Origin of the sequence: Haloferax sulfurifontis ATCC BAA-897, assembly GCF_000337835.1 — an archaeon.
Classification (GTDB): Archaea; Halobacteriota; Halobacteria; order Halobacteriales; family Haloferacaceae; genus Haloferax; species Haloferax denitrificans.
On record NZ_AOLM01000019.1, the window covers coordinates 110,784 to 165,832 of the forward strand.

The 55,049-nt window shown below is 69.0% G+C and carries 57 protein-coding genes and 1 pseudogene (2 of these 58 cut by a window edge); 32 read left to right on the forward strand and 26 right to left on the reverse strand.

Features of this window, described 5'->3' with window-relative positions:
• The 4 genes from C441_RS10790 to C441_RS10805 form a co-directional block, all read right to left on the reverse strand.
• Positions 1 to 305, reverse strand: partial view of a LysE family translocator gene (locus C441_RS10790; protein ID WP_007275109.1) — the beginning only. Its footprint begins 343 nt before the window's first position; only the first 305 of its 648 coding nucleotides appear in the window; its start codon is at positions 303 to 305; its stop codon lies beyond the left edge, outside the window.
• A 126-nt stretch (positions 306 to 431) separates the two neighbouring features.
• Positions 432 to 1,133: a TMEM165/GDT1 family protein gene (locus tag C441_RS10795; RefSeq protein WP_007275110.1), complete on the reverse strand. Its 702-nt coding sequence runs from the start codon at positions 1,131 to 1,133 to the stop codon at positions 432 to 434.
• Positions 1,130 to 1,825, reverse strand: a complete 696-nt coding sequence (locus C441_RS10800) for a metal-dependent transcriptional regulator (protein ID WP_049918235.1) — start codon at positions 1,823 to 1,825, stop codon at positions 1,130 to 1,132. The genes C441_RS10795 and C441_RS10800 overlap by 4 nt, the downstream gene beginning before the upstream one ends.
• A gap of 85 nt (positions 1,826 to 1,910) precedes the next feature.
• The gene (locus C441_RS10805; protein WP_007275111.1) at positions 1,911 to 3,080 is read right to left on the reverse strand and encodes a threonine synthase; all 1,170 of its coding nucleotides are present in this window, start codon (positions 3,078 to 3,080) and stop codon (positions 1,911 to 1,913) included.
• Between the two features lie 94 nt (positions 3,081 to 3,174).
• Here C441_RS10805 and C441_RS10810 point away from each other — a divergent pair, with 94 nt between their 5' ends.
• Complete coding sequence (locus C441_RS10810) at positions 3,175 to 4,452, forward strand: NAD(P)/FAD-dependent oxidoreductase (protein ID WP_007275112.1); 1,278 nt, start codon at positions 3,175 to 3,177, stop codon at positions 4,450 to 4,452.
• A gap of 47 nt (positions 4,453 to 4,499) precedes the next feature.
• Here C441_RS10810 and C441_RS10815 read toward each other — a convergent pair whose 3' ends face one another.
• Entirely contained in the window at positions 4,500 to 5,192 is a 693-nt protein-coding gene (locus tag C441_RS10815) for a metallophosphoesterase (RefSeq protein ID WP_007275113.1), read from the reverse strand.
• A gap of 140 nt (positions 5,193 to 5,332) precedes the next feature.
• Here C441_RS10815 and C441_RS10820 point away from each other — a divergent pair, with 140 nt between their 5' ends.
• Entirely contained in the window at positions 5,333 to 6,112 is a 780-nt protein-coding gene (locus C441_RS10820) for a DUF7839 domain-containing protein (protein WP_007275114.1), read from the forward strand.
• Positions 6,113 to 6,150: 38 nt separating this feature from the next.
• Here C441_RS10820 and C441_RS10825 read toward each other — a convergent pair whose 3' ends face one another.
• Positions 6,151 to 6,750 (reverse strand): J domain-containing protein, encoded by a 600-nt coding sequence (locus C441_RS10825; protein WP_007275115.1) that lies wholly within the window; start codon positions 6,748 to 6,750, stop codon positions 6,151 to 6,153.
• Positions 6,751 to 6,827: 77 nt separating this feature from the next.
• Between C441_RS10825 and C441_RS10830 the strand changes: the two genes are divergently transcribed.
• From C441_RS10830 to C441_RS10895, 14 genes and pseudogenes are all read left to right on the forward strand, one after another.
• Positions 6,828 to 7,076 carry a hypothetical protein gene (locus C441_RS10830; protein WP_007275116.1) on the forward strand — a complete coding sequence of 83 codons (249 nt, stop codon included), beginning with the start codon at positions 6,828 to 6,830 and terminating at the stop codon, positions 7,074 to 7,076.
• Between the two features lie 117 nt (positions 7,077 to 7,193).
• Positions 7,194 to 9,470, forward strand: coding sequence for a phosphoenolpyruvate synthase (gene ppsA / locus C441_RS10835; protein WP_007275117.1), 2,277 nt, complete (start codon positions 7,194 to 7,196; stop codon positions 9,468 to 9,470).
• 123 nt (positions 9,471 to 9,593) lie between these two features.
• Entirely contained in the window at positions 9,594 to 10,337 is a 744-nt protein-coding gene (locus C441_RS10840) for a CPBP family intramembrane glutamic endopeptidase (protein WP_007275118.1), read from the forward strand.
• 91 nt (positions 10,338 to 10,428) lie between these two features.
• Positions 10,429 to 11,502 (forward strand): tyrosine decarboxylase MfnA, encoded by a 1,074-nt coding sequence (gene mfnA / locus C441_RS10845; protein ID WP_007275119.1) that lies wholly within the window; start codon positions 10,429 to 10,431, stop codon positions 11,500 to 11,502.
• 49 nt (positions 11,503 to 11,551) lie between these two features.
• A complete protein-coding gene (locus C441_RS10850; protein WP_004971206.1) occupies positions 11,552 to 12,118 on the forward strand; it encodes a YqaA family protein in 567 nt (188 codons plus the stop codon).
• Positions 12,119 to 12,374: 256 nt separating this feature from the next.
• Positions 12,375 to 14,459: a methionine--tRNA ligase gene (gene metG, locus C441_RS10855; RefSeq protein ID WP_007275120.1), complete on the forward strand. Its 2,085-nt coding sequence runs from the start codon at positions 12,375 to 12,377 to the stop codon at positions 14,457 to 14,459.
• A gap of 172 nt (positions 14,460 to 14,631) precedes the next feature.
• Positions 14,632 to 14,937 (forward strand): hypothetical protein, encoded by a 306-nt coding sequence (locus tag C441_RS10860; RefSeq protein ID WP_007275121.1) that lies wholly within the window; start codon positions 14,632 to 14,634, stop codon positions 14,935 to 14,937.
• Positions 14,938 to 15,008: 71 nt separating this feature from the next.
• Entirely contained in the window at positions 15,009 to 15,296 is a 288-nt protein-coding gene (locus C441_RS10865; protein ID WP_007275122.1) for a hypothetical protein, read from the forward strand.
• 114 nt (positions 15,297 to 15,410) lie between these two features.
• Positions 15,411 to 17,168 carry a pyruvate kinase gene (pyk, locus tag C441_RS10870; protein WP_007275123.1) on the forward strand — a complete coding sequence of 586 codons (1,758 nt, stop codon included), beginning with the start codon at positions 15,411 to 15,413 and terminating at the stop codon, positions 17,166 to 17,168.
• A 44-nt stretch (positions 17,169 to 17,212) separates the two neighbouring features.
• Positions 17,213 to 17,449 (forward strand): DUF7312 domain-containing protein, encoded by a 237-nt coding sequence (locus tag C441_RS10875; protein ID WP_007275124.1) that lies wholly within the window; start codon positions 17,213 to 17,215, stop codon positions 17,447 to 17,449.
• Between the two features lie 402 nt (positions 17,450 to 17,851).
• Positions 17,852 to 19,081 (forward strand): restriction endonuclease, encoded by a 1,230-nt coding sequence (locus tag C441_RS10880; RefSeq protein WP_007275125.1) that lies wholly within the window; start codon positions 17,852 to 17,854, stop codon positions 19,079 to 19,081.
• 79 nt (positions 19,082 to 19,160) lie between these two features.
• Positions 19,161 to 19,764 (forward strand): annotated as a pseudogene (locus C441_RS10885) (NfeD family protein).
• A gap of 138 nt (positions 19,765 to 19,902) precedes the next feature.
• The gene (locus C441_RS10890; RefSeq protein ID WP_007275127.1) at positions 19,903 to 21,183 is read left to right on the forward strand and encodes an SPFH domain-containing protein; all 1,281 of its coding nucleotides are present in this window, start codon (positions 19,903 to 19,905) and stop codon (positions 21,181 to 21,183) included.
• Between the two features lie 82 nt (positions 21,184 to 21,265).
• On the forward strand, positions 21,266 to 21,889 hold the full coding sequence (locus C441_RS10895; RefSeq protein ID WP_004971215.1) for a winged helix-turn-helix transcriptional regulator: 624 nt from the start codon (positions 21,266 to 21,268) through the stop codon (positions 21,887 to 21,889).
• Positions 21,890 to 22,109: 220 nt separating this feature from the next.
• Here the strand turns inward: C441_RS10895 and C441_RS10900 are convergent, their stop codons facing one another.
• Positions 22,110 to 22,379: a DUF7123 family protein gene (locus C441_RS10900; protein WP_004971216.1), complete on the reverse strand. Its 270-nt coding sequence runs from the start codon at positions 22,377 to 22,379 to the stop codon at positions 22,110 to 22,112.
• Between the two features lie 282 nt (positions 22,380 to 22,661).
• Between C441_RS10900 and aglD the strand changes: the two genes are divergently transcribed.
• Entirely contained in the window at positions 22,662 to 24,536 is a 1,875-nt protein-coding gene (gene aglD, locus C441_RS10905; RefSeq protein ID WP_007275128.1) for a flippase domain-containing glycosyltransferase AglD, read from the forward strand.
• A gap of 6 nt (positions 24,537 to 24,542) precedes the next feature.
• Here aglD and yjjX read toward each other — a convergent pair whose 3' ends face one another.
• Together yjjX and C441_RS10915 are read right to left on the reverse strand one after the other, a co-directional pair.
• Positions 24,543 to 25,064: an inosine/xanthosine triphosphatase gene (gene yjjX, locus C441_RS10910; RefSeq protein WP_007275129.1), complete on the reverse strand. Its 522-nt coding sequence runs from the start codon at positions 25,062 to 25,064 to the stop codon at positions 24,543 to 24,545.
• A gap of 20 nt (positions 25,065 to 25,084) precedes the next feature.
• A complete protein-coding gene (locus C441_RS10915) occupies positions 25,085 to 25,891 on the reverse strand; it encodes a helical backbone metal receptor (RefSeq protein WP_007275130.1) in 807 nt (268 codons plus the stop codon).
• A gap of 264 nt (positions 25,892 to 26,155) precedes the next feature.
• On the opposite strand from C441_RS10915, the gene C441_RS10920 reads away from it, so the two are divergent.
• The 3 genes from C441_RS10920 (at position 26,156) to C441_RS10930 (ending at position 28,965) form a co-directional block, all read left to right on the forward strand.
• Positions 26,156 to 27,163 (forward strand): transcription initiation factor IIB, encoded by a 1,008-nt coding sequence (locus C441_RS10920; RefSeq protein ID WP_007275131.1) that lies wholly within the window; start codon positions 26,156 to 26,158, stop codon positions 27,161 to 27,163.
• A gap of 196 nt (positions 27,164 to 27,359) precedes the next feature.
• Complete coding sequence (locus C441_RS10925) at positions 27,360 to 28,454, forward strand: DNA-methyltransferase (RefSeq protein WP_007275132.1); 1,095 nt, start codon at positions 27,360 to 27,362, stop codon at positions 28,452 to 28,454.
• A gap of 115 nt (positions 28,455 to 28,569) precedes the next feature.
• Positions 28,570 to 28,965 (forward strand): DUF7575 domain-containing protein, encoded by a 396-nt coding sequence (locus tag C441_RS10930; RefSeq protein ID WP_007275133.1) that lies wholly within the window; start codon positions 28,570 to 28,572, stop codon positions 28,963 to 28,965.
• Positions 28,966 to 29,031: 66 nt separating this feature from the next.
• On the opposite strand, the gene C441_RS10935 is transcribed toward C441_RS10930, so the two are convergent.
• The 6 genes from C441_RS10935 to trpC form a co-directional block, all read right to left on the reverse strand.
• Positions 29,032 to 30,210, reverse strand: a complete 1,179-nt coding sequence (locus C441_RS10935) for a 3-dehydroquinate synthase II (RefSeq protein ID WP_007275134.1) — start codon at positions 30,208 to 30,210, stop codon at positions 29,032 to 29,034.
• A 744-nt stretch (positions 30,211 to 30,954) separates the two neighbouring features.
• Entirely contained in the window at positions 30,955 to 31,365 is a 411-nt protein-coding gene (locus C441_RS10940; RefSeq protein WP_007275135.1) for a methylated-DNA--[protein]-cysteine S-methyltransferase, read from the reverse strand.
• 96 nt (positions 31,366 to 31,461) lie between these two features.
• On the reverse strand, positions 31,462 to 32,262 hold the full coding sequence (locus C441_RS10945; RefSeq protein ID WP_007275136.1) for a 2-amino-3,7-dideoxy-D-threo-hept-6-ulosonate synthase: 801 nt from the start codon (positions 32,260 to 32,262) through the stop codon (positions 31,462 to 31,464).
• A 24-nt stretch (positions 32,263 to 32,286) separates the two neighbouring features.
• Positions 32,287 to 33,120, reverse strand: coding sequence for a tryptophan synthase subunit alpha (gene trpA, locus C441_RS10950; RefSeq protein ID WP_007275137.1), 834 nt, complete (start codon positions 33,118 to 33,120; stop codon positions 32,287 to 32,289).
• Complete coding sequence (trpB, locus tag C441_RS10955) at positions 33,120 to 34,388, reverse strand: tryptophan synthase subunit beta (RefSeq protein WP_007275138.1); 1,269 nt, start codon at positions 34,386 to 34,388, stop codon at positions 33,120 to 33,122. Before trpB ends, trpA begins: the two co-directional genes overlap by 1 nt.
• Complete coding sequence (gene trpC, locus C441_RS10960; RefSeq protein WP_049920548.1) at positions 34,385 to 35,140, reverse strand: indole-3-glycerol phosphate synthase; 756 nt, start codon at positions 35,138 to 35,140, stop codon at positions 34,385 to 34,387. Before trpC ends, trpB begins: the two co-directional genes overlap by 4 nt.
• A gap of 179 nt (positions 35,141 to 35,319) precedes the next feature.
• On the opposite strand from trpC, the gene C441_RS10965 reads away from it, so the two are divergent.
• A complete protein-coding gene (locus C441_RS10965; RefSeq protein ID WP_007275140.1) occupies positions 35,320 to 35,775 on the forward strand; it encodes an MGMT family protein in 456 nt (151 codons plus the stop codon).
• A 24-nt stretch (positions 35,776 to 35,799) separates the two neighbouring features.
• Here the strand turns inward: C441_RS10965 and C441_RS10970 are convergent, their stop codons facing one another.
• The 3 genes from C441_RS10970 to lonB form a co-directional block, all read right to left on the reverse strand.
• Positions 35,800 to 36,138: a hypothetical protein gene (locus C441_RS10970; RefSeq protein ID WP_004971235.1), complete on the reverse strand. Its 339-nt coding sequence runs from the start codon at positions 36,136 to 36,138 to the stop codon at positions 35,800 to 35,802.
• A 102-nt stretch (positions 36,139 to 36,240) separates the two neighbouring features.
• Complete coding sequence (locus C441_RS10975) at positions 36,241 to 37,254, reverse strand: CPBP family glutamic-type intramembrane protease (RefSeq protein WP_007275141.1); 1,014 nt, start codon at positions 37,252 to 37,254, stop codon at positions 36,241 to 36,243.
• A gap of 6 nt (positions 37,255 to 37,260) precedes the next feature.
• The gene (gene lonB, locus C441_RS10980; protein WP_007275142.1) at positions 37,261 to 39,345 is read right to left on the reverse strand and encodes an ATP-dependent protease LonB; all 2,085 of its coding nucleotides are present in this window, start codon (positions 39,343 to 39,345) and stop codon (positions 37,261 to 37,263) included.
• A 169-nt stretch (positions 39,346 to 39,514) separates the two neighbouring features.
• On the opposite strand from lonB, the gene C441_RS10985 reads away from it, so the two are divergent.
• Genes C441_RS10985 through C441_RS10995 form a run of 3 tightly spaced genes read left to right on the forward strand, consistent with a single transcriptional unit; the run spans position 39,515 to position 41,536 of the window.
• Entirely contained in the window at positions 39,515 to 40,060 is a 546-nt protein-coding gene (locus C441_RS10985; RefSeq protein ID WP_007275143.1) for a nicotinamide-nucleotide adenylyltransferase, read from the forward strand.
• Position 40,061: 1 nt separating this feature from the next.
• On the forward strand, positions 40,062 to 40,838 hold the full coding sequence (locus C441_RS10990) for an SAM hydrolase/SAM-dependent halogenase family protein (RefSeq protein ID WP_007275144.1): 777 nt from the start codon (positions 40,062 to 40,064) through the stop codon (positions 40,836 to 40,838).
• Positions 40,838 to 41,536: a trimeric intracellular cation channel family protein gene (locus tag C441_RS10995; protein ID WP_007275145.1), complete on the forward strand. Its 699-nt coding sequence runs from the start codon at positions 40,838 to 40,840 to the stop codon at positions 41,534 to 41,536. Before C441_RS10990 ends, C441_RS10995 begins: the two co-directional genes overlap by 1 nt.
• Before the next feature lie 34 nt (positions 41,537 to 41,570).
• Here C441_RS10995 and C441_RS11000 read toward each other — a convergent pair whose 3' ends face one another.
• From C441_RS11000 to C441_RS11015, 4 genes are all read right to left on the reverse strand, one after another.
• A complete protein-coding gene (locus C441_RS11000) occupies positions 41,571 to 42,890 on the reverse strand; it encodes an APC family permease (RefSeq protein WP_049920553.1) in 1,320 nt (439 codons plus the stop codon).
• A 200-nt stretch (positions 42,891 to 43,090) separates the two neighbouring features.
• Positions 43,091 to 44,653 (reverse strand): thermosome subunit alpha, encoded by a 1,563-nt coding sequence (gene thsA / locus C441_RS11005; RefSeq protein WP_007275147.1) that lies wholly within the window; start codon positions 44,651 to 44,653, stop codon positions 43,091 to 43,093.
• Between the two features lie 175 nt (positions 44,654 to 44,828).
• Positions 44,829 to 45,110, reverse strand: coding sequence for a HalOD1 output domain-containing protein (locus tag C441_RS11010; RefSeq protein WP_007275148.1), 282 nt, complete (start codon positions 45,108 to 45,110; stop codon positions 44,829 to 44,831).
• A 54-nt stretch (positions 45,111 to 45,164) separates the two neighbouring features.
• On the reverse strand, positions 45,165 to 45,815 hold the full coding sequence (locus tag C441_RS11015; protein WP_007275149.1) for a helix-turn-helix domain-containing protein: 651 nt from the start codon (positions 45,813 to 45,815) through the stop codon (positions 45,165 to 45,167).
• Positions 45,816 to 45,988: 173 nt separating this feature from the next.
• Here C441_RS11015 and C441_RS11020 point away from each other — a divergent pair, with 173 nt between their 5' ends.
• On the forward strand, positions 45,989 to 46,813 hold the full coding sequence (locus tag C441_RS11020; protein ID WP_007275150.1) for an amidohydrolase family protein: 825 nt from the start codon (positions 45,989 to 45,991) through the stop codon (positions 46,811 to 46,813).
• Positions 46,814 to 46,823: 10 nt separating this feature from the next.
• Here C441_RS11020 and C441_RS11025 read toward each other — a convergent pair whose 3' ends face one another.
• Positions 46,824 to 47,726: a glycosyltransferase family 2 protein gene (locus C441_RS11025; protein WP_007275151.1), complete on the reverse strand. Its 903-nt coding sequence runs from the start codon at positions 47,724 to 47,726 to the stop codon at positions 46,824 to 46,826.
• Between the two features lie 70 nt (positions 47,727 to 47,796).
• Positions 47,797 to 48,552 (reverse strand): class I SAM-dependent methyltransferase, encoded by a 756-nt coding sequence (locus C441_RS11030; RefSeq protein WP_004971251.1) that lies wholly within the window; start codon positions 48,550 to 48,552, stop codon positions 47,797 to 47,799.
• Positions 48,553 to 48,666: 114 nt separating this feature from the next.
• On the opposite strand from C441_RS11030, the gene C441_RS19925 reads away from it, so the two are divergent.
• From C441_RS19925 to C441_RS11050, 5 genes are all read left to right on the forward strand, one after another.
• A complete protein-coding gene (locus C441_RS19925) occupies positions 48,667 to 48,828 on the forward strand; it encodes a hypothetical protein (RefSeq protein WP_007275152.1) in 162 nt (53 codons plus the stop codon).
• Between the two features lie 121 nt (positions 48,829 to 48,949).
• Positions 48,950 to 49,222, forward strand: a complete 273-nt coding sequence (locus tag C441_RS11035; RefSeq protein WP_004971253.1) for a winged helix-turn-helix domain-containing protein — start codon at positions 48,950 to 48,952, stop codon at positions 49,220 to 49,222.
• A 113-nt stretch (positions 49,223 to 49,335) separates the two neighbouring features.
• Positions 49,336 to 50,118 (forward strand): MBL fold metallo-hydrolase, encoded by a 783-nt coding sequence (locus C441_RS11040; protein ID WP_007275153.1) that lies wholly within the window; start codon positions 49,336 to 49,338, stop codon positions 50,116 to 50,118.
• 74 nt (positions 50,119 to 50,192) lie between these two features.
• Entirely contained in the window at positions 50,193 to 50,864 is a 672-nt protein-coding gene (locus tag C441_RS11045) for a YkgJ family cysteine cluster protein (RefSeq protein ID WP_007275154.1), read from the forward strand.
• 64 nt (positions 50,865 to 50,928) lie between these two features.
• On the forward strand, positions 50,929 to 51,333 hold the full coding sequence (locus tag C441_RS11050; protein WP_004971256.1) for a TRAM domain-containing protein: 405 nt from the start codon (positions 50,929 to 50,931) through the stop codon (positions 51,331 to 51,333).
• 174 nt (positions 51,334 to 51,507) lie between these two features.
• Here C441_RS11050 and C441_RS11055 read toward each other — a convergent pair whose 3' ends face one another.
• Positions 51,508 to 53,205, reverse strand: coding sequence for a radical SAM protein (locus tag C441_RS11055; protein ID WP_007275155.1), 1,698 nt, complete (start codon positions 53,203 to 53,205; stop codon positions 51,508 to 51,510).
• Between the two features lie 121 nt (positions 53,206 to 53,326).
• Here C441_RS11055 and C441_RS19930 point away from each other — a divergent pair, with 121 nt between their 5' ends.
• The gene (locus C441_RS19930) at positions 53,327 to 53,485 is read left to right on the forward strand and encodes a DUF7559 family protein (RefSeq protein WP_004971259.1); all 159 of its coding nucleotides are present in this window, start codon (positions 53,327 to 53,329) and stop codon (positions 53,483 to 53,485) included.
• A complete protein-coding gene (locus tag C441_RS11060; protein WP_007275156.1) occupies positions 53,482 to 53,982 on the forward strand; it encodes an Hsp20/alpha crystallin family protein in 501 nt (166 codons plus the stop codon). The genes C441_RS19930 and C441_RS11060 overlap by 4 nt, the downstream gene beginning before the upstream one ends.
• A 45-nt stretch (positions 53,983 to 54,027) precedes the next feature.
• Here the strand turns inward: C441_RS11060 and C441_RS11065 are convergent, their stop codons facing one another.
• Positions 54,028 to 55,049 carry the 3' portion of an NAD(P)/FAD-dependent oxidoreductase gene (locus tag C441_RS11065; RefSeq protein WP_007275157.1) on the reverse strand. The gene runs 145 nt beyond the window's last position, so 1,022 of the gene's 1,167 nt are visible here — the last part of the coding sequence; its start codon lies off the right edge, out of view; it ends in the stop codon at positions 54,028 to 54,030.

The following is a 55,049-nucleotide window of genomic DNA, read 5'->3' on the forward strand; positions in this document are numbered from 1 at the left end:
GTGAAGCCCGCGCTGTCGTCGTCGGTGTCGGCGGCTTCGCGGAACGTGGTTCCAATCTCCCGTGCCGCGCCGTAGGCGAAGTAGAGCATGAGGACGCCGCCGGCGCCGACCATGACGGCCCGCACGGTCGGGAACTGCTCGACGAACGCGACGAGGCCGAGCGCCGCGAGGACGAAAAACAGCGCGTCGGCGCTCATCGCACCGAGACCAGCGCGAGCGCCCGCGGTCCACCCGCGGACGACGCTCTCCTCGGCGATGACGGCGTTCATCGGGCCGGGCGGCGCGGCGAGCGCCAGGCCGAACACCAGCCCGGCACCCAGAGACGGGAGGAGCGTAGACATGGTTCTCTCTTGGGCGCGATTCCGTGAAAAGTGGCGCGGAAGCGACGGCGTTGGGGGTTGGAACCGGTCACGGCGCGACCGGATGCGACCTCAGATCAGCGCGAGGACGGCGTCGCTGGCGGTGCCGACGAGCGTCTCCCAGACGGAGAAGCCGGTGGCGATGGCGAGCAGGGTGTCGGCGGCGAAGAAGCCGAACAGGGCGGCCGCGCCGAGGTACGCCTTGCGCGTGTCGAACCGGTGGGAAAACCGGTGAAAGAAGTACGCGTTGGCGATGCTCACCGGGATGATGGCGAGCATCTCGCCCGCCCAGATGGCCGAGGTCGCGCCGTACTGCACGGCCAGCCCGATGGTGACGAGTTGGGTCTTGTCGCCGAACTCGCCGGCGGCCATCATGGCGAAGATGGGCAGGAAGCCGCCGAAGCCCTGTGTCGATAGCTCGCGGCCGAACACCGTCGGCGCGTCGTCGAACGCGGAGACGCCGCCGTCGGTGGTCGCGGTCTCGCCTCCCGCGGACGCGTCGGGCGCGGAGCGGTAGAGCAACACCGCGAAGGTGGCGAACAGGACGGCGGTGATGGCGTCGAGCGCGACCGGCGGGAGCGCGCTCTTGAGCGCCTGCCCGAGCATGATTTCGAGCGCCGTCCAGATGGCGAAAGCCGAGCCCGCGGCCGCGACGACGACCTTCGGGTCGAACCGGGTCGAGAGGCCCGCGATGATGAACTGGACCTTCTCGCCCGGCAGGACCGCAAGTTGGGAGACGAGGGCGATGACGAGAATCTCCCACCAGCCGGTCACGCAGGCGACACCTCCTCGCTACTCGGCTCGTCGGGCGGTCGGACGCGGATCGTTCGGGCCACCGACTCCGGGAGGCTCTGCTCGCGCCCGCCGTCACCGACGCGGACCGTCACCATCCCGAACGGGGCGATGTCGGTCACCTCGATGGTCGTGCCGGGCGTGACGCCCGCCTCGGAGAGGTACTCCAACTCCGCGGGGTCGCGGTCGCTGACGCGGGCGACGACGAGCAGGTCGCCGACCTCGCAGTCCGACAGCACCGACAGCCCCGAGGAGTCCGGCGGCGTGAGGTCGGCGCTCGGGATGGGGTCGCCGTGGGGGTCGACCTCCGGCTCGCCGAGGGCGGCGGCGACCCGCTTTTCGAACTCCTCGCTGATGTGGTGTTCGAGCGCGTCGGCCTCGTCGTGGACCTCGCTCCACGAGTAGTCGAGGTGTTCCGTGAGGTACGCTTCGAGGAGGCGGTGGTGTCGAAGCACTTCGAGCGCGACGGTCTCGCCCTCCGTGGTCAGTTCGACGCCCTTGTACTTCTCGCGGTCGACCAGCCCGCGGTCTTCGAGCTTGCCGACCATGCTCGTCACGGTCGGCGGCGTCTTCCCGAGGTACTCGGCGATGTCGGAGGTCGAAACCGGTGGTCCCTGCTCCATCTGGAGCGTGTAGATTGCCTTCAGATAGTCCTCCATCACGTCGCTCAACATACCACGGATTAGACGCGTCTAAAGTAAAAGTCTGATGGAGGTAACGGGAGGGTTCGAGCGGGGAACCAGCCGGTCGTGCGGCCTCTCAGACGCCCTGACCCATCAGGTGACTGCGGAGGATGTCGGCGTTCTTCGTCCCGGACTCGGTGTTGACGACGACGACCGTGTCGTCCTCGTCGAACTCGTCCGCGAGTTCCCACGCGCCGGCGAGCGCGACGCCGCCCGCGGGACCGACTTCGACGCCGGCGGTCTGGGCGGCGGTGACGGCGGATTCGAGCGCGTCGTCGTCGCTGACGGCGACGGCCGCGCCGCCGGACTCGCGGACGGCGCGGAGCGCGAGCGACCCGCCCGCGGGGTCCGGAATCTCCAGTTCGCCGACGATGGTGTCCGGGTGGTTCCACGCCTCGTGGGTGTCGCTTTCGGCCTCCCACGCGGTGGCGACGGGGGAGCAACCGACCGACTGCGCGGCGACGAGCTTGGGAATCGACTCGACCAGTCCGAGGTCGACGAGGTCGGAAAAGCCCTTGTAGACCCCGTAGGCGAGTTCGCCGGTCGAGACGGGGACGACGACCCAGTCGGGGACCGACCAGTCGAGGCGCTCTGCGACCTCGTAGGCGATGGTCTTCGCGCCGTCGTGGCGGTAGGGGTTGTCGAACTCCTGGAGCGTGTACCAGTCGCTTTTGAGCTGTTCGTGGAGCGCCGAGAGCGCGTCGGGGTAGCGCCCGCCGACGACCTTCATCTGGCCGCCGTGGACGTTCACCATGGCCTTGTTCGGGAACGGCGTCCGCGAGGGGACGAAGCCGTAGGAGCGCGCGTCCACGAGGCCCGCGTAGGAGGCCGCCGACTGCGCGCCGTTGCCGGGCGAGGCGTGCGCGACGACCTCGGCGTCGGCCTCGCGCGCGGCGGTGACGGCGAGCGAGAAGCCGCGGTCGAGGAACGTCCCGGTCGGGTTGCGACCCTCGTCTTTGATGAGAAGCGACCCGACGCCCGCCTCCTCGCCGAGCGCGTCGGCCGCGACGAGCGGCGTCGCGCCCTCGTTGGCCGTCACCGGCTCGGCGAAGGGGAGCAGTTCGCGGTAGCGCCACATCGTGTCGAAGGGGCGCTCGGCGAGCGTCTCGGCGTCCCACTCGACCGCGTCGAGGTCGTAGGCGGGGTCGAGCGGCGCGGCGGCGTCGCTCGCGCCGGTCGCGTCCGCGTCGTACTCGTCGCCGGTCTCGGTACACACCAGCCCGGAGAAGCTGTCGGACGTCTGCATGGCCGGGGCTTACGGGGGGAGGGACTAAGCCCTTCCCGTCGGTCGATGGCCGCCACCCGTAGCGGCTTTGTGTCGCCCGTCCGAGAGACGGGGTATGGACGATAGCCACATCGCGGTCGTCGGCGCGGGCCTCGCGGGCCTCGTCGCCGCGCGACACCTCGCCGCCGACGGGGCCGACGTGACCGTCGTGGAGCGGCGCGACGGCGTCGGCGGGCGGGTCCGCACCCGGACGAAAGACGGCTTCACACTCGACCGCGGGTTTCAGGCCCTCTTCACCGACTACCCCGCAGTCCGGCGGGAACTCGACCTCGACGCGCTGGACCTCCGGCGGTTCACGCCCGGCGCGACCATCTGCCGACCGAGCCGACGCGCGGTGCTGTCGGACCCCCTCCGCGACATCGGCGGCCTGTTCGAGTCCGTCCGCAACCCCGAGGTGACGACGAGCGACAAGCTCCGGACGCTGGCGCTCAGACAGGACGTGAGCACCCGCGACGAGGCGGACATCTTCGCCTCGGCGGACCGGAGCATCCGGTCGTACCTCCGCGACTGGGGCTTCTCGGAGGACTACATCGAGCACTTCGTCGCGCCCTTCTACGGCGGCATCACGCTCGACCGCTCGCTCTCGTCGTCGAAGCGGGTGTTCGAGTACACGTTCAAGATGCTCTCGACGGGGAGCACCGCGGTCCCCGCGTCGGGCATGCAGGCGGTCCCCGAGCAACTCGCCGACGCCGCCCGCGACGAGGGCGCGACCCTCCGCCTCGGCGAGCGCGTCGAGTCGGTCCAGTCCGACGGCGACGGCGCGGTCGTCACCACGGGCGACGAGTCGCTCGAAGCCGACGCGGTCGTCGTCGCCACCGACCCCAAGGAGGCGCGCCGGCTGACCGGCGTCGGGTCGATTCCGACCGAGGCCCACGGCTGTGTCACCCAGTACTACACGCTCCCGAGCGGGAGCGACCTCGACGCGGGCAAGCGAATCATGCTCAACGCGCCGAGTCCCGACCCCAACACGGTCGTCCCGCTTTCGACCGTCGCGCCGGAGTACGCCCCGCCGGGCGCGGAGCTCCTGAACGCGACGTTCCTCGGCGCGGCCGCGCAGGACGACTCCGAGGAGGAACTGTTCGAGAAGACCCGCCGGACGCTCGAAGCGTGGTACCCGGAACGCTACTTCGACGACCTCGAACTGCTCCACACCGACTACATCTCCTTCGCGCAGTTCGCCCAGCCGCCGGGCGTCCACGAGTCCCTGCCTGACGCCCGCGACGCCCCCGGCCGGGCGTACCTCGCCGGCGACTACACCGCGTGGTCGTCGATTCAGGGCGCGATGCGAAGCGGGAAAGAGGCCGCCGACGCCGTCCGCGACGACCTGTCGTAGTCGCGCGCTTCGCCGACGGTTGTCGACTCGCCGCCCGCCTCGACTCCTCAGAGCAACCGTCGAAGCTTCCCCAGCGGCGGGAACGTGAGGGTCTCGTCCGCCTCCGCATCGCGCACCAGCGGCCGGAAGACGCCCGCGTCGGTGACGAGCGGCGAGTCGAAGTCGGCCGTCCGCATCCCGTTGATTTCGACGCCCGCGGCGAGGCGGGTGAACGCCGGGAGCATCAGCACGTCGCCGCCACGGAAGGCGTCGGGGCCGTAGAGGACGCAGGGCCGCCGCCGGCCCTCAACGGAGAGCGTCGGGTGGTCGTGGCCGACGACGTAGCGGTCGGCGTCGCCGTCCGGCTCGCGGTGGCCGTGGCAGACGAGCGTCCCGTCGGCGAGTCGGTACTCGTCGTGCACCTCGTCGGGCCAGACCTCGGCGAGCACCGTGTCGTGGTTGCCGGCGACGAACACCGGGTCGGCACCGGCGTCGGAGCAGGTCTCCGCGAGGGTTTCGAGGGCCGCGACGTGGCGCTCCGAGACGCGGTCGAACCGGTGGAGCACGTCGCCGGCGAAGACGACCTCGTGGGGGGCGAACTCGGCGCAGGAGGCTCGCAGGCGCGCCGCGAGGTCGGTCCCCTCGCCGAGCGGGAACTCGACCGCCGACGCGTCGGCTCGGCCGACGTGCAGGTCCGCGATGACGAGCGCGTCGGCGTCGGGGAGGAAGACGGCGCGCTCGCGGACGGAGACGCGTGTCACGACCGAATCGAGGGGCGACGAAGACAAATCTCCACCGGCGACGCGCGCCGGGGCGAACGCCCGCGAGAGGCCGGCGAAGCGGGGGCGAAGCCGGCGTCGGAGCAGGGGCCTTTTTAATCGGTGCGTCCCACGTTCGGCACATGAGCGGCGCACTGGAGGACAAGCGCACCGCGACCCGCTTTCGCATCCTCGCCGAGATAGCCGACCGACAGCCGGCGGTGAGTCAGGGCGAAATCGCCGAGGCGGTCGGGGTGACGAGTCAGGCGGTCTCCGAGTACATCCGCGACCTCGTCGAAGACGGGCTCGTCGAAAAGCAGGGCCGGTCGCGCTACCGCGTGACGAAAGAGGGCGTCGACTGGCTGTTTCAGGAGGCGCGCGCTCTCCAGCGGTTCGCCGAACACGTCACCGACGACGTGCTGGAGAGCGTCAACGAGGACGCCGCAATCGTCACCGACGACGTCGAGGCCGGCGACACGGTGACGCTCTCGCTCCGAGACGGCCTGCTCCACGCCACGCCCGGCGACGACGGGCCGGCCATCGGCGTCGCCACCACCGACGCCGAGGCGGGCGACGCGGCCAGCGTCACCGGCTTCGAGGGCGTCATCGAGATGGAACCCGGGTCGGTGCGCGTCCTGCAGGTACCGCCCGCGCGGGTCGGCGAGGCCGAGGCGGTCGATTCGGACGCGCTCGCGGCGGCGTGCGACGAGGCCGACATCGTCGTCGCCGCGGGCGTCGAGGCCGTCGTCGCCTGCCGCCACGCGGGCGTCGACGTGCGGACGTGGTTCGCGCCGGGCGAGGTCGCCGCCGACGCCGCGGCCCGCGGCCTCGACGCCGCGGTCGTCGCCAGCACGGACGCCGCCGGGCGCGTGACCGACGCGCTCCGCGACGCGGGCGTGCTGTTCGAAGTGACGGAGCCGTAGCTCCGCGCCGGTTTCATTTTTCAGGTCGAACTCGCCGCTCAGCCCTCGGCGTGTTCCCGCGCCATCGTGTACGCCTCCCGTAGCTCGTGGAACCGCTCTCGGTCGCCGCCGTGGTCGGGATGCACGTCCTTCACTCGCGCTCGATAGGCGTCCTGAACGGCCTCCGTGGACGCGTTCGCGGGGAGGTCGAGCCGGTCGAACGCGGCCGACACGGGGTCGTCGAGGTCGGCCAGTCCGGGCTCGACGTCCGGCACGTCGAACGGGAGCCGGCGACCGAGTTGGCCGCCGGGCATCTCGTGTTCGCAGAGGACGGCGTAGACGCCGGCGCGCTCGAGGCGGAAGAACGCCTGCGCGTCGAACGTGATGGCGACGCCGCGGTCGGGGAGGAAAAACGCCACCGTCTCGCCGCGGACCGGGCGGTCCTCGACGAACCGCTCCCCGATGGATGTGAGGTAGTCGCGGATTTCGACGCGGCGGCGGCCCGTCCCGTCGACGCGGGGGCCGCGGGAGACCCGCCGCTCCGGGAACACACGGCCGCCGACGACGAAGACGCCGGCGACGATGACGGAGGCGACCGCGCCCGCCACGAGACCGACGAGGAGCCACGGCGGGAGCAGAAAGACCCACTCCGGAAGCACGCTAGAAGTCACGGGACGAGCGATTATGAACCCCTCGCTGTCCGTAACGGTTTGCCGCCGGCGAACCAAGTGACGGTATGCGACCGATTCGCTTCGAGGAGGCCGACAGCGCGGAGCGCACCCAAATCGGCGAGGGACTGACGCGGCCGGCCGTCGCCGCAGGACGGCTGGAGACGGGCCGCGCGGAGGGGAAGTACTTCCTCCGCCACGACGACGGCTGTGCGGTCTGCGGGAGGCCGGTCGAAGCCGGGTCGCCGTTCTACCTCGACCCCGACGCCGGCGAAATCCTGTGCGAGGAACACGGCCGGGAGCGCAGAGAGTCCTGAGAGCGGCCGTCTCCCCGCCGAGGTCGCAATTTCATACTCGGCTTCGAGTGAGTTTTCATTCATACTTGTTTCGTTCGCAAACTTCTTTATCGGGGTACGGGACCATACGAACATCACATGGCTGTAGTCTGGCTGGACGACGTACGGGCCGACGACCTCGACCTGGTCGGCGGGAAAGGCGCGTCGCTGGGTGAACTCACGGGTGCGGGGCTCCCCGTGCCGCCGGGATTCGTCGTCACGGCGAGCACGTATCGCGCGTTCATCGAGGACGCGGGCATCGACGACGAGCTGTTCGCCGCGGTCGAGGTCGACCACGAGGACTCCGCGGCGCTGAAGGCGGCCCACGAGGCGGCGCACGACCTCATCATGGAGACGCCGATGCCGGACGACGTGCGGGAGGAAATCCTCGACGCCTACCGGAGCGTCGGCGAGGGCGACGCCTTCGTCGCGGTCCGGTCGTCCGCGACGGCCGAGGACCTGCCCGACGCCTCCTTCGCGGGCCAACAGGAGACGTTCCTCAACGTCACCGAGGAGGACCTCCTCGACCGCGTCAAGGAGTGTTGGGCATCGCTGTTCTCGGAGCGCGCCATCTACTACCGCAACCGCAAGGGGTTCCCCCACGACAAGGTCGACATCGCGGTGGTCGTCCAGCAGATGGTCGACGCCGAGAAGTCCGGCGTGATGTTCACCCGCCACCCCTCGACCGGCAAAAAGGAGATTATCATCGAGGCGGCGTGGGGTCTCGGCGAGGCCGTCGTCTCCGGCACCGTCTCGCCCGACAACTACGTCGTCAGCCGCGAGACCGGCGAGGTCGAAACGGCGACCATCGCGGACAAGAAGACGATGTGCGTCCGCGACGAGGAAAGCGGCGAGACCGTCATGCGCGACGTGCCGAACGACCGCCGCCACGAGCGCGTGCTCACCGACGACGAGGTGTCCCGCCTGCTCGAACTCGGCGAACTGGTCGAAGACCACTACGAGACGCCGCAGGACGTGGAGTGGGCCGTCTACGAGGGCGAAGTGTACATGCTCCAGTCGCGCCCGATTACGACCATCGCCGAGGGCGACGGCGAGGAAGGCGAAAGCGACAGCGGCGGGAGCTCGCGGGCGACCGCGACCGGCGACGACGTGCTCATCCGCGGTCTCGGCGCGAGCCCCGGCATCGCCTCCGGCCGCGCCCGCATCGTCACCAAGCTCGACCACCTCGACCAGGTCGCCGAGGGCGACATCATCGTCACCGAGATGACCATGCCGGACATGGTGCCCGCGATGAAGCGCGCCGCCGGCATCGTCACCGACGAGGGCGGGATGACCTCCCACGCGGCCATCGTCTCCCGCGAACTCGGCGTGCCCGCGGTCGTCGGCACCGGCGACGGGACGAAGACGCTCGAAGACGGCGAGATCATCACCATCGACGGCGACAAGGGCACCATCCGCGAGGGCGAGGAACCCGAGGAGAAACAGCGCCAGCCCGTCGAGGAGGCCCGCCCCAAGACGCCCGTCAAGCCGATGACCGCGACCGAGGTCAAGGTCAACGTCTCCATCCCCGAGGCGGGCGAGCGCGCCGCCGCCACGGGCGCAGACGGCGTCGGCCTGCTCCGCATCGAGCACATGGTCCTGACGCTCGGCAAGACCCCAGAGCGGTTCATCGAGCAGAACGGCGAGCGCGCCTACGTGGACGAAATCGTCTCGGGCGTCCGCGAGGTCGCAGAGGAGTTCTACCCGCGGCCGGTGCGCGTCCGCACCCTCGACGCGCCGACAGACGAGTTCCGACAGCTGGAGGGCGGCGAGAACGAGCCGCGCGAGCACAACCCGATGCTCGGCTACCGCGGCATCCGCCGCGGGCTCGACAACCCGAGCGTCTTCCGGCTCGAACTGCAGGCGTTCCGCCGCCTGTTCGACATGGGCTACGACAACCTCGAAGTCATGTTCCCGCTCGTCAACGACGCGGAGGACGTGCTTCGGGCGAAAGAGCACATGCGCGAGGCCGGCATCGACCCCGAAAAGCGCGAGTGGGGCGTCATGATAGAGACGCCCGCGGCGGCGCTCTGCATCGAGGAACTCGCCGACGCCGGCATCGACTTCGCCTCGTTCGGCACGAACGACCTGACGCAGTACACCCTCGCGGTGGACCGCAACAACGAGCACGTCGCCGACATCTACGACGAACTGCACCCGGCGGTGCTCAAGCTCATCGGCGACACCATCGAGACGTGCCGCGAGGTCGGCGTGAAGACGAGCATCTGCGGGCAGGCCGGCTCGAAGCCCAAGATGGTCCAGTTCCTCGTCGACAAGGGCGTCAGCTCCATCTCGGCCAACATCGACGCCGTCCGCGACGTGCAACACGAGGTCAAGCGCGTCGAACAGCGGCTCCTCCTCGACTCGGTCCGCTGAGGCCAGCCGACGTCGAATCACACGACACACCGATTTTCACGGGTTCGGCCTCGTGTAGCCGCGTTGCCACCTGTCTTTTTCTCTGCGGCTCACGTATCTTCACGGTGAGAGGCCCTGAAAGACATGTCCACCGCTGTCGATTCCCCCTCCACCAATCAACCGAACGTAACCGACCGCCTTCGCGCCGTCGTCGTCGCCGTCGTCATCGTCGCCGCCGCCATCGTCCTCGGCGTCGTTCTCACGTTCGCGTTGTTCATCCCACTGCTCGCGGTGAACGTCGCCATCGATCCGGCGGGGTCGACGTTCCTCATCCTCGCGCTGATACCGTCACAACTCGCCTTCGCGGCCGTCGGTATCCTCGTCGCAATCGGTGTCCTCGACGGTGTCCCGGTTCGTCTACCGACGCGAACAGACCTCAGGTGGGTGGCTCTCGGCCTCGTCGGGAGTTTCGCCGCCGTCGCACTGCTCGTCCTCGCATCGACCGTCGTCGACCTCACCCCGGTCCAGTCGGTAGTCGGTGAGGCCGCCGTCGTCGACCCAGAGGTTCTCGTCGCACTCGCGCTTCTCTCTATCTTCGTCATCGCACCCGCCGAAGAGCTGCTGTTCCGCGGTGCCGTTCAGGGCCGCTTGCGCAAGACGTTCGGCCCACTCGGAGCGGTCGTTCTCGCCAGCGCCATCTTCGCGTCGCTCCACGCGTTCAACTTCGTCGGCGGCGGCGTCGTCGTTCTCGTCCCACTTACGGCGTTGTTTCTCGTCGGGTCGGTGTTCGGCTACATCTACGAGCGAACGGAGAACCTCGCAGTTCCCATCGCCGTCCACGGACTGTACAACGCGACACTATTCCTCTCGTCGTTCGTTCTTGGGTGAGAAACCAGCAGACCACGGCGGTATTCACGCTTGAGATACGCTGTCGTACTGGAGCGGAACCGATATACTGGGTGTGGTTATAGTGGGATGCATGCAGCGCGCGGCACCGCAGGAGTTCGACCGCGTCCTCTCTTCGATGTGCACCCGACCGCATCCGGCCGCCCGGAAGGCCGCAGAGCGGTTCTTCGCAACCAACCCCGGCGACCCGGCGACCTATCAGGCCGTCGCCGCACTCGAAGAAGACGCACTCTCGTACCTCGGCGAGATTACCGGCCTCTCGGCCCCCCACGGCTACGTGACGAGCGGCGGGACCGAGGCCAACATCCAGGCCATCCGGGCCGCGCGAAACCACGCCCGCGACGGCGACCCGAACGTCGTCGCCCCCGAGAGCATCCACTTCAGCTTCCAGAAGGCCGCCGACGTGCTCGACGTGGAGCTCCGAATCGTCCCCGTCGACGACGGCTACCGCGCGAACGTCGCGGCGGTCCGCGAGGCCGTCGACGACCACACCGTCCTCGTCGCCGGCGTCGCCGGCACGACCGAGTTCGGCCGCGTCGACCCGATTCCCGAGCTGACCGCGGTCGCCCACGACGCCGGCGCGCTGATGCACGTCGACGCCGCGTGGGGCGGGTTCATCCTCCCCTTTACCGACCACGAGTGGTCGTTCGCCCACGCGCCGGTCGACTCGATGACCATCGACCCCCACAAGTACGGGCAGGCGGTCGTCCCCGCCGGCGGCCTGCTGTTCCGCGACAAGTCGGTCGTCGACTCGCTGGCGGTCGACACGCCGTACCTCGAATCCGCGTCGCAGGCGAGCCTCACCGGAACGCGAAGCGGCGCGGGCGTCGCCTCCGCGGCCGCCGCGATGCGCGAACTCTGGCCCGACGGCTACCGCGACGTCTACGAGCGCCAGCAGGCGAACGCCGACTGGCTCTACGACGAACTCCGCGCCCGCGGCTACGACGCCGTCGAGCCCGAACTCCCGCTGGTCGCCGCGAGCGTCCCCGACGGGCAGTTCGAGTCGCTCCGCGACCTCGGCTGGCGCATCTCGCGGACCGCGAGCGGCGAACTCCGCATCGTCTGTATGCCGCACGTCTCCCGCGAGTCGCTCCGGGCGTTCCTCTCGGACCTCGACGACCTCCGGTCGGGGCCGGCGCGAAACTGAGCCGGCCCGAACCTGAAAGCTTACAATCGACCGGCTTCGACCCTCTCGTGTGTCTCTCACCGCGTTCGCATCGCTCGCAGACCTGACCGTCAGTCTGTACCCCGACTTCTCGTGGCTCTCGTCGCTCGTCGAGACGGCCACCGGCTGGGTCGGGCTGGTCATCATCTTCGCCTACTCGTTTCTCATCGCCTTCGCCCTCCCCGGCGTGAGCGAAATCGTTCTCGCCGCCCCGCTCGACCTCGGGCTTCCCTACGGCGCGAAACTCGCGGTCATCATCCTCGTCAGCGGCGCGGGCAAGGCCGCCGGGAGCGTCTTCGCGTTCCACATCGGCCGCCAGACGACGGAGTCGGGCTACGTCGAGCGGGCGCTCGAACGGCTCCCGGTCGACGTGATGGGCTGGACCGAACGCAAGGCCGTCGAAATCGCGCAGAACTGGGGCTTCGCCGGCCTCGCGGCCGCGCTCTGCGTGCCGGGCTTTCCCGACACGCTGTCGATTTACGCGTTTTCGGTCCTCGAAGACGACTACCTCAGGTTCGCCGCCGCGACGTTCGTCGGCTCCTGCGGCCGGCTCGTCGTGACGGTCATCGGCATCGAGGCCGCGCTGGCGTTCCTCTGAGCGCCCCGAGCGTCGCCCGAGCGCCCGACAATTTATACGCGCGCTCGGCTTCAGTACCGGTGTGACCGCGACGGGACTCCCCGACAACATGCGTATGCGCGCTTTCTTTTAGCCGCGGGTGGACCCGTCTTCGGCCGTCGCCTCGGTAACGTGAGACGGCGGTCGGACCCGGCGAACCTCGGGGCGATACCGCACCGCCAGACAGACGCGTCCGAAGCGGCGGGCTTTAGGCCCGCTTCCGAGATACACGACACAGATGAGTCACGAGGACTTCCCCACGGAGAACCCAGCGGTGGTGACGTGTGGACTGCCGTACGCGAACGGCGACCTCCACATCGGCCACCTCAGAACGTACGTCGGCGGCGACATCTACAGTCGCTCGCTGCGAACACTCGGCCAAAAGACGGCCTTCGTCAGCGGGTCGGACATGCACGGCACGCCCGTCGCCGTCAACGCCGAGAAGGAGGGCGTCACGCCCGAGGAGTTCGCGCTCCGCCACCACGAGAAGTACGAGGCGACGTTCCCCCGCTTCAACATCGAGTTCGACAACTACGGCCACACCCACGACGAGACGAACACCGAACTGACCCAGGAAATCGTCCGCACGCTCGAGGACGAGGGCTACGTCTACGAAAAGGAGATTCCGGTCGCCTACGACCCCGAGGCGGACCAGTGGCTCCCCGACCGCTTCGTCGAGGGCGCCTGTCCGTACTGCGGCGCGCACGCCCGCGGCGACGAGTGTGACGAGGGCTGTGGCCGCCACCTCGAACCCGGCGAAATCGAAGAGCCGACCTCGACGCTCACCGGCAATCCCGCGGAGTACCGCGAGCGCGAGCACAAGTTCTTCGCCGTCTCCGACCTCCAAGACTACCTTCAGGAGTTCATCGACCGCCTCGAAGGCACCTCGAACGCCCAGAACCAGCCCCGCGAGTGGATCGAAGGCGAACTGCAGGACTGGTGTATCACCCGCGACATGGACTGGGGCATCGACTACCCCGGCGAGGAGGGCGACGACCTCGTGCTGTACGTCTGGGTCGACGCGCCCATCGAGTACGTCTCCTCCACCAAGCAGTACACGGAGCGCGTCGGCGCCGACACGTTCGACTGGGAGGTGGCGTGGAAGGACGCGGGCGACATCGTTCACATCATCGGCCGCGACATCATCCAGCACCACACCGTGTTCTGGCCGGCGATGCTCCGCGGCGCGGGCTACGTCGAGCCGCGCGCGGTCATGGCCTCCGGCTTCATCACGCTCAACGGCAAGGGCTTTTCCACCTCGCGCAACCGCGCCGTCTGGGCCGACGAGTACCTCGACGAGGGCTTCCACCCCGACCTGCTTCGGTACTACCTCGCCACCAACGGCGGCTTCCAGCAGGACGTGGACTTCTCGTGGTCGAAGTTCAAAGACCGCGTGAACAGCGAACTCGTCGGCACGGTCGGCAACTTCCTCTACCGGTCGATGCTCTTCGCGTACCGCAACTTCGAGGGGACGCCCGAGGCCGACGTGTCGGAAGAAGTCGAAGCCCGCATCGAGGAGGCCATCGACGAGTTCGAAGCCGGCATCAACGACTACTCGGTCCGGCAGGCCGGCAACGCCGCCGTCCGCCTCGCGCAGTTCGGCAACGAGTACATCCAGCGCAACGAGCCGTGGAAGCTCACCGACGAGGACCCCGAGGCCGCGGCGCGGGTCATCCGCGACTGCGTCCAGATTGCGAAGGCCATCGCCGTGCTGTTCTTCCCCGTCGCGCCGGGCAAGATGCAGGCGCTCTGGGAACAGCTCGGCGAGGACGGCTCGGTGACCGACACCCGCGTCGACGCCGCCTTCGAGGCCCCGTCGGCGACCTTCGGCGAGCCCGAGGCGCTGTTCGAGAAAATCGAAGCCGAGCGCGTCGAGGAGCTCAACGAGAAGCTCGAAGCGCGCGTGGCCGAGACGGAATCCGAAAGCGACGAGTCCGACGAGGACGCGGAGGAGGATATGGACGCTGACACCGACGCCGACATCGACTTCGAACCCATCGCCGACGACCGCATCAGCTTCGAGGAGTTCCAGGACCTCGACATCCGCGTGGGCGAAATCGTCGCCGCCGAGGGCATCGACGGCGCGGACAAACTCGCCAAGCTCACCGTCGACATCGGCGTCGAAGAGCGCCAAATCGTCGCCGGCATCAAACAGCTCCACGACCTCGACGCGCTTTCCGGGACGAAGGTCATCATCGTCGCCAACCTCGAGAAGGCCGAGCTGTTCGGCGTCGAGTCCAACGGGATGCTGTTGGCCGCGGGCGACGAGGCCGACATCCTGACGACCCACGGCGACGCCGTCCCCGGCACGAAAGTCCAGTAAACGGCCGCCTCCGACCGATACGCGACCGCCTCCGAACCGACACGCGACCGCCTCCGAACCGACACGCGACCACCCACAACCCGATTTTTTCGACGCGCTGTTTTTCTCGACGCCGTCCCCGTGTCAGAGACGGACCACAGCGCCTAACTGCGCCGACCCCCGAGCGTCGCCCATGCGAATCGGAAGACGGGAAGCGGTCGGAATCGTCGTCGCGCTCGCGGTGTTCGCGGGCGTCGTCGCCGCGGTCACCGGCGGCGGCGCGGGCACCCTGACCGTCGAACGCGTGGACGAACTCCCGCAGGGACAGGGTGCGGTCGCCTTCGGCAACCTCGACCCCGACCAGCGCGAGACGTTCGCGGAGGCGGTCTCGACCGACGAGCCGGTGGCGATACCGAACGAGGCGGCGCGAAACGAGTTCGTCGACCCCGGCTACGTCCGGTACGACGGCGGTATCTACCGGACGACCGTCTCCTCCTGAGCAGGCGTTCGGCGCTCGAATCCCACGCCGAGACCGGAGCCGATTTGAACGATGACGCTGGAGCGCCGGCTATGCGAATCAGCGTGTTGCTCGCCGCGGCGCTCGTCCTCTCGACGGGCTGTCTCGGCGGCGGAAGCGGGACGGCGAGGCTGAGCGTCACCAGAGTCGACGACCTCCCGCAGGGCGAGGGAGCCGTCTCGTATCAGAACCTCGCGCCTGACCAACAGTCGGCGTTCCGGCAGGCGCTCGGGGGCGAGACCGTGACGCTCCGGAAGGGAACGGACAGAAACGAGTTCCGCGACCCCGGCTACGTCAGATACGACGGAGAAATTTACCAAACGACCATTATAGTTGCGTGAGGTCGACCGAGCGGTCAGTTCGGTGGGCGAACTATAGAGAGTACGTATGCGAACCCGTTACTCGGCACCGAGTTCATCATCGGGCTTTTTTATCAGTCACTCGTAGGCGGTGCCATGAGAAACGCAAAAATCGTCTGCACCCTCGGTCCCGCGTCCTTCGACCGGGAGACGATTCGCGGGCTCGCCGACGCCGGCATGAGCGTCGCCCGGATGAACGCGAGCCACGGCAACGTCGAACACCGGTCCGACGTCATCGACAGCATCCGCGCCGTCGACGACGCGACCGACGAACCGCTCGCGGCCATGCTCGACCTGCAGGGCCCCGAAGTGCGAACCGCCGAAATCGACGAGGACATCTACCTCGAAACCGGGAGCGAGGTCCGCTTCTACGAGGGCGACGACGCCACCCCCGAGGCCGTCGGGCTGTCGTACTCCATCACCGCCGCGGAGTCCGGCGACACCATCCTCCTCGACGACGGCCGCATCGAGGCCACCGTCGATTCCGTCGAAGACGATGCGGTCCACGCGACCATCGTCTCCGGCGGGAAGCTCAGTTCGCGCAAGGGCGTGAACGTCCCCGGCGTCGACCTCGACATCGACCTCATCACCGACTCCGACTACGAGAACCTGAAGCTCGCCGCGGAGAAGGAAGTCGACTACGTCGCCGCCTCGTTCATCCGCGACGCGGAGGACGTCTACACCATCAGCGACACCCTCGAGAACCTCGGCGCGGAGATTCCCATCATCGCCAAAATCGAGCGCGCCGGCGCGGTCGAGAACCTCGACGAAATCATCCAGGCGGCCCACGGCGTGATGGTCGCCCGCGGCGACCTCGGCGTCGAGTGCCCCCTCGAAGAGGTGCCAATCATCCAGAAGCGCACCATCCGCAAAGCGCAGGCCGCGGGCGTGCCGGTCATCACCGCGACCGAGATGCTCGACTCGATGGTCCGCTCGCGCCGCCCGACCCGCGCGGAGGCGTCCGACGTGGCCAACGCCGTCCTCGACGGCACCGACGCCGTGATGCTCTCCGGCGAGACCGCCGTCGGCGACCACCCCATCCGCGTCGTCGATACGATGTCCCGCATCGTCAAGGAAGTCGAGGCCAGCCCCGAGTACGACGAGAGCCAAGAACAGCGCGTCCCGACCGCCGACGAGGGCTCCCGCACGGAGGCGCTGGCCCGCTCGGCGCGCTACCTCGCCCGCGACGTGAACGCCGCGGCCGTCGTCGCCGTCTCCGAGTCCGGCTACACCGCCCGGAAGACCGCGAAGTTCCGCCCCGGCGTCCCCGTCGTCGCCGTCACGCCGAACGACCGGACGCGCCGCCAGCTCGCCGTCTCGTGGGGCGTCTCGGCGCAGTACGCCGACTACAGCCCGAGCGTCGAGGGCGTCATGGACGACGCCGTCACCGCCGCGCTCGACGCCGGCGTCGCCGAGTCCGGCGACACCATCGTCGTCCTCTCCGGCATGATGACGGAGCTCGAAGGGACGAACACGACAAACATGCTCAAGGTCCACGTCGCCGCCGAGCCCGTCGCCACGGGCCGGAAAATCGTCAGCGGCCGCGTCGCCGGCCCCCTCTACCGCACCGAGGACGGCGACCTCACGGACGTTCCCGAGGGCGCGATTCTCGCGCTGTCGGCCGAGTTCGACGGCGAGTTCGACGGCGACGCCGACAAGCTCGCCGGCATCGTCGACGCCCGCGCGGGCATGACCGGCTACCCGGCGCTCGTCGCGCGCGAGCTCGACATCCCGATGGTGTCGGGCGCGCCGCTTCCGAAGACCATCGCGCAGGGCGCGACTGTCACGCTCCACGCCGAGCGCGGCATCGTCTACGAGGGCGACGTCATCAACCACGACCGCGACAGCCGGTAGGAGTGCGGTAGCCCTTTCCCGCCGCGACGCCTACCCACGAATCGATGTCCCGCGCACCCTCTCCCGAGGATGACGACGACCGCGACGCTGACGGCGACGGCGAGTGGCGCTTCGGCGTCGACGACGTCGGTCCCGACGGCATCATCGACGACGAACCCGAGGTCGAACAGCTTCCCATCGAGCCCGAGTCGCCGCGGGCCGAGAACGTCGCGTTCGTCCTCATCGGCGTCCTTCTCGCGGTCGGCCTCATCGTCGTCACCGTGTTTCCGGGCGCGTTCTGAGCGACCCGCCGGACGCCGACCGCGACTCGTCGCAACCGCTGAGTTCGGCCGCCGCCCCGTCTCCGACTTTCCGTTTTGATAATCGGGACTGTTGATTTATGTGACCCCGAGGGAAACCACCGCCAACCACCCGACCGGGACGGGCGAAGCGAGCGACACGGCGCACCCTCCGCGTCGGTCGCCGCGTCGATTCTCCCCGCGGCGCCCCGGGCTCCGACGCCGACGGGGGCCGCGCCGGGACGGACGCGGGCGCGGCCGCCGCGACGGCCTCCCTCCCGGTCGTCGCGCGGCCGCCGAAACCGGCCGCCACCGGGACGAACACCGAGACGACAAGATGACACACGACCGACGACGCGGACACGACCGACGACCCGCCCCGCCCGAGACGGAGGGACGCGAACAGTGACGAGACTCGTCGAACTCGACCCGGCGAAGTTCGTCCGGTTCCTCGCGGACCTCTGGACCCAGTGGAACTGGCAGACGAACGTCCAGCCCCGCGGCGAGGGGAGATACCTCGTACAGGGCCAGCGCGGCGACGGCACGAAGGGACTCATGCTCGTGCTCCCGACCGTCGGGATGACCGTCGAAACCGAGCACATCAAGGGCTTCGTCGCGCACGCGAAAAAGCGCGGCGTCGACGCCGTCGTCGTCGCCACCCAAGGCGAGTTCGCCGACGCGGTCCGCGGGTTCGCCACGAGCCACGACGTGACGCTGTTCGACCGCGACGAACTCGGCGAGACCGTCGCCGACGAGGGCCTCGAACAGACCGTCAAGCAGTACACCGACGGCGAGGTGTTCGAGACGGCGGAAGTCGAGTTCGGCCTGCCGTTCGACCTACCCGAACCGGTGGAAGAAGCGCTCGCGTCGCTCCCGATAGCCGCCGCGCGCGAACGGCTCGCCGGACTCGTCGGTGACCGCGGCGGCGACGGCGGTGGCGACAGCGACAGCGGAGGCGGAGACGGAAGCGGAGGCGGAAGTAGCGGTGACGGTGACGGCGGAAGCGGCGGCTGGAAATCCGTTGGGAACACCCTCCGCGACGGACTCCCGTCGTCGGTCGGCGACCTGAAATCGGGGTCGCCGCCGAGCGTCCGCGTCGTCGTCGTCGCCGTGCTGTTGCTCGTGCTCGCGCTCGGCTTCGTCGCCGTGCTCGGCCCGATGGTCGACGGACTCGGCGGACCGACCGGCGACGGCGGCGGAGGCGAAGGCGGCGTCGCCGTCTCCGCGCTCTCCAGTGCGAGCGTCGACTCGGCCGACGTGGTCGCCCGGTGGAACGCCCGGGCGACAGACACGCTTCAGGTGGGCAACCGAACGTACGCCGCGCCGGAGGGAGAGCGGTTCGTCGTCATCGGGCTCAACGCCACGGCCGCGGGCGACGCGCCGGGGTCGCTCCCGGAGTCGGCGCTCGCGTTCGAGACCGACGGCGTCAGCTACGGCTACCAACCGCTGTCGAACGCGACCGGCTTCCGCAACGGCGGGCTGTTCGCCCCCGACGAGCGGGCGCACGTCTGGACCGTCTTCTCCGTGCCGACGAACGCGACCACCGGGACCGTCTTCGTCCGGCCGACGAACGAAGACACCGTGGCGTTCGTCCACGACCGGTCGGTCTCGACCGACCCGAACGGCGAGGACTGAGCGGGGAACGGCCGCCCCCGCCGAACCCGCACCGCGTTCGACCCTCAATCCTTAATCGGGCGACGGCCCTAGACCCGGTATGGCATACCCGCCGCTCCCGTTACAGACCGGTCTCGTCAGTCCCGAGACGCTCCCGCTTTTGCTCGTGCTCGCGGGGCTCGGCCTGTCGCTCGCGGAGGCCATCGCCCCCGGCGCGCACTTCGTCGTCCTCGGCGTCGCCCTCCTCGCGGCGGGGCTGGTCGGCCTCTTTATCGCGCCGCTCGCAGGCCCGATAGCACTCGGCCTGCTCGTGTTGGTCTTCGGCGCGCTCGCGCTCTACGGCTACCGAGAACTCGATATCTACGGCGGGAAAGGAGAAGGAAAGACGAGCGACTCGGACGCGCTGACGGGCAAGATGGGGCGCGTCACGGAGCGCGTCACGCCGACCAGCGGCGAGGTCAAACTCGACGAGGGGGGGTTCAACCCGTTACTACGCCGCCCGGTCGGTCCACGGCGAGTTGGAAGTCGGAAGCGAGGTCATCGTCGTCGACCCCGGCGGCGGCAACGTCGTGACCGTCGAGGGCGTCGGCCCCGGCGAGGACGAAATCGACCGCGAACTCGCCCGCGAGCGGGCGCGACGACGGCGCGAGGAGTCCGCGGAGCGAGACGAAGAACTCGAACGAGAGGGTACGGAAGGCGTCTGACCGCCGGCCGCGACGCCGCGGTCGGCCCGAACCGCGTCGACCCGAACCGCCGTTGGCCGCCCCGTCACCCCCGAAACCGTCCGACGTGACGGCCGGACCACACGAATACTTATCATTCTGCCAACCCAAGGCGGGCTTATGGACCTACTTGCCCTCCAGGCGGGGCTGGGTATCGGAGGCGTCGTCGCCGGCCTCCTCGTGCTCGTCCTCGCCATCGTGACGGTGTATCAGATGGTCGAAATCGTGGACGCCTACGAGAAGAAGGCGCTCACGGTGTTCGGGGAGTTCCGACGGCTCCTCGAACCGGGTATCAACTTCATCCCGCCGTTCGTCTCTCGGACCTACGCGTTCGATATGCGTACCCAGACGCTCGACGTGCCCCGGCAGGAAGCGATTACGCGCGACAACTCGCCGGTCACGGCCGACGCCGTCGTCTACATCAAGGTGATGGACGCCAAGAAGGCGTTCCTCGAAGTCGACGACTACAAGCGCGCCGTCTCCAACCTCGCCCAGACGACCCTCCGGGCCGTCCTCGGCGACATGGAACTCGACGACACGCTCAACAAGCGCCAGGAGATCAACGCGCGCATCCGCAAGGAACTCGACGAACCGACCGACGAGTGGGGCGTCCGCGTGGAGTCCGTCGAGGTCCGCGAGGTCAACCCCAGCGCCGACGTCCAGCAGGCGATGGAACAGCAGACCTCCGCCGAGCGCCGCCGCCGCGCCATGATTCTCGAAGCGCAGGGTGAGCGCCGCTCCGCCGTCGAACAGGCCGAGGGTGAAAAGCAGTCGAACATCATCCGCGCGCAGGGCGAAAAGCAGAGCCAGATTCTCGAAGCGCAGGGTGACGCCATCTCGACGGTGCTCCGCGCGAAGTCCGCCGAGTCGATGGGCGAACGCGCCATCATCGACAAGGGGATGGAGACGCTCGAACGCATCGGACAGGGCGAGTCCACGACGTTCGTCCTCCCGCAGGAGCTCACCTCGCTCGTGGGTCGCTACGGCAAACAGCTCACCGGCTCCGACGTACAGGACACGGAAGGCCTCTCCAGCAAGCAGTTCGACGAGGAGACCCGCGAGCTCATCGGCCTCGACGACATCGAGGAGATTCTCGGGCAGATAGACCAGGCCGCCGAGATGGACGTCGAACAGCTCGAACAGGAGGCGGAGGCCATCAAGGCCGGCGCGGAGGTCAACGACATCAAGTCGCCCGACGAGGTCATCGCCGAGGCCGACGAGAGCGAGACCCCCATCAAGTCGTCCGACGAGGTCGTCGCGGAAAGCGAGGGCGCGGACGGCGCGGCCGACGAGTCGGCGGACGCGAACTCCGCGGGCAACGGCCAACCGGCCACAGACGCCGGCGACGACGGCGACGGCGACGACGAAAGCGAGATGTCCTTCGAGAAGGACCTCGAATAGTCGCATCGACCGACCGTCCCGGATTCGGACGGGTGTGAATGCCGAAGCCCTTTTCTCCGCGCCGTCTCGTATGTGGGAGTAGATGTCGAATCGCCGGGTAGACGAAGACAAGCGCGCGACCCTCCGTCGATTCGCCGCGCTCGGGGCCGCCACGCCGCTCGTGGGCCTCGGGGGCGGCGACGACGGCGACGACGACTCGTCGGGGTCGAGCGACGCCCGAGACGCCATCGTCGGCTACGTCGCGTCGACGCCCGGCGCGCACTTCTCGAAGGTCCGCGACGACCTCCAGTTGGGAACCGGCGAGACGCAGTACCACCTCCGGAACCTCGTCGACGACGACACCCTCGAAGTCCGCCGCGACGGCGACTACAAGCGGTTTTTCCCCGCGGGCCGGTTCTCGGAGTTCGAGCAGGTCGCCCTCGGCTACCTCCGGCGGGACACGCCGCGCGGGATGCTCGTCCACCTGCTTCGGGACCCCGACGCGACGGGGAGCGAACTCGCCGACAGACTGGGCGTCTCCCGGGCGACGGTGAGCACCTACGCGAAGGAACTCGACGCCGTGGGCCTCCTCTCGCGGGAGGACGGCTACGCGGTCCGCAACCCCGAGACGGTCATCACGCTCCTGATTCGCCACGCCGACTCCTTCAGCTCCGACGCCGCGGCGTTCGCCGACGACGCGGCCGAACTCATCCGGTTCGACCCCTGACCCCCTGACCGGGGCGAGAGTCGGGGAGTCGGTGCCGGTATTCTCCGTCGGTTCGGAACACTCAGCGGCGGCGCTGGGACGCGAGAAAACCCGAAAAACGGGGGGAACGACGTGGGGTGGGAGACGACGGCGTTCCGGGAGGGTGGCGCGAGAGAGGACGCGCCGGGGTGCACGCCGAGGTCGGCGCGCGGCGGGGCCGGAGTGAAGCGTCAGCGGGGGCTCAGACGGTCACCTTCCACGTCGTGCCGGAGGAGTAGCCCCACTTCTCGACGGTCACGTCGAAGTCGCCGTCGAGGATGGGGCGCATGTTCGCGCCGACCTCCTTCGCCGAGAGGTCGAGGTCGTCGGCGATGAGGCGGGACTTGAAGTACGTCTTCGCGCCGGCGTTCGAGCGGAGGTAGTCGAGGATGCGGCGCTGTTTCTCCGAGAGGCTGGGTCTGGTGTCGAGGGCCTCGCCCTCGACCGCGGCGGCGGAGGCGGTCGTGCTCATACCTACACAGAGAGACGAGACGCCTATCAGGGGTTTGGTACGGGAGCTTAACACGGTGCTGTCTTGCGATTTTCGCCGAAAACGAGCCGTCGGAACGGCTCCACTGCGCCGTCGCAGGTACAGTCGCCTAACAGCCGCGCGACGCGGACACATCAACGGGGAGACAGTCGGGGGCGACCGGCACGCCGTCGAACGCCCGAGCGTTCCGAACTGTCCGTCTAACCGGAGCGTAACGACTCCAAGACAGAAAATTCATACGCGGATAGCGGCCATACGACGACAATGGGTCGCCCGACAGAACGACGCCCGGCCGCCGCGACCGCGGCCGGCGTCGAAGTGAGCGTCGTCCTCCCCGCCTACAACGAGGCGCGGACCATCGAGAACACGGTCCGCGTCACCGTCGAGACGCTCGAATCGTTCCTCCCCGCCGACGCCTTCGAGGTCATCGTGGCCGAAGACGGCTGTGACGACGAGACGCCGGAGATAGCCGACCGGCTGGCCGCCGAGGACGACCGGATTCGTCACTACCACAGCGACGACCGGCTCGGCCGCGGCGGCGCGCTCGAACGCGCCTTCGAGGCCGCCGACGGCGACACGCTCGTCTACTTCGACACGGACCTCGCCACGGATATGCGCCACCTCGAAGAGCTGGTCGAGCGCGTCCGCTCCGGCGAGTACGACGCCGCCACCGGGTCGCGCTGGATGCCCGACCGCGTCGCCGACCGCCCGCCGAAACGCGGCGTGCCGAGCCGCGCCTACAACGGCCTCGTCCGCCTGTTCCTCCGCTCTGACCTCCGGGACCACCAGTGCGGCTTCAAGGCGTTCAGCCGCGAGACGTTCGAGGCGCTCCGCGACGACGTGGAAGACGACCACTGGTTCTGGGACACGGAGATGCTCGTCCGCGCCCAGCGCGCGGGCTTCCGCGTCGCCGAGTTCCCCGTCGACTGGGAGCCGAAAGGCGACACGAAAGTCGACCTCGTCCGCGACATCCTCGGGATGGGGAGCCAGATTCTCCGGACGTGGTGGCAACTCACCGTCCGGCCGCGCATCACCCGCCGGGTGACAATCGCCGCCGGCCTGCTCCTGACCGTCTTCGCGCTCGCGCTGATGACGCTGTACATCGACCCCTCGGAGGTCATTTCGGTGCTCGGCGACGCCGACCCCGCGCTCGTCGCCGCCGCCGCAGTAATCTACGTCGTCTCGTGGCCGCTCCGGGGGATTCGCTACCGCGACATCCTCGGCGAGCTCGGCTACCGCGAGAAGGCCGGCTTCCTCACGGGGGCGATATTCATCAGTCAGACCGGGAACCTCGTGTTCCCCGCCCGCGCGGGCGACGCCGTCCGCGCCTACGTCGTGAAAGCGCGGCGGAACATCCCGTACCCCTCGGGCTTCGCGTCGCTCGCGGTCGAGCGCGTCTTCGACCTGCTCACCATCGCGGGGCTCGCGGGCGTCGTCCTCGTCGGCCTCGCGGCGACCGGCGGCCTCGACGACATCGCCACGGTGCTGGCGACCGGCGTGAGCGGCGGGTCGGTCAACGTGTCCGCCGACGACGTGCGCACCGTCGCCTACGTCGCCACCGGCGTCGGCGTCGTCGCCATCCTCGGCGTCCTCGGCATCGCGCTGTCGGCCCGCGCGGACCGGAACGTCGTCCGGGCGTTCGTCGGCCGGTTCTCGTCGGACTCCTACGTCGACCTCGTCGCGGGCGTCATCGAGCAGTTCGTCTCCGACCTGCAGGCGGTCGCCGGCAACCGCGCCGCCTTCACCCGCGTCGGCCTGACGAGCCTCGCCATCTGGACCGTCGACGTGGTGACCGCGGTCGTCGTCCTGCTCGCGCTCGGCGTCGATATCGACCCCGTCGTCCTCGTCGGCGTCTCGTTTTTCGCCGTGAGCGTCGGCAACCTCGCGAAGGTGCTTCCGCTGTCGCCCGGCGGCGTCGGCCTCTACGAAATCGCCTTCACGGTGTTCATGGCCGCGCTCGCGCCGGTCACGCCCGCCGCCGCGCTCGCCGCGGCGGTCCTCGACCACGCCGTCAAAAACGCCGTCACCGTCGTGGGCGGCGTCGCCTCGATGCTGTCGCTCAACGTCTCGCTGACGACCGCGGTCGAAGAGAGCGCGGACGTGCGCGACCGCGAGCGCGAACTCGCCGAATCGGAGTGAAGGAAGTCAGTACAGCTCGCACCGGAACGGCGCGAACGCGCCCGTCACGGCGGCTTCGAGCGCGTCAGTGCGCGTGAGTCGGCCGCCGGTGAACACGCCCGCCGCGCCCTCGTTTTTCGCGATGTCGTCGGTGCCGAGCACGTCGTCCATCACCGGTCCGAGCTCCTCGCCCGCGTCGATTCGGTCCGCGATGCGGGCGGGAAGCGGGAGGCTCGGCCCCGCCGCGCGGCCGACCCGTTCGCCGTCGGTCACGGCCGCCCACATCACGAGGTACAGGTCGGTCTCGTCCGTGCCGTCGCCCGCCGAGAAGGTCGCGACGCCGCCCTCGATGCCGACGCCGAAGTCGTAGTCGCCGGCGTCGAGCGCCCGCTCCGCGCGGGTGACCGCGCCCGCGATGGTCTCGTCGTGGCCCGTCGGCTGTTCGGAGACGCCGGAGTCGACGGCGACCGCCGCCACGGAGGCGTCGGGGCAGGTTCGTTCGACCGCGCGCCGCTTCACCGGGTTGCCGCTTCCGACCGCGATGTCCATGTCGGAAGCGCGTCGCCCGGTTATTTCCCTTCGTCGGATTCGGTCGCGGGCGGGGTCGCGGTCGCGGCCGCGGGCTCCCACGGCTCGGGGAGGCCGGCGTCGGGGTGCAGCAGTCGCGCGAGGCGGTCGACGCCCGAGACGACGGCGGGGCTCGGCTGATTGAGAAGCGAGTCGTCGACGGCGTGGACCGACGCGTCGAGATTCCACCCGCGGGCCTCGAACGCCTCGGGGTCGCCGCGCTCGCCTTTCCCGCAGGGGTGGAGCATCACGTGGTCGGGGTCGGCGGCCGCGACGGTCTCGGGGTCGACTTCGGCGGACCGATCGCCGGGCGCGACGAGCGGGGCTGAGCCCCCGGCGGCGCGGACGAGGTCGGGGACCCAGTTGCCCGCGGCCATCGGCGGGTCGGCCCACTCCTCGCAGTAGACGGTCGGGCGGTCGCGGCCGGCGACCGCGTCGGCGACGCGGGCGAGGTGGTCGCGGCAGTCCTCGGCGAGCGTCGCGCCCGCGCCGGCGTCGCCCGCGGCGTCGCAGACGACGGGAAACGAGTCGAACACCTCAGCAAGCGTCGCGGGCGCGACGTGGACCACGTCGTAGCCGCGGTCGCGGGCCGCCGCCGCGACGTCCGACTGGAGGTCGTCGCAGGTGCAGACGGCGTCGGCGTCGAGTTCGGCGACCCGGTCGAAGTCGGGGTTCAGCCAGCCGCCGACGACCGGCTTGTCGGTCGACGAGTGGACGGTCGCCCCGACGACGTGGGCGTCGAGACCGGCGGCGGTGAGAATCGCTGTCGCGCTCGGTGCGAGCGAGACGACGCGGGGATTCGCGGCCATGCGTGGTCCCGTTTACGACCCGTCGGCAAAAGTGTGTGTCGCGTCGTCGGTCGCCGGTGGGTCACCGGGGAATCGCCGGTGAGCCGCCGAATCCCTCACGGACCTTAACCACCGTGCGACGGCCTCACACAGGCAAACGCCGCCGTTCGACGAAAGCGATACCAAACCATTTATGCGCTCGTCTGCGGTTGCTGGTGTTACGGACAGCATCCGGGTTCTAGCCGCCTCTAACCACCCATTCCCGGAGCACCCGCCGTCGTATCCATGAGTGAACGAATCTGGACCCGAAATCCCGGCGCACAGGAGCAGGAACGAGACACGCAGAACGGCCGACAGGAGGCCGAGACCGAACAGGAAGACACGAAGGGCGACACGCTTCAGTGCCCCGAGTGCGGCGGTCACGTCGTCACCGACGACGAACACGGCGAGACAGTCTGTAACGACTGCGGCCTCGTCGTGACCGCCGACTCCGTCGACCGCGGCCCCGAGTGGCGCGCGTTCGACGCCCGCGAGAAAGACGAGAAGTCCCGCGTCGGAGCGCCGACGACCAACACGATGCACGACAAGGGCCTGTCGACGAACATCGACTGGCGCGACCGCGACGCGTACGGCAACTCCCTCGGCGCGCGCCAGCGCCAGAAGATGCAACGGCTCCGCAAGTGGAACGAGCGGTTCCGCACCCGCGACTCGAAAGAGCGCAACCTCAAGCAGGCGCTCGGCGAAATCGACCGCATGGCCTCCGCGCTCGGCCTCCCCGAGAACGTCCGCGAGACGGCGTCGGTCATCTACCGCCGCGCGCTCGACGACGACCTGCTTCCGGGCCGTTCCATCGAGGGCGTCGCCACGTCCTGTACCTACGCCGCCGCCCGCATGGCCGGCGTCCCGCGTTCGCTCGACGAAATCGCGGAGGTCTCGCGCGTCGAGAAGAGCGAGGTCGCCCGCACCTACCGCTACATCGCGCGCGAGCTCTCGCTTGAGGTCAAGCCCGCCGACCCCGAGCAGTACGTCCCGCGGTTCGCCAGCGAGCTCGGCCTCTCCGACGAGTCGAAGATGCGCGCGCGCCAGCTCCTGAAGAACGCCAAGGAGAAGGGCGTTCACTCGGGTAAGTCGCCGGTCGGCCTCGCCGCCGCCGCCGTCTACGCCGCCGCCCTCCTCACCAACGAGAAGACGACGCAGGCCGCCGTCAGCGACGTGGCCGACATCTCCGAGGTCACCATCCGCAACCGCTACCACGAACTCCTCGAAGCCGAGGAGAACCTCGGCCTCGTCTGAGCGCGCACGCCCGACGCCCGCTCCGAGCGACGGTTCGACCCGGACGAAACGACTCGATTTTCGCTTATTCGCCCGCCAGCGGCGGCGCTCGACGCGACGCGCCGCCATCGAGTCGCGGGGAGAAGTCGACCGGCACGGGGCGACCGCCCCCGCGCCGAGGCGAAGGGTTTTGTTTCGGGGCGAACACGTCCGTACGATGCGCACGACGCACGCCCTCGCGGTGGGCGACGCCGCCGACACCGGACTCGCCGACGAGAGCGTGAACCTCGTCGTCACGTCGCCGCCCTACCCCATGATAGAGATGTGGGACGACCTCTTTTCGGCGCGTGACGACACCGTCGCGGCGGCGCTCGACGCGGGCGACGGCGACGCCGCCTTCGAGGCGATGCACGAACAGCTCGACGCCGTCTGGGACGAGGTGGCCCGCGTGCTCGCGCCCGGCGGGATGGCCTGCGTGAACGTCGGCGACGCGACGCGGAGCCTCGACGGGTCGTTTCGCCAGTACGCAAACCACGCCCGCGTGCTCACCGCGCTCGCCGAGCGCGGGCTGACGCCGCTCCCAGACGCCATCTGGCGCAAGCCGACAAACAGCCTGACGAAGTTCATGGGGTCGGGGACGCTCCCGCCGAACGCCTACGTCACGCTCGAACACGAGTACGTGCTTGTGGTCCGGAAGGGCGACCCGCGGTCGTTCCCGCCGGGCGACGAGCGGCGCTACGAGAGCGCCTTCTTCTGGGAGGAGCGCAACCGCTGGTTCTCCGACCTCTGGGAGTTCGGCGGGACCGACCAGCGCCTCGACTCGGGGGCCAGAGAGCGCTCGGCGGCGTTCCCCGTCGAACTGCCGCTTCGCCTGATTCGGATGTACTCCGTCTACGGCGACACCGTCTTCGACCCCTTCGTCGGCACCGGGACCACGACGCTCGCGGCCATGCTCGCGGGCCGGGACTCCGTCGGCTACGACCTCGACGCCGACCTCGTCTCGGGGTTCGAACGCCGACTCGACGACCTCACGGAACGCTCGCGCGCGGAGGTCGAACGCCGACTCGACGCCCACCGGGAGTTCGTCGCCGACCGCGACGAACGACCCGGTCACGACGCCGAACACTACGACTTCCCGGTCGTGACGAAACAGGAGCGTCGCATCCGCCTGTACCGCGCGTCGTCGGTCGAGGCGTCGGCCGACGGGGCGGACCGCGAGTTCGTCGTCGAACACGAACCGTTCGACGGGGCAGAGGCGGCCGAGTCGTCGGAGCGGCCCGAACTCTCGGAAGACCCGACGACGACCGACTGAGTTCGAAACACTCGAATTCGGGGGTTCAGACACATGGCGGCGTGCGTCGGTACTAGTTAGCCGACTGTCCGACAATCCAGACGTTTAAGAGCGCGGACGACGACGCCAACGAACAATGCCCGATGCTCGTCGTCGCGCCGTCGTCGCCGCCCTCGTCGGCGTGGTTGGTGCCTCGCTCGGAATCGCCGGGGCCGGCCACGTCTACCTCCGCGAGTGGCGACGCGCGATTGCGTGGTTCACCTTCGTCTTCGGCGCGGCGCTGGTGTTGCTCTCGACGTTCGCCGACCCGGCGACCGTGACGGTGGACTCGCTCCCCAGAGAGGTGCTGTTCCCCGTCTTCGGACTGCTGTTTCTGAGCGCGCTCGACGCCTACCGCGTCGGACGTCGCCCGCGCGGCCGCAACGCGAACGGCGAGCCGACCTGCCCGGTCTGCGGCGGCGAGCTCGACCGGAACCTCGACTTCTGTCCGTGGTGTGCGACGGAACTCGAATGGTACACGGTCGAAGGATAGAGAGAGCCGACGACCGCCGGCCGCCGCGCGCGACTCTGAGTTTGAGAAAAAACGTCCCTCCGTCCGTTACTTCTCGATGATGCTCTCTTCGACCGCCTCGCCGAAGTGGCGAGCCGTGTCCTCGTAGTAGATGAGCATCTCGTCGCCGGGTTCGAGGTCGGTGACCGCGGTCCGGCCCTCGCGGGTGTGGACCTTGATTGTCTCGGCGTTCTGGAGGAGCGTCGTGACGCGGTCGCCCTCGTAGTCCGCGGAGATACGGAACATCGGCCGCTTTTCGATTTTCACGCGCCCGACGATGGCCTCGCGGGTGTTGCCGTTCGTGTCGATGAGCTGTACCTCGTCGCCGCTTTCGAGTTCGGAGAGATAGACCGTTCCGCCGTCGGGGGTCCGAGCGTAGGCGTGGACCGCGCCGGCGTTGACTCTAAACGGCCGGGACGCGACGTACGGGGACTTCGCCGTCTCGGCGTGGACGAAGAACAGGCCGCGGGCCATCGAGCCGACGAGCATCCCCTCGTCGTGGTCCATGATGGTTCCCGTGTCGACGCAGACGCGGTCGGCCATGCCCGTGCGTTCGACCTCCGTGACCTCGGCCCACACGAGATCGAGCGACTCGCGTTCGGCCTCGTCGCGGACCTCGACGGTCTTGCGAATCTCGTCGGGGTCGTCGCTGTCGAGGAGGACGCCGTCGGAGCCGAGTTCGAGCGTCTCGAAGGCGGTCTTGGCTTCCTCGGCGGTCGTGACGCCCGCGATGAGGTCGGTCTCCTCGCCGATGCGGGCGATGAGGTTCTCAAGCGGGATGATGGTCCAGTCCTCGCCGATGACGATGGTGTAGTCGCCGTCGCGGGCGGCCTCCTCGGCGAACGCCTCGTAGTCCTTGCTCAGGATGCGGACGTACGAGCCGTTTGCGAGGTCGTCGCCGCGGCGGAGCGTCGTCAGGTCGGCAGAGCCGGAGAAGTCCGAGGGGAGTTCGACGGTCGCGTCGCCCTCGCCGTCCTTGCCGACGATGTAGGCGTCGGCGAGCGCCGCGGGCTCTCCGTCGTCTTCCTCTGCTTCCATCACGTGGACGTCCGCGTCGGTCCGGAACGCGGCGATGTTGACGTCGCCGAGTTCGCGCACCTTCTCGACGTCGGCCTCATCGACGAGGACCCAGTCGACGCCGGCTTCCAGTCCGGCCGTGATGCGTCGCTTCCGCGTCTCCCAGTCGCCGACTGTGTCGTCGGCCTTGAGCCAGACGCTTCGTGTCATTATCGACTTCACTCGGTGGGCGGGCTTGAACGTGGCGAATGAATCAACGGACGGCGAGCGGATAACGAACGGACGGCGACGGGTCGCTTGGCCGCCCTGCTTAGATTCTATATCGCGTTATGAGATTTATGAGGATGAAATAGAGGGTGAAATCGACGGTCGGACGGCGATTCCACCGACGCGAGTCGAACGAGAGAGGCGCTCGCCTCGCTCAGTTACCACTCAACTCCCGTCGAGTCGGCGTCGGTTTGGTCGTCTCGTCGGGGTGGTGCGCCTGTGACCGATGGGACAGTCCGGTCTCGCACGCGAATCGTGAACGCTTCGTCACCCGGTGTCTCAGTCATCGAGTTCGTCGGTTCCACGAACATAGAACACAGCGACCACATCCGAATCCCAACCGCCGACGTTCGAGGGCGACGACGGAGGCGATTCGTCCAGCACCGACACCCATCGCTGGAATCGACCGCGTGGAACCCCGTCATGGTTCGGAACTCCGGGGTTCGAGGCTGGAAGACGGTATCGCGGTCGGAATCGAACGTCGTTTTCTGTCTCTCACTCTGTCGGCGAATCCGGTAGACCGGACAGACAACTAACGTCGAGTCACGAACGCGGTTCCGCGAACGGCGCGTCAGAACGCTGGGAAAAGCTGGTTTCGCGGGGTACTCGGAGCGACTCACACACCGACCACGACAGTTCTCGGTCGGTTCGACAGTCAATAAATCAATTACGGCGATATGAAATCAGTCAAAACGCGTCCAGCCCCGTCTGGGTCGCGCCGCGCTCGTGGTCGAGAAGCGCGCGTTTCAGGTCGACGCCGCCGGCCGCGGAGAAGCCGCCGAGGGAGTCCGCGCCGACGACGCGGTGGCACGGGACGACGAGCGGGACCGGATTGTGCCCGCAGGCCTGTCCGACGGCGACCGCGTGGCTGTCGAGTTCGGCCGCGACCTCGCCGTAGGTTCGCGTCTCGCCGTACGGAATCGACGCCATGACGCGCATCACGTCGCCGGTAAAGGAGTCGGGAAACCGCACGTCCACGTCGAACTCGCGGCGCTCGCCGTCTTCGTACTCGGCGAGTTGTGTTCGGAGCGAGTCGGCAGAACACCCGACGAGCCGTTCGTCCACGTCGACCGCGAACCCCCACATCGTGACGCGCATACTCGGGGTTCGCGCTCGGCGGGTATCTATCTGTAGGCTGGGACTGTCGAAGGAAGCAGAAAGGGCGTCGGAACGCCGCGGGTCGCGTTAGTCGCGTTACGCCTCGATGCCGAGCCCGGCGCGTTCGAGCGCCGCATCGACGTCGGCGTCGTCGTGGATGACGGCGCTGACGGCGCGGGTGATGGCCTCGGGGTTCTCGTGCTGGAAGATGGAGCGACCCATGGAGACGCCGGCCGCGCCGGCGTCCATCGTGCCGCGGACCATCTCGACCGTCTCGCGGTCGGTGCCGCGACTGCCGCCGGCGATGACGACCGGCAGGCGCGTGGCCTCGACGACGCGGCCGAAGGACTCCGCGTCGCCGCTGTAGGCCGTCTTCACCACGTCGGCACCGACTTCCTCGGCGAGGCGGACGGCGTGGGCGAGCGCCTCGGGGTCCTGTTCGTCGATGCCGGGGCCGCGGGCGTAGGACATCGCGAGGACGGGCACGCCGAAGTCGGCGGCGCGGGAACAGAGGTCGGCGAGTTGCGTCATCTGGTCGGGCTCGTAGTCCGAGCCGACGTTGATGTGGAAGGAGACGGCGTCGGCACCGACGCGGAGGGCGTCTTCGACGGTGCCGGTGAGTCGCTTGTCGTTTTCGTCCGGGCCGATGACCGTCGAGCCGTTTACGTGGACGATGTAGCCCTTGCCGTTCTTGTTCGGGTGGACGCGCGGCGCGGTGCCCTTGTGCGTGAGGACGGCGTCGGCGCCGCCGCGCGTGATGCCGTCGATGGTGGATTCGATGTCGACGAGGCCCGTGACCGGGCCGAGGGTGATGCCGTGGTCCATCGGGACGATGAGGTATCGCCCGTCTGTGGAGATGCGTTCGAGTCGTGCGGAGAGTCCGATGTCGGTGTTCATGTATGAGAAAGGGTGGCAGAGTGGTTATGTGCGTTCCGGATGCGGTGGGCGTTGCGACGCGCCGGCCACCGCGCCGTCTTTCAGCTCGCGGGCGAGCGTTTCGAGGCGGTCGGCGACCGTTTCGGCGTCGTCGCCGTTCTCGTGGCCCTCGGCGACGATGTCCACGAGCGCGCTCCCGACGATGATGCCGTCGGCACCGCTGGCGACGATGCGCTCGGCGTGGTCGCCGCTACTGATGCCGAAGCCGACCGCCTTGGGCACGTCGTAGTCGGCGAGTCGTTCGAGCGACGAGCCGGTCTGGTCGGAGACGCTCGACTGCGCGCCCGTCGTGCCGAGGCGCGCCTGCACGTAGACGTAGCCCGAGACCCGTTCCATGATGCGGTCGAGGCGCTCGCCGCGGGTCGTCGGCGCGACGATGAACACGAGGTCGAGACCGAACTCGTCGCAGGCCTCGCGCAGTGGGTCGGCCTCTTCTGCCGGCAGGTCGGGGACGACGAAGCCCTCGATGCCGACCTCGGCGGCCTTCTCGACGAACGGCCGCGGACCGGGTTCATCGCCGTAGCGGTAGATGAGGTTGTAGTAGGTCATACAGACCAGCGGCACCGACACGTCGAGGTCCTCGACGAACTCGAAGAAGCGCGTCGGCGTCATGCCGCCTTCGAGCGACCGAACCACCGCGTTCTGGATGGTCGGCCCCTCGGCGATGGGCTCCGAGAACGGAAGCCCGAGTTCGATGACGTCCGCGCCGCCGCGTTCGAGCGCCTCGACGTATTTCAGCGAGGACTCGTAGTCGGGGTCGCCGGCGGCGAGGTAGGGGACGAACGCCGGGCCGTCGGCGAAGGCGTCTTCGAGCGACATCACAGGCCCCCCGTGAACTCGTCCATGTTCGGCGCGATGTCGATGTCGCGCTCGTAGGTCTCCTCGATGGCCGATTCGAGGTCCTTGTCGCCGCGGCCGGAGACGTTGACCACGACGTACTCGCCGAGGTCGTCCGCTTCCCCGGAGTCGGGCGCGTCGGGGCCGACGACCGATTCGAGGTAGCCGAACGCGTGAGCCGACTCCAGCGCGGGGATGATGCCCTCCATCTGGGAGAGCCGGTGGAACGCGGTCAGCGCCTCGTCGTCGTCGACGTTGACGGCGGTGACGCGGCCGGTGTCGACGAGATACGCGAGTTCGGGTCCGACGCCGGCGTAGTCGAGGCCCGACGACACCGAGTGCGACTCCATAATCTGGCCGTCGCGGTCCTGTAGGAGCCGGGTACGAGCGCCGTGGAGGATGCCCTCCGTGCCGGTCGTGAGCGACGCCGAGTTGGGCGCGACGCCGGCTTCCTCGTCGACTTCGAGCGTCGAGCCGCCGGCCTCGACGGCGTAGAGCGCGGTCTCCTCGTCGTCGACGAACTCGGCGAACGCGCCCATCGTGTTCGAGCCGCCGCCCGCGCAGGCGACGACCGCGTCGGGGAGCCGACCGAGCTTTTCGGTGGCCTGCGTCCGGGCCTCCTCGGAGATGACCGACTGAAAGTCTCGGACCATGCTCGGGAACGGGTGGGGTCCGACCACGGAGCCGATGACGTAGTGAGTGTCTTCGACGTTGGTCGCCCAGTCGCGCATCGTCTCGGAGATGGCCTCCTTGAGCGTGCCGCGGCCGACGGTGACGGGGTTCACCTCCGAGCCGTTGAGCTTCATCCGGAAGACGTTGGGGCGCTGGCGGTTGATGTCGCGTTCGCCCATGTAAATCTCGCAGGGCATATCGAGGTGCGCGCAGGCCATCGCCGTGGCGGTGCCGTGCTGGCCCGCGCCGGTCTCGGCGATGATGCGCTCTTTGCCCATGTACTTCGCCAACAGGACCTGTCCGAGGGCGTTGTTGAGCTTGTGCGCGCCGCCGTGAAGCAGGTCCTCGCGCTTGAGGTACACCTCGCGGTCGTAGCGCTCGGAGAGTCGGTCCGCGCGCTGGAGGGGCGTCGGCCGCCCGCCGAAGTCCCGCAGTCGCGCGCGGAAGTCGTCCATGAAGCCGTCTTCGTTGTCGAGGACGTACCGCTCGTACGCGTCGTTCAGTTCCTCGATGGCCGGCATGAGGGCCTCGGGAACGTACTGTCCGCCGTAGTCGCCGAATTTGCCGTCTGCGCTCATTGTGTGAGTGTCTCCGTGTTCCGTCGTACGTCGCCGTCCATGATGGCCGTCCCGACGAGGAGGGCGTCGGCACCGGCCTCGCGCATCCGCGTCGCGTCGTCGACCGTCTTCACGCCGCTTTCGGCCACGAGGAGCACGTCCTCGGGCGCTTCCGGCGCGAGTTCCTCGAACGTGCCGAGGTCGACTTCGAGTTTCCCGAGGTCGCGGTTGTTGATGCCGACGATGTCGGCTCCGGCCGCGAGCGCCGCCGTGAGTTCCTCGCGCGTGTGGACCTCCACGAGCGGCTGGAAGCCGCGGTCGCGGGCCGCCTCGACGAGGTCCGGGAGGCCCTCGCCGACGAACCGCGCGATGAGGAGCACGAGGTCAGATTCGACGACGTCCAGTTGGGCCTCGTGCATGATGAAGTCCTTGCGGAGCACGGGCACGTCGACGGCCTCGCGGATGCGCCGAAGCGACTCGGCGGAGCCGCCGAAGTGCTCGGGTTCGGTGAGCACCGACAGCGCCGTCGCGCCGCCGGCGACCATCTCGCGGGCCAGTTCGACCGGGTCGTCCTCGCGGACGCCCTCGGTCGTCGGACTCGTGGGCTTCACCTCGGCGATGACGGGAACCCGCCCCGCGGCCTCCGTCTCGGCCACGGCCTCGGGGAACGACCGCGCGTCGACCGACACGCGCGTCTCCCCGCCGGGTCGCTCCCGCGCGGCCTCCAGGATGGCGCGCACGTCGGGAGCTAATCCGTCTCCACTAGCGTTCATTGATGTACACTAACGCACGTATCTGTACATAAGACTTGCGTCGGCGGGGACACTCACCGTCTCTCGCGCGCTCGCGTTCGTGGGCGAGCGCGCGACCAGCGAACTCGAACCGAACGCGGTCGGCCGACCCCCACACCGTCGCCGGAAGGGTCAAGCGTCCGGCGACGGGAGCCGAACGTATGCCCGTCTCGGGAATCTACGCGCGCGAATCGTCGACGCTCGGCCGCCCCGTTCAGGTCGGCGTGGTCAGCGGGAAGGTCATCGACGTCTCGTTTCCGGACTCGCTCCCGGCGGACGCCGAGTCCGACCACGAACACCTCGACGCCGTGTTGGCCGCCATCGACCGGGGCGAGACGGACCTCTCGTCGGTCCCCATCGGCCTGACCGTCCCGACCGACCAGCGGAGCGTGCTGGAGTCGCTTCGGAACGTCCCGCGGGGCGACACGGTCGACGTGGCGCTCCTCGTCCGCATGGCCGGCCTCGACCCCGAGGGCGACGACTCGGAGCGCGTCGTCCGCGAGGCGCTCGCGGCGAACCCGGTCCCGGTCGTCGTCCCCGACCACCGGGTGAAAGACGGCCCGAGCGCCGCCCCCGACGACGTGGTCGAGGCGCTCCGGAAGTCCGAAGGAATCTAAATCTATAATTCTGCGGCCCTCCCCTCAGAACGGCATCGCGTCGGTCTCGCGGCGGAGCGCGAGGTAGCCGAGCAGGCCGCCGAGGAGGAACAGCGTGCTGGCGAGTCCGACCGACTGGACGCCGGTCGCGAGCTCGGCGAACTGCGAGAGCCCCGCGAGGACGAAGCCGCCGCCGGCGACGTACTTGAGTCGGCTGTCGACCGGAATCCGGAGCGTGACGACGCCGAGGAGAACCGCCGTCAGCCCGAAGGCGGCGTCGGCGGCGAGTCGAAGCGTCGGGTTCCCCGTGGCGAACGCCGCGACGACGAGCGCCAGATAGCCGATGAGCCCCGCCTGCGTCAACTGCCGCGTGTCGATGTCCATACCGGCTACGCGTGATGCGGACACTTGAACGCATCCCCGCGCCGCGGCCGCGACGGCGAGCGATTCGGCGGTCGTCGCCGACGCCGACGTGGTGAGCCGCCGCTACCAGCCGAACAGCTCGTGGCCCGCAAACTCCAGCGCGTTCACGAGGTAGTGGGCGACGACCACGACCAACAGGCTCCCGGTGAGGACGAACGCCGCCGCAAGGACGAACCCGAGGAGGCCGGTGACGACGATGCCGAGTCGACCCTGCGCGCCGTGGCCCGCGCCGAAGGCGGCCGACGACACGGCCGCCATGAGCCACGGCGACACGTCGAAGCCGGCGGCGACCGCTCCCACGAGCGCGCCCCGGAACAACAGCTCTTCGAAGCCGGCGATGAGGGGAAGCGCGACCGCGAACAGGAACACCCAGCCCGCGGCGGTCCGCGGCGTCAGCGACTCGCGGACCGCCTCGTCGGGCGCGATGCCGAACCGCTCGCTGACCGTCGAACCGACTCGGTTGGCCCCGTAGAGCGCGATGCCGAGTCCGACGCCGAGAGCGAGCTTCGCCGGGAGGTCGGTGACGGAGAAGCCGAGCGCCGCGGCCGGCACGCCGGCGTACCACGCGCCGAGGCCGAGAAAGCCGCCGAGGAACGCCTGCGAGAGCGCGACGTTGGCGAGAAGGAGATGCGGCGGGAGGTCGGCGGCGGACGCGGAGCGCTCCGAGACGGCCGAGACGGGAGCCGCGGTGACGCCGGGGGGTTCCCGGTCCGAGTCGGGTTCGGAACCGGCCGTCACGTCGGACTCGGCGTCGGCCGCGCCGTCGCCCCCAGCGAGCGTCGGCGGCTCGGGTCGCGGCGACGCGTCGGTCGAATCGACCGAGAAGGAGGCCAGCGAGACGGTGTCGGGGTCGGCTGGTTCGTGCGTTTCGTCCGGTTCGGCGGGGGTAGAAACGGGGTCGTCCGGCGAACCGACTCGGGCGTTTTGGGCGGGGCCGGACTCAGAGTCGTGGGGAGCCGCGGGCGCGTCGGAGCCGGTCCCCTCAGCGTGCGGGACGCCGCGAGAAAAGTGCGCGAGAGAGAGTAAGACGGCGAGGACGAGGCCGGTGAAGCCCGCGAACGCCGCCCAGTCGGTCATCCGGCGTTACTGCGGGCTGGGGCTGGAGGGCCCTTTGACGCCCTGTCCCTTGTTGAGGGCGGAGCCGGTGATGCTCTTGAGGCGGTCCACGAGCGAGTCCTTCTCGGGTTCGCCTTCGAGGGCGACGTCGAGGACTTCGCTGATGTGCGAGACGGGGATGATGTCGACCATCTCCTTGTACTCGTCTTCGATCATCACGTCCTGCTCGTTGGCGGCGGGGATGATGACCGTCGAACAGCCGGCCTTCGCGGCGGCCTCGATCTTGTGGGTGACGCCGCCGACCGGGAGCACGTCGCCGCGCACCGACAGCGAGCCGGTCATGGCGACCGACTGGTCGATGGGGATGTCCTCCAGCGCGGAGATGACGGCGGTGGCGACCGTGATGGACGCGGAGTCGCCGTCGACGCCCTGCTGGCCGGTCTGGACGAACTGCACGTGCACGTCCATCTCCGAGAGGTCCTGGTTGGAGAACTTCTTGATGATGGCCGAGACGTTCTGGACGGACTCTTCGGCCATCTCCTTGAGCTGGCCGGTCGCGATGACCTGACCGGGGCCCTGCGAGGGCGTGACTTCGGCCATCACGGGGAGCATGATACCGGAGTCCTCGCCCATGACGGCGAGGCCGTTGACGCGGCCGGTGACGAAGCCGTCGTTGACCGACAGCTCGTAGTCCTTGCGGCGCTCGATGTACTGGTCCGCGATCTGCTGTTCGATGGAGCGCGCGCGGCGCTTGGCCTGGAGCACGTGGTCGCGGGTGGTCAGCTCGGCGTTCTCGCCGCGGGCGATGTCGCCGGCGACGCGGACGAGACCGCCGAGGTTACGGAATTCGAGGGTGAGGTGGCCCTTGCGACCGGCGCGGCGGCGGGCTTCGAGGATGAGCTCCTCGACCGCCTCCTCGGTGAAGTGCGGGAGCCGCCCGTCGTTGGTGACCTCCTGGGCCACGAAGCGCGCGTACTTGCGGCGCATCTCGGGGGTGTCCTGGATGGTGTCGTCCATGTACACCTCGTACCCGTAGCCCTTGATACGGGAGCGGAGCGCGGGGTGCATGTTCTCCATCGCGTCGAGGTTCCCGGCGGCGATCATGATGAAGTCCGTCGGGACGGGCTCGGTCTGGACCATCGCGCCCGAGGAGCGCTCGGACTGGCCCGTGATGGAGAATTCGCCCTCCTGGATGGCCGTCATCAGGTGCTGTTGACTGCGCACGTCGAGGGTGTTGATCTCGTCGATGAACAGGACGCCCTTGTTCGACTTGTGAATCGCGCCGGGTTCGACGCGGTCGTGGCTGGGCGTCTCCATGCCGCCGGACTGGAACGGGTCGTGGCGGACGTCGCCGAGGAGCGCGCCCGCGTGAGCGCCCGTCGCGTCCTGGAACGGCGCGGACTTCTGGTCGGCGTTGTTCACGATGAGGTTCGGAATCATCGCGTCACTGCCGCGCGAGCCGTAGCGGAACGCGAGATAGATGATACCCGCGGCGAGGATGCCGAGCAGGACCTGCTGGGCGATGATGAGCGAGTAGCCCAGCACGACCGCGATGATGATCCACATGAGGAACGAGCGCATCTGGTTGCGCTTGCGTGCCTCTTCTTTGTGCGCCTCGACGATCTGGTCACCTTTGCCCGCGGGGACCGTGCGGACCTTGGGGCGATTGCCGTCGTCGGGGTTGTGGTAGACGAGCACGTCCTGGAGCTCCTCGCGGGGGAGAAGCTCGGACATCGCCTTGGCGAGCATCGACTTCCCCGTCCCCGGGGAGCCGATCATCATGACGTGGCGGCGCTGTTTGGCCGCCTTCATGATGACGTCGCGGGCGTGCTCCTGTCCGATAACCTGGTCGACGAGGCGGTCCGGGACGGGAATCTCGTCGGTCGTCTCTATCTTGAGACCACCGAGGAGGTCGTCTTCGTCCACGTTCTCGGCCACGTCGGCGTCGATTTCGACATCGCTCCCGAGGTCGTCGATCGTCTTCTTGTCGACCTCTTCGGCCTCGTCGTGCTGGAGCGACCCCCCGTCGTCGATGCCCTCTTCCGAGGGCGCGTCGTCGGGTGAATCCTCCCGCTCGTGGAGGCTGTCGTCGGTGTTCGTATCGTTACTCATAGAACTGTCGTCGCTACTTCTAACGTAGGCCCTGCGACTGATATACTTTCTCCCCGGTTTCATCCGGCGTACCTTGCCGTAACCTCGCGTTTCGACCGCCCTACCACCAGAATACCGGAGTTCTCCCAACTCGGCGTATTTATAAGTAATCCGGACTAACGGCCGACGCATGCGGGGGTTCTACATCGGCCGCTTTCAGCCGTACCACAACGGCCACCACCGAATGGTCGAAGAGATTGCCACCGAAGTCGACGAACTCGTCCTCGGTATCGGGTCCGCGGGCGACTCGCACTCGCCGCGGAACCCCTTCACCGCGGGCGAGCGAATCATGATGGTCAACAAGGCCGTCTCCGACTTCGACATCACGACCTACGCGGTCCCCATCGAGGACCTCGACCGCAACTCGGTGTGGGTCAGTCACGTCCAGTCGATGTCCCCCGCGTTCGAGGTGGCGTACTCCAACAACCCGCTCGTCATCCAGCTGTTCAAGGAGGCGGGCGTCGAGGTCCACCAGTCGCCCATGTTCAACCGCGAGGTGCTCGAGGGCACGGAGGTCCGCCAGCGCATGATAGAAGACCGCGACTGGGAGTCGCTCGTCCCCGACGAGGTGGCCGACGTGGTCCGCGAAATCGACGGCATCGAGCGCCTCCAGCGCGTCACGGCCACCGACGGGTCGGAGCGCGTCGCCGACGACGAGGACCCCAACCCCTGTTGAGATGATAACGCTCGCGTCCGACTTCGGGCTCGCGTACCCCGCCGCGATGAAGGGCGTCGTCCTCTCGCGGACCGACGCGCGGCTCGTTGACGTGGCCCACGACCTCCCGCGACAGGACGTTCGCGCGGCCGCCTTCTGGCTCCGCGAGACGCTTCCGTACTTCCCGCCGGCGGTCCACCTCGTCGTGGTCGACCCCGGCGTCGGTACCGACCGCCGCGCGGTCGTCTACCGCGTCGGCGACCACGTCTTCGTCGGTCCCGACAACGGCGTCCTCCGTCCGCCGGCGAGACGCGTGGCCGCCGACGCCCCCGTCGAAGCCTACGAAATCGACGTTCCGAACCCCGAGTCGACGACGTTCCACGGGCGGGACGTGTTCGCGCCCGCGGCCGCCGACGCCCACGTCGCGGGCGCGTCGGCGCTCGGGTCGGTCGACCGCTTCGAACCGATTTCCGTCGCGTCGCTCGCCGAGTGCCGCCTCCCGGAGGCGGCCGTCTCGGCCGACGGCCGCGAGGCGACCGGCGAGGTGCTCGTCGTCGACGACTTCGGCAACTGCATCACCAACGTTCCGGGCGCGGTCGTCCACGACGCGGCGGGCGAGACCGTCTCGGTGAACGGCGAGTCGGTCCCGGTCGGCCGCACCTTCGAGGCCGTCCCGCGCGGCGAGAAACTGGTCACCGTCGGCAGTCACGGCAACGTCGAGTGCGACGTGAACCACGGCCGCGGCGACGAGGCGTTCGGCCTCGCGCCCGGCGACCGCGTCGAACTCCGGGTCGACTGATGGGCGTCGCCGCTCTCGCGTCTGTCCCCGCGCCCGTCTCCGTTCTCGTACCCGTGCCCGTTCCCGTTCCCGCCGCGGTCGTCGTCCCCGAGATCGACCCCTTCGCGGTGATGAACGTCGTCGGCCTCCTCGCGTTCGCGGTCGCTGGCGCGCTCAAGGCCGCGGAAGCCGGCCTCGACGTGTTCGGCGTCTCCGTGCTCGGCATCGTGACGGCCCTCGGCGGCGGGACGACCCGCGACGTGCTCGTGGACCGACTGCCGGCCTCGCTCGCGGGGACGTGGGACATGAGCGTCGCGCTCGTCGGCGTCGCCCTCGCAATCGTCCTCATTCACTCGATAGCGGGGCGCGTGCGCGACCACCCGGCGTTCCTGACCACCGACGCGGTCGGGCTGTCGGCGTTCGCGGCGACCGGCGCGCTCGTCGGCGTCGACGCCGGCGTCACGTCGTTCGGCGTCGTCATCCTCGCCACCATCACGGCCGTCGGCGGCGGCTCCATCGCCGACATCCTCATCGGTCGCGTGCCGGTCGTCCTCCGCGACGACTTCTACGCGACGCCCGCCGTCGTCGGCGGTCTCGCCTTCCTCGTCGCCCGCGCGGTCGGCGCGCCGACCGGCGTCCCCTCGGGGCTGTGCGCCGCGGTCGTCTTTTCGGTGCGGTTGCTCGCGCTCCGCTACGACTGGCGGCTCCCGCGGGTGTGAGGCAGGGACCGAAAGAACCCAGAGCACAGAACCCCTACAGCTCGTTTTCCACGCGCCGCTCGGCCGAGCGAACCTCGCTTACGATGCTCTCGCGCTCGAAGTAGAGCACCTCGACGCCGACGACGACCACGGCGAGCGCGAGCACGGTCCAGAACGTCCCGCGCTCGGCGTCGAACAGGTGCCACAGGAGCGCGACCGCCGAGCTAATTCCGCCGACGGTCCCGACGGCGGGAATCACGGCGGTTGCGAGGTCCTCGCGCTCCCGGAACGCGAGAAACGAGAGGCCGCCGAAGATGCTGATGAACGCGAGCGACGCGAACGAGCTGATGGCGTCGAGGCTCCCGAGGAAGGCGAACCCGGCCGCGAGCGCGCCGAGCGTCACGAGCGGGCGAATCGGCTCGTCGGCGGACTCGTCGCGGAGGCGACTCGGGAGCAGGTCGTCGGCGACGAGGCGCTTCGAGAGCCGCGCGGAGCTGAACAGCGTGGCGTTGATGGCGCTCCCCGTCGAGAACAGCGCCGCGACCGAGATGAGGACGAACCCGGCCTGCCCGAGGAACGGCCGGGCGGCGACCGCGAGGGCGGTCTCGGCGTGCCGTTGGATGGCGTCGATGCCGGCGAGGTTGGTCGTGACGAGCGCGACCAGGATGTACAGCCCCGTCGCGCCCGCGATGGAGATGTAAATCGCCTTCCTGACGGTTTCGCGGGGGTCGGCGATGTTCTCTTGGTCGAACAACAGGAGCTCCCAGCCCTCGAAGGCGACGAAGGAGACGGCGGCGGCGACGAGCGGGCCGATGCCGAGGTTCGACAGCCCGAAGCCGAGGCCGCCGTGGGTCGCGCCGTAGGCGACGCCGCCGACGCCGAACACGAGCAGGATGGCGACCTTGAGGCCGACCAGAACGTCTTCGGCCCGCCCGGAGGCGTGCGCCCCGAAGACGTTGAGACTCACGAACGCGGCGACGGTGAGCGCGGAGACGAACGGCTGTATCGAGACCGACGCGACCGTCGAGACGCCGGTGAGTTCGACGAAGTAGCCGCCGAAGGCGTAGGCGTACATCGCCATCGTCCCGACGTAGCCGAAGACGAACGTCCAGCCCACGACGCCCGCGAGCGTGGTGTTGTCGTCGGTGAACCGCTCGACGTAGCCGACGGGCGACCGCGGCGACTCGCACAGACTGTTCAGTCGAAGCAGTGAGTAGCCGGCACAGACCGCGAGCACGCCGGCGACGACGAACGCCGCCCACGCGAGGGTCCCGGCCGCGCCGGCGACGACGCCGAGCACGGCGAAGATACCCCCGCCGACCATTCCACCAATCGCCATCGACACGGCTTCCGGAAGCCCGACTTCACCGGACATGGAGTGCAGTTCGACGCTCACCACGGAAGAACGTAGCGGCCAGCTGAGAGGTAGTCCTGAGAGGTAGCCGTTCGGCGGCGCGGCTCCGGGGCGGTCGTCTGCGGGCGGCACGACCGGGAAAAGCGACACGAAGTGGCCCGGCGGCGGGAGTCGCCGCCGGAGGTGGGTTGAGTGGGGGAGGCGTTCTGCGGGCGGTTCGGTTACTTGGCGGCGATGACGTCGTCGATGCGGACGATCATCGTCGCGGCCTCGGTCGCGGACTCGATGGCTTCGCGCTTGACCGCGACGGGGTCGATGACGCCGAGTTCGACGGGGTCGCCGATTTCGCCGGAGCGGCCCGAGGAGATGATGCCGGCGATGCCCTCGTTCTCGTAGCGGGCGCGCAGGTCGACGAGCGCGTCGATGGGGTCCATGCCGGTGTTCTCGGCGAGGGTGCGCGGGAGCGCCTCGACGGCGTCGGCGTAGGCCTCGACCGCCAGTTGCTTGCGCCCCTCGATGCCGGCGGCCTCCGAGCGGATGCGGTCGGCGATGGCGATTTCCGTCGCGCCCGCGCCGGGGACGACGCCGCCCTTGTCGATGGCGGCGACGACCACGTCGACGGCGTCTTCGATGGCGCGTTCGAGTTCGTCGACGACGTGTTCGGTGCCGCCGCGGAGGAACAGCGTGACGGCCTTGGCCGCCGCGCCGCCCTCGACGAACGCGAGGTCGTCGTCGCCGAAGGTGCGGATGCTCACGGAGTCGACGCGCCCGAGGTCGGACTCGTCGAGGTCGGCGAGGGAGCCGAGGCGCTTCGCGCCGGTCGCGCGGGCGAGGGCGCGAGCGTCGGACTTCTTGACGCTCTTGAACGCGAGGATGCCCGCGTCGGCGAGGAAGCCCGCGACGCGGTCGTCGATGGACTTGGTGCAGAACACCACGTCGACGCCGGCGTCCGAGAGGGCCTTCGCGTAGCCGCGGAGTTCGCTGTCCTCGGCGTCGATGGCCGCGGTGAGCTGGTCGACGGACGTGATGTTGTACTCGGTGTCGACCTCGCTCTTGCGCACGTCGAGTTTCATGTCGAGGACCGCGACGGTCGCGTCGGAGACGGACCGGGGCATGTTCTCGTTGACGGGCTCCTTGTCGAGGACGACGCCCTCGACGAGTTCGGTCGCCGAGGAGGACGCGCCCGTGCGGGTGAGCACGCGAACGTCGTCGCGGTTGAAGGCACCGCTGTCGTCCTCGTGGACCATCTGGACCGCCTTGACGACGTGTTTGGCGAGCACGTCGGCGGTCACGTCACCGGTCCCTTTGCCGGTCATGGAGGACTCGGCGACCTTCCGGAGCAGGTCGTCGTCGAGGGCCGCGTCGAGGACCATGTCGTCGATGGCCTCTTGGGCGATGCGGGCGGCCTCGGTGTAGCCCTCGACGATGACCGTCGGGTGGAGGTCGGCGTCGAGGAGGTCCTCGGCGTGCGCGAGGAGTTCGCCGGTGAGGACGGCCGCGGTGGTCGTGCCGTCGCCGACTTCCTCCTCTTGGGTCTGGGAGACTTCGACGATCATCTGCGCGGCGGGGTGCTCGATGTCCATCTTCTCGAGGATGGTCGCGCCGTCGTTCGTGATGACGACCTCGCCCGAGGAGTCGACGAGCATCTTGTCCATGCCGCGCGGGCCGAGCGTGGTCCGTACGGCTTCGGCGACGGCCTTTCCGGCGCGGATGTTGGAGTCCTGTGCGGAGCGGCCGTGCGTTCGGTTCGTCCCCTCTGCGAGAATGTATAACGGTTGCTGCATTCGTGAAGCCATGTTGAAACCTCAACCGCTATCAACGATTGCAGTTCTATAAATACGTTTCGCCGAGAGTGCGCTACGAAATCGCACGACAGGGCGGCGGTTTTCCGAATCCCGGAGGTGACGACCGCGGACCGATTCGGCGGCCGAGCGAGGCTCCGCCGAGTCGGGCGCGTCGCTACTCGTCGAGGGTGTCGACGGTGAGCGTCCCGTCGCCGAACAGCGAGACGAGATGGCCCGCGTACTGGAACGAGAACCGTCGAGACGGGTCGTGAGAAGGGTGAAAGAGAACGTCGAGCGCTTCGGGGTCGACGCCGATATCGGAGAGCGGCGGGAGTTCGAGTGGATTGAGTTCCGCGGCCGTCGCGACCGCCGAAGCGATGGCGACCGCCACCTCGTCGTACCGATCGACGGAGATGGTTACCACGGACCCGGCTCCACCTTCGAGCGGGTCGTCCATACAGTCCGAATGGGTAGTCGGGTACCTATTGGTGTGGGTTGACTATGTAACCCGTTATTCTGGGGGTCGCTCGTCTCGAATCCGCTCTGCGAGCGTCCGGTACGCGCGTTTGAGGCGGGCGGCGACCGCCTGCCGCGAGATGCCGAGTTCCGCGCCGAGCTCGGCCAGCGACGTGCCCCGATGCTCCTCGAAGTAGCCGCGTTCGAGCGCGAGAAGCAGGGCTTCGAGTTGCGTGTCGGTCAGTCCCTCGCCCGCCGGTGCCTCCTCGGCGGCGACCGTGGTGATGCGGTCGAACTCGGCGTCGATACCGTGTGCCGCCCACTCGCGTCTGAGGTCGGTGAGCACGCGGTGCGACGAGACCCGGAGCTTGAGCCACCACGAGTCGGCGGTGGAGAGACACTCCAAGAGAACCGCGTCTCGCGCCGCCAACGCCGCTAGGATAGGCGTCTCAGAGACGTTCCACGTGACGCCGTAGAGCGCCCGGTCCGAGACTGACTCGACGAGCGTGAGGTCGTCGACGCTCGGAAGTGACACCACTGCCTCCCCGAACGACGCCGCGTCGGGGCCGCGAACCCAGACGAACGACGCCGCCGGCGAGGCGGTCGGGACCGAGCGTTCCAGTTCGAGTTCGACGTCGTGTTCCTCGACCGCGGGACCGAACGGGAGCGCGGACAACGGCGCGACGACCTCGACGATGAGGCACACGCGTGAAGATACGTAGATGAGGCCAAAAAACCGCGTTTCAAGCTCTCTCCGCACCGTCGTGAAGGAATGAACGTCACGCGTCGGTGAACGAACGACGCGGTACTGTGAACTCGGTGAAATGTGCGTGGCGGATTCTGCAACCTATTTGGCGGCCACCGGAGAGTGACTCCACAATGCTGGAGTTGGAACACGGGTTCAGGGTCGTGGACGTGAACGCCCGCCTCGACCCCGACGAGCGGTCGGTCGCGGCGCGCGGGCGGGAGATAAGCCCCGAGCGCCTGGAGCGCGAACTGCATCAGGCGGGCGTCGTCCGCGCCGTCGTCTCGCCGGGCGCACGGCGGGTCGAGGGGAGTTACCTCCGGCCGAACAACGCGGTCGCGCGGATGAGCGTCGACCGCCCGTTTCTGGCGTTCGCCCGCATCAACGGCCCGCGCGACCCGAGCGGCCGACCCTCGGCGCGGCTCCGGAACTTCGCGTCGTCGCGGGCGGCCCACCACGCCGACCCCGACGACATCGAGCAGTACGCCTACGACGACCGCTTCCACGGCTTTTCGCTCGCGCCGGCGGTCGACGGGCTCCCCGACGACGAGACGCTCGCGATGCTGGAAGACGTGGGGCTTCCCGTCTTCGTCGAGGGCGGGCGGGCCTTCGAGCCGAGCGCCGTCGCCGAGTCCCTGCTCGGGCGGTTCCCGGTCATCCTGTCGAGCTTCGGCGGCTTCCCGCTCGACCGCGAGCTGATGGCCGAGGCCATCGACCTCCTCGACGACCACGACGACCTCTATCTCGACACGAGTTTCGTCCGCTATCGGAGCGTGCTCGAACGCGCACTGCTCGAACACCCGGACCGCGTGCTGTTCGGGAGCGGCGCGCCCGAGACCCACCCGAACGTGGGCGTGATGGAGATTCTGACGCTCGACGTGTCGGAAGACGCGCTGGCGAAGGCGTTCTCGAAAAACGCGGCGCGGGTCATCGAGGCGCTCGGCCCCGGAGAACAGTAACCGAAGAGAGTCAGCGCCGGTCGTATCGGGCGACGGCGCGGTCGGCGCGCTTCGACCGGCCGTGGGGGTTCCGCGTGCGGGTTCGGTCGCGGGCGCGGGCGACCAACCCGTCGGAGACGCCCGTGGCGATACCGCCGAGCACGTCGCGGCCGGTTCCCGCCCACCCCGACGGCGTCACGTCGCCTTTCACGACGCCGAGGGCGGCGCCGACGCCGTCCGAAACCGCGTGTTTCGCCGTCCGCGTGACGGTCCCGGGTCTGACGCCGTAGTTCTTCACGAGTCGATAGGTCAGAGAGCGGTACTTCCAGCCCCAGTCGCGCTCGGAGACGCCGCCGTCGGCCTCGAACTCGCGGCGGACGCACATCTCGGGTGCCCACGCGACGGAGCGGTCGAAGCCGGCGAGCCGGTGGGCCGCGTCGCGCGCGCCGCCCGTCTGGAGGTACTCGTCGAAGCCGTCGAGGGCGTCGATGGCCCCGCGGCGGAACGCGACGTTGCCGCCGTTGAAGTACGTCACCGTGCGGCCGCCGATGGCGTTCCGTTCGAGGGACTCGGTCGTCATGCCGTTGCGGAGCGTCTGGTGCATCGGCCCGGTGACCACGTCGGCGTCGGCGATGCCGGCTTCGAGCGCCGACAGCCACGACGACTCGACGGAGAGGTCGTACCGAAGGAGTGCCACCACGTCGCCGTCGGCGACTTCGAGGCCGGCGTTTCGGGCGACGTTGAGGTTGCGGTCCGAGATTTCGACCAGCACGTCCACGTCGTCGCGCTCTCTCACCATCCCGGTCGTGCCGTCGGCGGAGGGACCGTTGACGACGACGACTTCCGCGTCGGGGGCGTGCTCGGCCAGCGCGTCGAGGCTGGTGGCGAGCCGGTCCCGACCGTTGAGCGTCGGGAGCACAACCGAGAGGTCCATACCCGACAGTTGCGGTGGACGTACTTAAATGTGAATCGAGAACCGTGTTAAAATCCGCCGTGAGAACGCCTCACTCGGCGTCGCTCGCCCGCGTCGCCGCGCGGGACGACTCGTCGGCGGATTCGACCCGCGCGTTCCAGTACGACACGGACGCGAGGTCGTCGCCGACCGGCGAGTCGCCGACGGCGAGGTCGAGCGAACGGAACGGCTGTGCGATTCCGTTGGGGACCTTCCGGTAGAAGCCGAACGGGATGACGAAGTCGTGGTTCGCACCCGCGAGGTCGAGGCCGGCGTCGCCGAGCAGTCGCCGCACGTCACCCTCCGAGTAGAGCCGCGAGCCCATCGGGAGCAACCAGTTGTAGGCCACCCGGAGGCTCCCGTCGTTGAAGGTGTCGAAAAACACCTGCCCTTTCGAGACGCGGGCCATCTCGGCTAAGAACTTCGCCGGGGTGTCCGCGAGGTGGAAAAACCGCATCGCGAACACCGCGTCGAAGTGGTCGTCCGGGAACGGCAGTCGCGCCGCGTCGCCGCGGAGGAACTCGATGCGGTCGGCGACCCCCGCCCTGCGAGCCTTCTCCCGGCCCTGTACCATCATCGCCCGCGAGATGTCCAGTCCGACGACGTTCGCCCCCTCCTGGGCGAGCATCACGGTGAACCGGCCGGTCCCGCAGGCGATTTCGAGGATGTTCTTGTCCTCGACGGGACCGAGCGCCGCGAGGACCGCCTCCTTCTCTCGCCGGTCGATGAGCCGACCGCCCTTGGAGAACCGCTTCGAGTCGTACTCCTGGGCGACCTCGTCGGCCTGGTACCACTCCTTTCCTTTCACGCTACGCATAGTCGCGGGGGGGACGGTAAAACGGTACTGGATACGCGGTGCGGTAGCGGGGTCCGGCGAGCGGTTGGAGTGAGGTTTTCGTCCGCTGAGCGCGTATCGTGTGGTATGCCAACATGCAAAAGCTGTGGGGAGACTTGCGAGGCCGACGCGTTAACACGGCACGTCAGCGAGGGGTGGCTCGTCGTCCACTGTCCGGGCTGTCACGCGCCGCTCGGGAGCTATCGACTCGGCACTCCGTCGGTCGATACGATGCGAAACGTGGAGTGAGACGCCTACTCGCGGCCGATTTTCCAACAAACGCACGATATTAATATGTGTATTATGTGTCTGGATTCTTTTCACACACTTGTAGCTAACCCTTAACACGGAGCAACCGCCTGTGACGGGTATGAGCACCACCTCTGCAGAGCCAGATACTGAAGACCTGCTCTCGGAAGCCGAGTTCCGAGAGCGCCTCCGCGAGCTTCCCCCGAGCGCGAAGCTCGTCGCAAAAGTCCTCGAAAGCGACGCGCCCCTCTCGCAGGGCCAGCTCGCCGAGGAGTCGCTGCTGCCGGACCGCACCGTCCGCTACGCGCTCAACCGTCTCGAAGAGTCCGACCTCGTCGGCTCGCGTTACTCCTTCAAGGACGCGCGAAAGCAGGTCTACTTCCTCAACACGTAAGCCCGCGGTCCACCGATAGCGCGACAGACCACCGCCCGCGGGGGCGCACTCCCGCAGACCAAGCCACCACTTCTCTCGAACCACCTAACTAATCGGCGAGCGTAGCCGCCGCCATGCACGTCACGCGCGTCTCCGTTCCCGTCGCCACCCGCGCGCCGACCGGCGCGACGAACGCTTACCTCGTCGCCGACGGCGGCGACGGCCTGCTCGTCGACCCCGCGGCCCGCACCGACGACCTCGACGACCTCGCCGCACGCGAGGATATCGACCACCTCGCGGTCACCCACACCCACCCGGACCACGTCGGCGCGGTGGCCGCCTACGCCCGCGAGACGGGCGCGACGGTCTGGTGTCGCCGCGGCCGCGAGCGTGCCTTCTCGGACGCGACCGGGGTCGAACCCGACCGGACGTTCGCCGAGGGGACGACCGTCCCCGTCGGCGCGGGCGTCGATGTCCTCGACACGCCGGGACACGCCCGCGACCACGTGAGTTTCGTCGCCGGCGACGCCCTCCTCTGCGGCGACCTCGCGGTCGCCGAGGGGAGCGTCGTCGTGGGCGCGCCCGAGGGAGACGTTCGCGCCTACCTCGTCGCGCTCAGGCGACTCCACGCGCGCGGCCCCGAGCGACTGCTTCCGGGTCACGGCCCCGAAATCACGGACCCGCGGGCGACGCTCGCGCGACTCGTCGCGCACCGAAACGATCGCGAGCGGGCCGTCCTCGACGCGGTGCGCGCCGGGAACGCGACGCCCGACGCCGTGACCGACGCCGCCTACGACAAGGACGTCTCGGCAGTGCGCGACCTCGCCCGCGCGACGGTCGTCGCGCATATCGAGAAACTGGCCGCCGAGCGTCGGGTCCGCTGGGACCCCGACGCGGAGCGGGTCGAACCGCGGTAGAGACCCCGCCGATATGAGGTCCGCGCTCCCGCGAAAACCGCGCCCCTCTTTGGGCTCGCGCCCGCATCGCGAGTATGGACCTCGACGCCGAACTGGACCGCGCCCGCGACCTCGACGTGTCGGAACTCGCCGACGCCATCGAGTCCATCGGCTTCGAGTGCACGCGCTGTGGGGCCTGCTGTAAGGGCTACGAGGGCGACGACGGCCCCGAACCGCACACCGCGACCGTCTTCCCCGACGAGGTGCGCGCCCTGCAGGACGCCGAACCGGACCCGATGGAGTGGCGAGACGTGGCCCGCCCGATGCCCTACGGCCTCGCCGAGGGCGACGACGGCCCCGAGGGCGAGACGTTCGAGTGGGCGCTCCAGACGACCGCCTGCGGCGACTGCCGCTTCTACGAGGAAGACGACGACGGACTGGGTGCCTGTCAGGTCCACGAGGACCGCCCGCTCATCTGCGAGACCTACCCGTTCAGCGTCGCCCTCGGCGGCACGAGCCAGCCGATGGGCGAGGCCGTCGACGAGGAGGGCGTCGTCCGCGCCCACGAGTGCGAGGGGCTCGGCCGGGACATCTCCCGGGAGGACGCGGAGGAACTGGCGCGGGCGCTGAAAGAGCGGGCGATTCGAGAGCTCCGCGAGGCGCGGGGCGTCACCGAGAACTACGAGCCGGTCGAGACCGGTCCGGGCGAGGTCGTCGTCCACGACTCCGAGGGCGCGAAACGGCCCGACGGGACGCGGGTTCAGTAGTCGAATCCGCTGACTGCGGTACATCTTTAACACTCCGGCCTGACCACATATTGGAGGTCTTACGGTGGAAATCTCAGATAAACTCCTGTGTCTGTTCAATGCTGACGTTCGCACCGAGGACGACCGTTACGTCGTCGAAATTCCGCGCCGCGAGGTCGAGACCGGGACCGTCGAACCCGGCGAGACGTACCGCGTCGCGCTCATCTCCCGCGAATCGAACGACCCCGCCGAGTCCGAACCGAACGCCGGACCGACGCCCACGAACGAGCCGCAACCGCCCGTCGAAGCCGGCGAACTCCGCTACGTCGAAATCGAGGACATCGGCAAGCAGGGCGACGGCATCGCCCGCGTCGAACGCGGCTACGTCATCATCGTCCCCGGCACCGAAGTCGGCGAGCGCGTGAAAGTCGAAATCACCGAAGTCAAGTCTAACTTCGCCGTCGGCGAAGTCGTCGAAGACGACTTCTGACGGCGCTCTTTTCGCGGTTCGATACCGCTCGCTCGACGGGAGTCTCCCCACACCGACAGACCACGACTGCAAGTGAACGACGCACCACGCTTGCGAGTGAACACGGCGGATATTCCGAGCGCGGAGGGAGAGCGCGGTTGCAGGTGAAGAACGGCGTTTCGAGGGCTGGACGCGCTACTGAACGTACTTCGTCACGTCGGCGTCGACGCCCACGTCGGCGGCGTCGGCGTAGGGGCGGTTCACCACGATGTCGCCGGCGGTCGAGCGACCGATGCCGGGGATGGCGGTGAGTTCGTCCATCGACGCCTCGTTGAAGTCAAGCGGGTAGGGAACGCCGGTGACGGAGCGGTAGCCGTGGTCGACGACGGCGACGTCGATTGTCTTCCCGAGTTCGCGCTCGCCCGGGATTCCCACCAGAAGCGGGTAGGTACCGAGCTGGCGGCCGAACGTCCGGCCGTCCTGATGGTATTCGAGGTGGACGTTCGGGAGGACCGTGCCCGCGGGGGCGACCCGGCGGAGCATCGGGCGGTCGATCTCCTCGCGGACCTCCTTTTTGTACGTCTTGAACAGCTGTTTGTGGTCGCGGGCGATGTCGGCACCCGTGTCGGACATGTCGGTGCCGTCGAACGCCATCACCTGCCGGATGTTGATGCGACGGACCATGAGGCCCTCGTCGTAGACGCGCTGGAGGAACCGCTTGTTGTGCTCGAACGTCTCCTCGCGCTCGCCTTTCAGCCCGTGGAGGAGGTTGATGCCGGGGAGGAGCTTCGGCAGGCGGTTCGCGGCGTCCGAACCGTGGGTCGGCGCGTCCGCGGGGTCGTCGCCGGGCCGCCAGCCGGCGACCTCGTTGACGATTTTGACCGCCTCGAAGCACTCGTCGGCGGAGACGTTGAGGTTGTTCTCCTCTTGGACCAGCGGGTCGGCGGATTCGAGGCCGAACGCCGCGGTGTCGCCCGCCGTGTTGTGCTCGGCGATGATGCGGAGCGCCTCGCGGGACTTCTCGGGCCAGCCGACGATGGTGATGGGGTTGACGTTGTCGAGGTGGAGCGTGCCGAGGTCCGGCGCGACCTCGCGGATACCGCCGTAGAGCCGGCGGAGCGCGTCGGGGTTCGGAGCTTCGCCGTCGCCGCCGAACGCGAGGATGTCGGCCTGCCGGCCGAGTCGGAAGTGTCGCGCGCCGCGGTCGTAGAGGTTCTCGACCTCCTTGACGACGGAGTCGGCGGTGCGGAACGCGGGGTTGCCGTACAGCGGTTCGGTACAGAACGAACAGCGGTAGGCACAGCCCCGCGAGGTCTCCATCTCGCAGATGAGATGGTCGGGGTGGTTCGGGTGCTGTTCGACCACGAACGCGCCCGTGGCGGCCCAGCGGTCGAGTTCCTCGTTGTCGCGCATGCGGTTGCCGAAACCTTCGAGCCCGGAGTCGACGAGGTCGTAGGCGGCCGCCTCGATGTCGCCTTTGGCGACGAAGTCGTAGTCGAGGTTCTTGCGCTCCATGTCCTGGCCGCCGGCGTTCTCGTCGCCGACGCCGAAGCGAATCGGCCCGCCCATCAGAGCGGTTCCCTCGGCGACCCACGCGAGTTCGCGCACCTCGTCTGGCTCGGCGGGCGTCCCGCCGACGTACTTGCCGGGGACGGTCATGCCGCCGATGTAAATCATGAGGTCGGCGTCGGCCACGTCGCGCCACTTCTGTCTGTCCTCGCGGAGTTCGTCGATGGTGTGGTAGACGACGTTGGACTCGGGGACGCCCGCGTCGACCACCGCACCCGCGGTGAACCTCGGATACGTCGAGATGTACGGCGGCACGCCGAAGTGCGCCGGCTCGTCGACGTATCCGTCGACGATAGTCACGGTGAGGTCGGCGGGGTCGGTCATCGGTCGCGGTTCGGGTTCGACGCGGAAAACGCAACCGGTCGGCGGTCGCGGCCCCGCGCCGCGTCGTGGGGGCGCTTCCGCCTCCCGCGCGTTTATGAGCGTGGGAGCGTAACTGACGGCCATGCCCGCGACCCTCGAAGTCAAGTGCGCCAACGAGGACTGCGAACTCGACATGTTCGAGATGCACTACACCTACGACATGCCCGACGACGTGACGGTGGCGGACTTCTCCTGTCCGTACTGCGGCGAGTCCCGCGACCTGGAGGAGATTCAGCTATGAGCGACCTGCGGAAGTTCGGCGAGTCGGCGGCGAACGCCGTCCTCGAACGGGTCGGCCGCGGCGTCAGCCAGATGCAAGAGCGCAAGCCGCTGGCCCACGACCTGCTCGAATCCGAGGACGCCTACCTCGTCGTCTTCGACGCGCCCGGCGCGCGCGCCGAGGACGTGCAGGTCCGCTTCCTCGACGGCGAAGTCGAGATTCGCATCGACCGCTTCCGCGACTTCCACGAGGGCTACGAGATGCGCTTCCCCGGCCGCGGTCTCACGCTCTCGGGGAAGGCGACCATCCCCTCCGACGCCGCGGTCGAAGCCGCCGAGGGAACCGCCACGGTCGGCAAGAACGGCACGCTCCAGATTCGGATTCCCAAGGACGAGCGCGCGAGCGACATCGCCGTGACCGAGGAGGAAGACGAAGGCGAGGCCGACACCGACACCGACACCGAGTCCGAGGCCGACGACGAAGTCGACTTCGGCGACGTGGACGACCAAGACGCCTGAGGTTCAGTTTCGGACGCGACGCGCTCGACGCATCCCCTTTTCGCGCTAGTCGCCGTCGAGCGCCATCCCTTCGACCACCGCGAACTCCTCGTCGCCGTCGAAGCGACGGGGGTCGAACGCGCCGGGAATGGACTCCTGACTATCGCCGAGCACCACCTCGGCGAGTCGTTCGCCGATTGCCGGTGCCCACATGAAGCCGTGGCCGTGCCAGCCGGCGGCGACGTAGACGCCCTCGGCGACCGCGCCGACCAGCGGGTTGCGGTCCGGGGTCGCCCCGCAGAGGCCGGCCCACGCGCGGTCGAGCTCGGGTTCGGTCGACCCGCCTCCCCCCGACTCGCCCGCGTCGCCGCCCGCCGTCCGGTGTCGAACCGCGTCGAGGGCGTCGGCGACGAACCAGTCGTCCGCGGTCGGGTCCCAGTCGTCGGGGTCGGGTTCGACCGGTTCGACGCCGTCGCCGGCGAGGACACCGGCGGGGTGCGGCCGCAGGTACGACTCCTCTGTCGCGTCGTAGACGGTCGGCCCGCGGTAGTCGCAGTCGGCGACGAGCGCCTGCGCCCGGTACGGCTTGAGCGCGATGGGGTGGCCGGCGTCGGCGAGCAGGCGGCGCGAGTGGACGCCGGCCGCGACGACGACGGCGTCGAAGCGGGCGGTCACCGCGTCGTCGACGGCGACGCCCGGCGGGTCGGCCCGGAGCGACACCGCGTCGCCGACGCGGAACTCGACGCCCGCGGACTCGCACTGTTCGACGAACAGGTCCACGTAGGCCGCGGGGTCGGCCCAGCCGGCGTTCTCGGCGACGCCCGCGAGCGCGACGTCGTCGGTTCGAATCGGGAAGCGGTCGGCCAGTTCGTCGGGCGCGACGAGCGACACCGCGCGGTCGTGGACGCGCATTCGTTCGACCGCCTCTTCGAGCGCCGCGGCCGCCGCGTCGTCGCCCTCGCGCGCGAGAAAGACGTAGGGCGTCTCGTGGAAGACGAACTCGCCCTCGCCCGAGAGCCGCCGGAACCGAGTCATCGCGCGGTCGGCGACGGCCACGTCGATGTCCTCGGCGTAGGCGTCGTAACAGA

Bases quoted from the DNA above. Each gene is read 5' to 3' on its own strand.
- C441_RS10800 (WP_049918235.1), bottom strand. From the start codon at position 1,825: ATGTTGAGCGACGTGATGGAGGACTATCTGAAGGCAATCTACACGCTC.
- C441_RS10805 (WP_007275111.1), bottom strand. From the start codon at position 3,080: ATGCAGACGTCCGACAGCTTCTCCGGGCTGGTGTGTACCGAGACCGGC.
- C441_RS10810 (WP_007275112.1), top strand. From the start codon at position 3,175: ATGGACGATAGCCACATCGCGGTCGTCGGCGCGGGCCTCGCGGGCCTC.
- C441_RS10820 (WP_007275114.1), top strand. From the start codon at position 5,333: ATGAGCGGCGCACTGGAGGACAAGCGCACCGCGACCCGCTTTCGCATC.
- C441_RS10830 (WP_007275116.1), top strand. From the start codon at position 6,828: ATGCGACCGATTCGCTTCGAGGAGGCCGACAGCGCGGAGCGCACCCAA.
- ppsA (WP_007275117.1), top strand. From the start codon at position 7,194: ATGGCTGTAGTCTGGCTGGACGACGTACGGGCCGACGACCTCGACCTG.
- C441_RS10840 (WP_007275118.1), top strand. From the start codon at position 9,594: ATGTCCACCGCTGTCGATTCCCCCTCCACCAATCAACCGAACGTAACC.
- mfnA (WP_007275119.1), top strand. From the start codon at position 10,429: ATGCAGCGCGCGGCACCGCAGGAGTTCGACCGCGTCCTCTCTTCGATG.
- metG (WP_007275120.1), top strand. From the start codon at position 12,375: ATGAGTCACGAGGACTTCCCCACGGAGAACCCAGCGGTGGTGACGTGT.
- C441_RS10860 (WP_007275121.1), top strand. From the start codon at position 14,632: ATGCGAATCGGAAGACGGGAAGCGGTCGGAATCGTCGTCGCGCTCGCG.
- C441_RS10865 (WP_007275122.1), top strand. From the start codon at position 15,009: ATGCGAATCAGCGTGTTGCTCGCCGCGGCGCTCGTCCTCTCGACGGGC.
- pyk (WP_007275123.1), top strand. From the start codon at position 15,411: ATGAGAAACGCAAAAATCGTCTGCACCCTCGGTCCCGCGTCCTTCGAC.
- C441_RS10875 (WP_007275124.1), top strand. From the start codon at position 17,213: ATGTCCCGCGCACCCTCTCCCGAGGATGACGACGACCGCGACGCTGAC.
- C441_RS10890 (WP_007275127.1), top strand. From the start codon at position 19,903: ATGGACCTACTTGCCCTCCAGGCGGGGCTGGGTATCGGAGGCGTCGTC.
- C441_RS10895 (WP_004971215.1), top strand. From the start codon at position 21,266: ATGTCGAATCGCCGGGTAGACGAAGACAAGCGCGCGACCCTCCGTCGA.
- C441_RS10900 (WP_004971216.1), bottom strand. From the start codon at position 22,379: ATGAGCACGACCGCCTCCGCCGCCGCGGTCGAGGGCGAGGCCCTCGAC.
- aglD (WP_007275128.1), top strand. From the start codon at position 22,662: ATGGGTCGCCCGACAGAACGACGCCCGGCCGCCGCGACCGCGGCCGGC.
- yjjX (WP_007275129.1), bottom strand. From the start codon at position 25,064: ATGGACATCGCGGTCGGAAGCGGCAACCCGGTGAAGCGGCGCGCGGTC.
- C441_RS10915 (WP_007275130.1), bottom strand. From the start codon at position 25,891: ATGGCCGCGAATCCCCGCGTCGTCTCGCTCGCACCGAGCGCGACAGCG.
- C441_RS10920 (WP_007275131.1), top strand. From the start codon at position 26,156: ATGAGTGAACGAATCTGGACCCGAAATCCCGGCGCACAGGAGCAGGAA.
- C441_RS10925 (WP_007275132.1), top strand. From the start codon at position 27,360: ATGCGCACGACGCACGCCCTCGCGGTGGGCGACGCCGCCGACACCGGA.
- C441_RS10930 (WP_007275133.1), top strand. From the start codon at position 28,570: ATGCCCGATGCTCGTCGTCGCGCCGTCGTCGCCGCCCTCGTCGGCGTG.
- C441_RS10935 (WP_007275134.1), bottom strand. From the start codon at position 30,210: ATGACACGAAGCGTCTGGCTCAAGGCCGACGACACAGTCGGCGACTGG.
- C441_RS10940 (WP_007275135.1), bottom strand. From the start codon at position 31,365: ATGCGCGTCACGATGTGGGGGTTCGCGGTCGACGTGGACGAACGGCTC.
- C441_RS10945 (WP_007275136.1), bottom strand. From the start codon at position 32,262: ATGAACACCGACATCGGACTCTCCGCACGACTCGAACGCATCTCCACA.
- trpA (WP_007275137.1), bottom strand. From the start codon at position 33,120: ATGTCGCTCGAAGACGCCTTCGCCGACGGCCCGGCGTTCGTCCCCTAC.
- trpB (WP_007275138.1), bottom strand. From the start codon at position 34,388: ATGAGCGCAGACGGCAAATTCGGCGACTACGGCGGACAGTACGTTCCC.
- trpC (WP_049920548.1), bottom strand. From the start codon at position 35,140: ATGAACGCTAGTGGAGACGGATTAGCTCCCGACGTGCGCGCCATCCTG.
- C441_RS10965 (WP_007275140.1), top strand. From the start codon at position 35,320: ATGCCCGTCTCGGGAATCTACGCGCGCGAATCGTCGACGCTCGGCCGC.
- C441_RS10970 (WP_004971235.1), bottom strand. From the start codon at position 36,138: ATGGACATCGACACGCGGCAGTTGACGCAGGCGGGGCTCATCGGCTAT.
- C441_RS10975 (WP_007275141.1), bottom strand. From the start codon at position 37,254: ATGACCGACTGGGCGGCGTTCGCGGGCTTCACCGGCCTCGTCCTCGCC.
- lonB (WP_007275142.1), bottom strand. From the start codon at position 39,345: ATGAGTAACGATACGAACACCGACGACAGCCTCCACGAGCGGGAGGAT.
- C441_RS10985 (WP_007275143.1), top strand. From the start codon at position 39,515: ATGCGGGGGTTCTACATCGGCCGCTTTCAGCCGTACCACAACGGCCAC.
- C441_RS10990 (WP_007275144.1), top strand. From the start codon at position 40,062: ATGATAACGCTCGCGTCCGACTTCGGGCTCGCGTACCCCGCCGCGATG.
- C441_RS10995 (WP_007275145.1), top strand. From the start codon at position 40,838: ATGGGCGTCGCCGCTCTCGCGTCTGTCCCCGCGCCCGTCTCCGTTCTC.
- C441_RS11000 (WP_049920553.1), bottom strand. From the start codon at position 42,890: ATGTCCGGTGAAGTCGGGCTTCCGGAAGCCGTGTCGATGGCGATTGGT.
- thsA (WP_007275147.1), bottom strand. From the start codon at position 44,653: ATGCAGCAACCGTTATACATTCTCGCAGAGGGGACGAACCGAACGCAC.
- C441_RS11010 (WP_007275148.1), bottom strand. From the start codon at position 45,110: ATGGACGACCCGCTCGAAGGTGGAGCCGGGTCCGTGGTAACCATCTCC.
- C441_RS11020 (WP_007275150.1), top strand. From the start codon at position 45,989: ATGCTGGAGTTGGAACACGGGTTCAGGGTCGTGGACGTGAACGCCCGC.
- C441_RS11025 (WP_007275151.1), bottom strand. From the start codon at position 47,726: ATGGACCTCTCGGTTGTGCTCCCGACGCTCAACGGTCGGGACCGGCTC.
- C441_RS19925 (WP_007275152.1), top strand. From the start codon at position 48,667: ATGCCAACATGCAAAAGCTGTGGGGAGACTTGCGAGGCCGACGCGTTA.
- C441_RS11035 (WP_004971253.1), top strand. From the start codon at position 48,950: ATGAGCACCACCTCTGCAGAGCCAGATACTGAAGACCTGCTCTCGGAA.
- C441_RS11040 (WP_007275153.1), top strand. From the start codon at position 49,336: ATGCACGTCACGCGCGTCTCCGTTCCCGTCGCCACCCGCGCGCCGACC.
- C441_RS11045 (WP_007275154.1), top strand. From the start codon at position 50,193: ATGGACCTCGACGCCGAACTGGACCGCGCCCGCGACCTCGACGTGTCG.
- C441_RS11055 (WP_007275155.1), bottom strand. From the start codon at position 53,205: ATGACCGACCCCGCCGACCTCACCGTGACTATCGTCGACGGATACGTC.
- C441_RS19930 (WP_004971259.1), top strand. From the start codon at position 53,327: ATGCCCGCGACCCTCGAAGTCAAGTGCGCCAACGAGGACTGCGAACTC.
- C441_RS11060 (WP_007275156.1), top strand. From the start codon at position 53,482: ATGAGCGACCTGCGGAAGTTCGGCGAGTCGGCGGCGAACGCCGTCCTC.